General features: G+C 71.1%; 35 protein-coding genes and 1 pseudogene. 17 read left to right on the forward strand and 19 right to left on the reverse strand.

Features of this window, described 5'->3' with window-relative positions:
• Positions 1–336: 336 nt before the first annotated feature.
• A complete protein-coding gene (locus tag P2L57_RS37405; protein ID WP_275822556.1) occupies positions 337–1,032 on the reverse strand; it encodes an iron-dependent transcriptional repressor DtxR in 696 nt (231 codons plus the stop codon).
• 139 nt (positions 1,033–1,171) lie between these two features.
• On the opposite strand from P2L57_RS37405, the gene P2L57_RS37410 reads away from it, so the two are divergent.
• Positions 1,172–1,927 carry an SIS domain-containing protein gene (locus P2L57_RS37410; protein ID WP_275822559.1) on the forward strand — a complete coding sequence of 252 codons (756 nt, stop codon included), beginning with the start codon at positions 1,172–1,174 and terminating at the stop codon, positions 1,925–1,927.
• 22 nt (positions 1,928–1,949) lie between these two features.
• Here the strand turns inward: P2L57_RS37410 and P2L57_RS37415 are convergent, their stop codons facing one another.
• Together P2L57_RS37415 and pdxH are read right to left on the reverse strand one after the other, a co-directional pair.
• Entirely contained in the window at positions 1,950–3,272 is a 1,323-nt protein-coding gene (locus P2L57_RS37415; RefSeq protein WP_275822561.1) for a PAS domain-containing protein, read from the reverse strand.
• 354 nt (positions 3,273–3,626) lie between these two features.
• A complete protein-coding gene (pdxH, locus tag P2L57_RS37420) occupies positions 3,627–4,250 on the reverse strand; it encodes a pyridoxamine 5'-phosphate oxidase (RefSeq protein WP_275822620.1) in 624 nt (207 codons plus the stop codon).
• Between the two features lie 337 nt (positions 4,251–4,587).
• Here pdxH and P2L57_RS37425 point away from each other — a divergent pair, with 337 nt between their 5' ends.
• Positions 4,588–5,688: a citrate synthase 2 gene (locus tag P2L57_RS37425; RefSeq protein ID WP_275822563.1), complete on the forward strand. Its 1,101-nt coding sequence runs from the start codon at positions 4,588–4,590 to the stop codon at positions 5,686–5,688.
• Positions 5,689–5,950: 262 nt separating this feature from the next.
• Here the strand turns inward: P2L57_RS37425 and P2L57_RS37430 are convergent, their stop codons facing one another.
• The gene (locus tag P2L57_RS37430) at positions 5,951–8,755 is read right to left on the reverse strand and encodes an FAD-binding and (Fe-S)-binding domain-containing protein (RefSeq protein ID WP_275822565.1); all 2,805 of its coding nucleotides are present in this window, start codon (positions 8,753–8,755) and stop codon (positions 5,951–5,953) included.
• Positions 8,756–8,891: 136 nt separating this feature from the next.
• Between P2L57_RS37430 and serC the strand changes: the two genes are divergently transcribed.
• Positions 8,892–10,010, forward strand: a complete 1,119-nt coding sequence (serC, locus tag P2L57_RS37435) for a phosphoserine transaminase (RefSeq protein ID WP_275822567.1) — start codon at positions 8,892–8,894, stop codon at positions 10,008–10,010.
• 124 nt (positions 10,011–10,134) lie between these two features.
• Positions 10,135–10,431 (forward strand): annotated as a pseudogene (locus P2L57_RS37440) (aldo/keto reductase); the annotation flags it as partial.
• 176 nt (positions 10,432–10,607) lie between these two features.
• Here the strand turns inward: P2L57_RS37440 and thpR are convergent.
• From thpR to P2L57_RS37455, 3 genes are all read right to left on the reverse strand, one after another.
• Positions 10,608–11,174, reverse strand: a complete 567-nt coding sequence (thpR, locus tag P2L57_RS37445) for an RNA 2',3'-cyclic phosphodiesterase (protein WP_275822569.1) — start codon at positions 11,172–11,174, stop codon at positions 10,608–10,610.
• Between the two features lie 384 nt (positions 11,175–11,558).
• Positions 11,559–12,872 (reverse strand): MFS transporter, encoded by a 1,314-nt coding sequence (locus P2L57_RS37450; protein WP_275822571.1) that lies wholly within the window; start codon positions 12,870–12,872, stop codon positions 11,559–11,561.
• A gap of 48 nt (positions 12,873–12,920) precedes the next feature.
• Positions 12,921–13,298 (reverse strand): MarR family winged helix-turn-helix transcriptional regulator, encoded by a 378-nt coding sequence (locus tag P2L57_RS37455; protein ID WP_275822622.1) that lies wholly within the window; start codon positions 13,296–13,298, stop codon positions 12,921–12,923.
• Positions 13,299–13,496: 198 nt separating this feature from the next.
• Here P2L57_RS37455 and P2L57_RS37460 point away from each other — a divergent pair, with 198 nt between their 5' ends.
• Positions 13,497–13,685 carry a ribbon-helix-helix protein, CopG family gene (locus P2L57_RS37460; protein ID WP_275822573.1) on the forward strand — a complete coding sequence of 63 codons (189 nt, stop codon included), beginning with the start codon at positions 13,497–13,499 and terminating at the stop codon, positions 13,683–13,685.
• 7 nt (positions 13,686–13,692) lie between these two features.
• Here the strand turns inward: P2L57_RS37460 and P2L57_RS37465 are convergent, their stop codons facing one another.
• Complete coding sequence (locus P2L57_RS37465) at positions 13,693–15,150, reverse strand: NCS2 family permease (RefSeq protein ID WP_275822575.1); 1,458 nt, start codon at positions 15,148–15,150, stop codon at positions 13,693–13,695.
• Positions 15,151–15,356: 206 nt separating this feature from the next.
• Here P2L57_RS37465 and P2L57_RS37470 point away from each other — a divergent pair, with 206 nt between their 5' ends.
• Both P2L57_RS37470 and P2L57_RS37475 read left to right on the forward strand, forming a co-directional pair.
• The gene (locus P2L57_RS37470; RefSeq protein ID WP_275822577.1) at positions 15,357–15,611 is read left to right on the forward strand and encodes a DUF2530 domain-containing protein; all 255 of its coding nucleotides are present in this window, start codon (positions 15,357–15,359) and stop codon (positions 15,609–15,611) included.
• Between the two features lie 104 nt (positions 15,612–15,715).
• Positions 15,716–18,088, forward strand: a complete 2,373-nt coding sequence (locus tag P2L57_RS37475; RefSeq protein WP_275822579.1) for a cation-translocating P-type ATPase — start codon at positions 15,716–15,718, stop codon at positions 18,086–18,088.
• A gap of 94 nt (positions 18,089–18,182) precedes the next feature.
• Here P2L57_RS37475 and P2L57_RS37480 read toward each other — a convergent pair whose 3' ends face one another.
• A complete protein-coding gene (locus P2L57_RS37480) occupies positions 18,183–21,308 on the reverse strand; it encodes a sacsin N-terminal ATP-binding-like domain-containing protein (RefSeq protein WP_275822581.1) in 3,126 nt (1,041 codons plus the stop codon).
• A gap of 129 nt (positions 21,309–21,437) precedes the next feature.
• Entirely contained in the window at positions 21,438–22,352 is a 915-nt protein-coding gene (locus P2L57_RS37485) for a DUF3027 domain-containing protein (RefSeq protein ID WP_275822583.1), read from the reverse strand.
• 380 nt (positions 22,353–22,732) lie between these two features.
• On the opposite strand from P2L57_RS37485, the gene P2L57_RS37490 reads away from it, so the two are divergent.
• Genes P2L57_RS37490 through P2L57_RS37505 form a run of 4 tightly spaced genes read left to right on the forward strand, consistent with a single transcriptional unit; the run spans position 22,733 to position 26,223 of the window.
• Positions 22,733–24,112: an MFS transporter gene (locus P2L57_RS37490; RefSeq protein ID WP_275822585.1), complete on the forward strand. Its 1,380-nt coding sequence runs from the start codon at positions 22,733–22,735 to the stop codon at positions 24,110–24,112.
• Between the two features lie 27 nt (positions 24,113–24,139).
• Positions 24,140–24,601 carry a hypothetical protein gene (locus P2L57_RS37495; RefSeq protein ID WP_275822587.1) on the forward strand — a complete coding sequence of 154 codons (462 nt, stop codon included), beginning with the start codon at positions 24,140–24,142 and terminating at the stop codon, positions 24,599–24,601.
• Positions 24,602–24,605: 4 nt separating this feature from the next.
• Complete coding sequence (locus tag P2L57_RS37500) at positions 24,606–25,376, forward strand: futalosine hydrolase (protein ID WP_275822589.1); 771 nt, start codon at positions 24,606–24,608, stop codon at positions 25,374–25,376.
• Positions 25,369–26,223: a 1,4-dihydroxy-6-naphtoate synthase gene (locus P2L57_RS37505; protein ID WP_275822591.1), complete on the forward strand. Its 855-nt coding sequence runs from the start codon at positions 25,369–25,371 to the stop codon at positions 26,221–26,223. The genes P2L57_RS37500 and P2L57_RS37505 overlap by 8 nt, the downstream gene beginning before the upstream one ends.
• Before the next feature lie 8 nt (positions 26,224–26,231).
• On the opposite strand, the gene P2L57_RS37510 is transcribed toward P2L57_RS37505, so the two are convergent.
• Positions 26,232–26,615, reverse strand: a complete 384-nt coding sequence (locus P2L57_RS37510) for a cold-shock protein (protein ID WP_275822593.1) — start codon at positions 26,613–26,615, stop codon at positions 26,232–26,234.
• Positions 26,616–26,837: 222 nt separating this feature from the next.
• Here P2L57_RS37510 and P2L57_RS37515 point away from each other — a divergent pair, with 222 nt between their 5' ends.
• Complete coding sequence (locus P2L57_RS37515; protein WP_275822624.1) at positions 26,838–27,071, forward strand: hypothetical protein; 234 nt, start codon at positions 26,838–26,840, stop codon at positions 27,069–27,071.
• Between the two features lie 123 nt (positions 27,072–27,194).
• Here P2L57_RS37515 and P2L57_RS37520 read toward each other — a convergent pair whose 3' ends face one another.
• On the reverse strand, positions 27,195–27,833 hold the full coding sequence (locus tag P2L57_RS37520; protein WP_275822595.1) for an HAD family hydrolase: 639 nt from the start codon (positions 27,831–27,833) through the stop codon (positions 27,195–27,197).
• Between the two features lie 259 nt (positions 27,834–28,092).
• Positions 28,093–29,112 carry a hypothetical protein gene (locus P2L57_RS37525; protein ID WP_275822597.1) on the reverse strand — a complete coding sequence of 340 codons (1,020 nt, stop codon included), beginning with the start codon at positions 29,110–29,112 and terminating at the stop codon, positions 28,093–28,095.
• A 286-nt stretch (positions 29,113–29,398) separates the two neighbouring features.
• Between P2L57_RS37525 and P2L57_RS37530 the strand changes: the two genes are divergently transcribed.
• A complete protein-coding gene (locus tag P2L57_RS37530; RefSeq protein ID WP_303657117.1) occupies positions 29,399–31,810 on the forward strand; it encodes a helicase-associated domain-containing protein in 2,412 nt (803 codons plus the stop codon).
• Between the two features lie 258 nt (positions 31,811–32,068).
• Here the strand turns inward: P2L57_RS37530 and P2L57_RS37535 are convergent, their stop codons facing one another.
• The 4 genes from P2L57_RS37535 to P2L57_RS37550 form a co-directional block, all read right to left on the reverse strand.
• A complete protein-coding gene (locus P2L57_RS37535; protein WP_275822601.1) occupies positions 32,069–32,923 on the reverse strand; it encodes a methyltransferase domain-containing protein in 855 nt (284 codons plus the stop codon).
• Between the two features lie 86 nt (positions 32,924–33,009).
• Positions 33,010–33,246, reverse strand: coding sequence for a hypothetical protein (locus P2L57_RS37540; RefSeq protein WP_275822603.1), 237 nt, complete (start codon positions 33,244–33,246; stop codon positions 33,010–33,012).
• A gap of 578 nt (positions 33,247–33,824) precedes the next feature.
• Entirely contained in the window at positions 33,825–34,007 is a 183-nt protein-coding gene (locus P2L57_RS37545) for a hypothetical protein (RefSeq protein WP_275822605.1), read from the reverse strand.
• A complete protein-coding gene (locus tag P2L57_RS37550) occupies positions 34,007–34,477 on the reverse strand; it encodes an ATP-binding protein (RefSeq protein WP_275822607.1) in 471 nt (156 codons plus the stop codon). The genes P2L57_RS37545 and P2L57_RS37550 overlap by 1 nt, the downstream gene beginning before the upstream one ends.
• A gap of 679 nt (positions 34,478–35,156) precedes the next feature.
• Between P2L57_RS37550 and P2L57_RS37555 the strand changes: the two genes are divergently transcribed.
• The 3 genes from P2L57_RS37555 (at position 35,157) to P2L57_RS37565 (ending at position 38,465) form a co-directional block, all read left to right on the forward strand.
• Positions 35,157–35,732, forward strand: a complete 576-nt coding sequence (locus P2L57_RS37555; protein WP_275822608.1) for an HD domain-containing protein — start codon at positions 35,157–35,159, stop codon at positions 35,730–35,732.
• Between the two features lie 266 nt (positions 35,733–35,998).
• Complete coding sequence (locus P2L57_RS37560) at positions 35,999–36,538, forward strand: hypothetical protein (RefSeq protein ID WP_275822610.1); 540 nt, start codon at positions 35,999–36,001, stop codon at positions 36,536–36,538.
• A 277-nt stretch (positions 36,539–36,815) separates the two neighbouring features.
• On the forward strand, positions 36,816–38,465 hold the full coding sequence (locus P2L57_RS37565) for a DNA repair helicase XPB (protein WP_275822613.1): 1,650 nt from the start codon (positions 36,816–36,818) through the stop codon (positions 38,463–38,465).
• Here P2L57_RS37565 and P2L57_RS37570 read toward each other — a convergent pair.
• Both P2L57_RS37570 and P2L57_RS37575 read right to left on the reverse strand, forming a co-directional pair.
• Positions 38,462–39,694, reverse strand: a complete 1,233-nt coding sequence (locus P2L57_RS37570) for a glycosyltransferase 87 family protein (RefSeq protein ID WP_275822615.1) — start codon at positions 39,692–39,694, stop codon at positions 38,462–38,464. The genes P2L57_RS37565 and P2L57_RS37570 overlap by 4 nt on opposite strands.
• Positions 39,695–39,787: 93 nt before the next feature.
• Complete coding sequence (locus tag P2L57_RS37575) at positions 39,788–40,021, reverse strand: hypothetical protein (protein WP_275822617.1); 234 nt, start codon at positions 40,019–40,021, stop codon at positions 39,788–39,790.
• Positions 40,022–40,339: 318 nt separating this feature from the next.
• Between P2L57_RS37575 and P2L57_RS37580 the strand changes: the two genes are divergently transcribed.
• Positions 40,340–42,448: a HelD family protein gene (locus tag P2L57_RS37580; RefSeq protein WP_275822618.1), complete on the forward strand. Its 2,109-nt coding sequence runs from the start codon at positions 40,340–40,342 to the stop codon at positions 42,446–42,448.
• Positions 42,449–42,641 lie beyond the last annotated feature (193 nt).

A 42,641-nucleotide genomic window follows, 5' to 3' on the forward strand; every position in this document is an offset into this window, starting at 1 on the left:
ACCCACCCGTTGCCGCCACCTTTTGGGCGCCGTCGCGCTCGGCCGCCTGTGGGTCGGGGACGTGCCGGGGTGTCTCCTCACTCCAGTTATCAGTGCACAGTCGCGGTGCGTCGCGGGGTCGCTGCGGGGACACTCCGGCCCGCCCCCTTAGGTTGTTCGCCGCGCTGCGGCGGGTGCCCAGAAGAGTGGGCAGGGGGTGCGATTGCTTTTTCCGGCTCCCCCTTCGGGGTTCGCAGCCCGCCCCCGACCCCCGCGCGGCCGAGCGCAACGGCACGATGCGATTGCCGGTAACGGGGGGAGGGAAGTCTCCTCACCCGGAACCGCCAAGCGGGAGCGCTACCGTTTGGCGACGAAGACGTGGCTCGCCACGTCCTGGCTCAGCTCGGCCGCCTCGCCGCCGGAGCCGACCAGAATCCCGCCGGGAGACTCGGTGACGCTGACCACCGCGCCCGGCTGCACACCGGCGCGCCGCAGCGTGTACATCAACTGGGCGTCGGTCTGGATCGGCTCGCCGATCCGCCGCACCACCACGGTCTTCCCGTCGGCGCCGGGATCCAGGTCGACCAGGCTGACCGTGCCCTCGTCCAGGAACGGGTCGGCCTCCGCCTTCTCGCCCAGTTCCTCCAGGCCGGGGATCGGGTTCCCGTACGGCGACTCGGTGGGGTGCCGCAGCAGCTCAAGCACCCGCCGCTCCACCGCCTCGCTCATCACGTGCTCCCAGCGGCAGGCCTCCGCGTGCACCTGCTCCCATTCCAGGCCGATGACGTCGACCAGCAGGCACTCGGCGAGCCGGTGCTTGCGCATCACGCGGGTCGCGAGCTGCCGACCCTCCTCGGTCAGCTCCAGGTGCCGGTCGCCCGCGACCTGCACCAGGCCGTCCCGCTCCATTCGCGCCACCGTCTGGCTGACCGTCGGACCGCTCTGGTCCAGCCGCTCGGCGATACGGGCGCGCATGGGGACCACACCCTCCTCTTCCAGCTCCAGGATGGTGCGGAGGTACATCTCCGTCGTGTCGATGAGGTGTCCCGACATACGTGCCCCTCAATAGCTCGTGCGGTGGCCCTGCTGCCAATTCTGACGCATGCCACCGACAACGCCGCCCATTCGGTGTTGACAGCCCATGCCGACAGGATCCACCGTGATCGGCGACCTATGAGCGGAGGACGGCGACATGGCGGCTGACGATCTCGCCGGTCGGTACCTCGACGCTGCCATCGACCTGCTGCGCCGAGTACGCGACGAGGACGCCGAGAGCATCGCCGAAGCGGGACGGCTGATCGCCGAAGCGGTCGAGGGCGACGCCCGGATCTTCGTGTTCGGCGCGGGTCACTCCTCGCTCCCGGCGCAGGACGTGGTCTACCGGGCGGGCGGACTGGCCCTGATCAACCTGCTCGCGGTGCCCGGCGTCATCGGCGTGGACGTCATGCCCGCCACCCTCGGCAGCGCGCTGGAGCGGGTCGGCGGGCTCGCCGCGGCCGTACTGGACACCAGCCCCGCCGAACCGGGCGACGTGCTGATCGTCATCTCTTTGTCCGGCCGCAACGCGTTGCCGGTCGAAATGGCGCTGAACGCCCGTGCGCTGGGCCTGAAGGTCATCGGCGTCACCTCGCTGGCCTACCCGGAGCAGACGAAGTCGCGGCACTCCTCCGGCACGTATCTGAAGGACCACTGCGACGTGGTGATCGACAACAAGATCGCGGTCGGCGACGCGGAGCTGACGTACGAGGGCGTTGCGGCCCCGTTCGGTCCGGCGTCCACCGTCGTCACCAGCGCCGTGCTGCAGGCCGTGGTGGCCACCGCGGTCGGTGCGCTGGCCGAACGGGGAGTCACCCCGCCGCTGCTACGGTCCGGCAACGTGGACGGCGGGCACGAGTGGAACGCGCGGATCCTGGCCGAGTACGGCGACCGGATCTTCTACCGCCGCTGACCGACCCCGCCCGCCAGGGCGCCTACCGGCGCCGGTTCAGCAGCGCCGCCATGTCCAGTGCCGCCGCGACCCGGGCCGCCACGTCCTCCGCGTACGCCGCGTCCGCGCGGTCGAACGGCCGCCGCCCCGCACCGCGCAGGAACGTCACCACGCCCAGCGTCCGCCCCCGGCTGCGCAGCACCGAACACAGGCCGTACATCGTCCCCTCCGGCCATCTGCGGAGTGCGGCCTGCTCCGGCGAGAGGTCCGCGGCCCGCACCGAGCCGAGCCGTTCGACCGACTGCAGCGCCGGATGGCCCTCCTCGTACGGCACCGGGATACCGCCGGACGCCACCGGCAGGCACGGCCCGGGACCGCCCGGCGTCCCGGCCGCCCGTACCAGCTTGCCGCCGGCGCCCATCACGTCGATCAGGCCGTCGTCGGCGAAGCCCGCGAGCGCGTAGTCCAGATAGCCGGTGGCCGCCTCCATCGGGTCCTCGCACTCGGCGCCCGCGTTCGCCGCCCGACGCAGCTGGTTGGTGCGGAACCGCAGCTGCGACGCCTCCTGCTCGGCGGCCTTGGTGTCGGTGATGTCCTCGAAGAGCCAGCCGACGCCGAGCGGCACCGGCTCCTCGCCGAGCGGTGAGCCAAGACGTACGAAGCCGCTGCGCCAGCAGTACCGCTGCGCACCCTCGCCCTCGCCGCGCAGGGTCACCCACAGATCGAGCGGTGCGGTCGGCGCGCCCTCGGAGAGCACATGGTGCAGCGCGTTCTCCAGCTCCTCGACGCCCTGGCCCAGCACTTCGGCGAGCGGGCGGCCGAGCAGCGCCTCCCGGCCGGTGCGCAGGGCCCGTGCGGCGCAGCTGTTGACGACGGCGGGGCGCAGGTCGGCGTCTATCAACACCACGCCCCAGGATGCCTCTTGGAACAGTGCGTCGCTGAGCGCGATGGACCGTTCCAGATCGATCTGCGCATGCACCTCGGAGAAGGCGCAGTACACCCCGACCGGCTGTCCGTCGGGCGCGGTGACGGCCGCCGTCTGGGCGCGCACCAGGACGCGATGGCCGTCTTTGGTCAGCAGGGCGAACTCATGGACCTGACGACCCGGCCCCTTCATCACGCCGAGCAGCCGGGCCATCAGTTCGTCGGCGTCGGCGCTGCGCACCGCCCAGCCCGCGAGCCCGCGGCGGCCGACGGCGTCATCGGCGCTCCAGCCGAGGATGCGGGCCGCCTCTGTGTTCCAGTGGGTGACCAGGCCGTCCTGGTCGAAGGCGCACAGAGCGGCGTCCATGCTTTCGAGGAGGGCGGCGAGAAGCTGCTCGTCGCCGCCGCTCAGCGGCTTCGCGTGGGCGTCGGAAGGCTGCACATCTCCCCATTCAACCCCCCTGTGACGCAACCCACACGACGTTCGGGAAAATCAGTTGTGCCTCGGCTGCGGCGTTCTTACGCTGGCGGTACACGGAGAGGAGGTGGTCCGAAGAATGATTGCTTATCGGACGCGTGAGGTGACTGCCGGCTGACGCCGCGCACCTCGCCTGCGAGATGTGCGTCGCGGGCCTAATCCAATGCAGTCACCCGACCCGCGGGCTACCGGAATTCGTCCGGTCCGGTCCTGGAGGTTCCTCCAGGCGGCAGCCCGCGGGTCGCTGCATGTCCGCTTCCTGCTGCCGGCCTATGGACACGGGCTTCTGCCGGCCTATGAGCACAGGCTTCTACCGGCCTATGGGCACAGGCGGTCGATCCGCCAGCCCTCCCCCTCACGCACGTACACCAGCCGGTCGTGCAGCCGGTTCTCCCGGCCCTGCCAGAACTCCACCCGTTCCGCGTCGACCCGGTAACCGCCCCAGAACGGCGGCGCCGGGACCCGCTCGCTCTCCGGATACCGGTCGGCCAGCTCCGCGTACCGCCGCTCCAGTTCGGCACGCGACCCGACCGGCGCGGACTGATCGCTCGCCCACGCGCCGAGCTGGGAGCCGTGCGGACGGCTGCGGAAGTAGGCGACCGTCTCCTCACGCGCCACCTTGGTCACCGGGCCGCAGATGATCACCTGCCGGGCGATCGGGTGCCAGGGGAAGAGCAGTGAGGCGTAAGGGTTCTCCGCCAGATCGCCGCCCTTGCGCGAGCTGTAGTTGGTGAAGAAGACGAAGCCGCTGGTGTCGTAGCTCTTCAGCAGTACGGTCCGCGAGCTGGGGCGCCCCGAGGCGTCGGCCGTCGAGACGACCATCGCGTTCGGCTCGGGAAGACCGCTGCTCGCGGCGTCGGCGAACCAACGGGCGAACTGCTCGTACGGGCACGGGGCGAGCTCGGGCACGTCGAGACCAGCGGCACGGTACTGCTTCCGCATGGTGGCGGGGTCGGGGTGGGGCACCCGCACATCTTGCAGCACGGAAGGCGGCCAGTGCGCGGCCGTGGCCAGGCTCACCCGGGCGGGTGACATCGCACGCCGGGGCAGCTTGGGACAGGTCCGGCGAACGGCCACCCGACCAAGTAACGCAGTGTGCCGCACGTCACGCTTCCGGTCACGTAGTGAAACCGACAGAATCGCCCCTGGACCGCTGTGACCTCTCGACACCAACAGATACCTTGCTGCGTTCCTCCTCGGCAGGGTGAACCACCACCCGAGCAGGGCATGACCGAGGTGTCACCAGCCACTCGTCGACCACATCATGAGGAGCCGCCTGATGTCCGACTTCGTACCCGGACTTGAGGGAGTCGTCGCGTTCGAAACGGAGATCGCGGAACCCGACAAGGAAGGCGGCTCCCTGCGCTACCGGGGCGTCGACATCGAGGACCTGGTCGGCAGCGTGTCCTTCGGAAACGTCTGGGGCCTGCTGGTGGACGGCAGCTTCAACCCCGGTCTGCCGCCGGCCGAGCCGTTCCCGATCCCGGTGCACTCTGGTGACATCCGCGTCGACGTGCAGTCCGCGCTGGCGATGCTCGCACCGGTGTGGGGTCTGAAACCGCTGCTCGACATCAGTGCCGAGCGGGCCCGCGACGACCTGGCGCGGGCGGCGGTCATGGCGCTGTCCTACGTGGCGCAGTCGGCGCGCGGGCAGGGGCTGCCGATGGTGCCGCAGCGGGAGATCGACAAGGCGCAGACCGTCGTCGAGCGCTTCATGATCCGCTGGCGCGGCGAGCCGGACCCCCGGCACGTCAAGGCCGTGGACGCGTACTGGACGTCGGCTGCCGAGCACGGCATGAACGCCTCGACGTTCACCGCCCGGGTCATCGCCTCCACCGGTGCGGATGTGGCCGCCGCACTGTCCGGCGCGGTGGGCGCGATGTCCGGGCCACTGCACGGCGGGGCGCCGTCCCGGGTGCTCGGCATGATCGAGGAGATCGAACGCACCGGTGACGCGGTCTCCTATGTGAAGAAGGCCCTCGACAAGGGCGAGCGCCTGATGGGCTTCGGCCACCGCGTGTACCGCGCGGAGGACCCGCGCGCCCGCGTGCTGCGCCGCACCGCCAAGGAGTTGGGCGCGCCGCGCTACGAGGTCGCCGAGGCGCTGGAGAAGGCGGCGCTGGAGGAGCTGCACAGCCGCCGCCCGGACCGTGTGCTCGCCACCAACGTGGAGTTCTGGGCAGCGATCATGCTGGACTTCGCCGAAGTTCCGGCGCACATGTTCACGTCGATGTTCACCTGCGCTCGCACCGCGGGGTGGAGTGCGCACATTCTTGAGCAGAAGCGGACCGGCCGTCTGGTGCGGCCGTCCGCGCGGTACGTGGGGCCTGGGCCGCGCAGCCCGCGCGAGGTGGAGGGGTTCGGGGAGGCCGTGCACTGACGTTTGGTCCGGCGCGGATTTCGGTTGGGGTGCGGTTGGTTCGGCACCGCCGGTCCGCGCCGTCGGTGGCTGCTCGCCATCGCGGCGGGGATTTCTTGGGGGCAAGCCCCCAAACCCCCGGCCGTGGCGGCGAGTTTCTGTTGGGACCTGTCCCCAAGCGTCCGGTCCCCAAGCGTCCGGTCCCCAAGCGTCCGGTCCCCAAGCGTCCGGCCGCGGGCGCGGGGGTGTTGGGGCTTGCTCCTATCGCCGGCCACCATGGTGGTCACAGGCCGCTTGCCAGGATCTCCGCCAGGTGTTGGGCGCGTACTCCGGCCAGTTGGGCGAGCTGGGTGCGGCAGGAGAAGCCGTCCGCGAGGACCAGCGCGTCGTCGGGTGCGTTGCGTACGGAGGGGAGCAGTTGCTCGTTCGCGCAGGCCGCCGAGACCTCGTAGTGGCCGCGCTCGAAACCGAAGTTCCCGGCGAGGCCGCAACAGCCGCCGGACAGCTCGCCGGTGAGCCCCGCCTTGCCGCGCAGCCGCCGCTCGGCGGCGTCACCGAGCACCGCGTGCTGGTGGCAGTGTGTCTGGCCGACCACCGGACGGTCCAGGCGCGGTGGGGTCCAGTCGGGTGCGTACTCCTCCAGCGCCTGGGCGAACGTCCTGGTTGACGCGGCCAGCCGCGGTGCGTCGCCGGACCCCAGCAACTCTGGCAGATCCGTGCGCAGCGTCGCCGTACAGCTCGGTTCGAGGCCGACGATGGGCAGCCCGGCGTCCAGCGCGGGCCGCAGTGTGTCCAGAGTGCGGCGCATGACCGTGCGCGCGCGGTCGAGCTGGCCGGTGGACACCCAGGTCAGCCCGCAGCACACCGGTTCCGGCGGCAGTACGACCCGCAGTCCCGCCGCCTCCAGCACCCGGACGGCGGCCGAACCGGTCTGCGGGTTGAGGTAGTTGGTGAAGGTGTCGGGGAACAGGACGACGGTATGTCCCTGGCCCCGGCTACCGCCGCCGCCCCGGCGCCGGTGCTCGCGCCACCAGCGGGTGAAGGGTTCGCGGGCCAGTTGCGGAATGTCGCGTTCCGGGGCTATGCCCCCGATCCGCCTCGCCACGGCCGAAAGCGGCGTTCCGGCCGCGGCGTTCAGCAGCGGCGCAACGCGCAGCGCGGCGGTGGCGCGGAGCCAGACCGGCAGCCAGCCCATGGAGTAGTGGGCGGCCGGGCGGGGCCGTCCCGCGTAGTGGTGGTGCAGGAACTCCGCCTTGTACGTGGCCATGTCGACGCCGACCGGGCAGTCCGAGCGGCATCCCTTGCACGACAGGCACAGGTCGAGCGCCTCCCGCACCTCCGGCGAGCGCCAGCCGTCGGTCACCACCTCGCCCGCCAGCATCTCGTGCAGCAGCCGGGCCCGGCCCCGGGTGGAGTGCTGCTCCTCGCCGGTGGCCCGGAACGACGGGCACATCACCGCGCCCGAAACCGCCTCCGTGCCACGGCATTTGGCCACACCCACACACCGCCGCACCGCCGCCGAGAAGTCACCGCCGTCGTGCGGATAGCCGAACTCGACGTCGACCGGGCGCTTCGGCAGCGCCTCGAAGCGCAGGTTCTCGTCCAGCCGTGCCGGACGCGCCAGGACGCCCGGGTTCATTCCGCCCGCCGGATCCCACAGATCCTTGAAGCGCCGGAACAGCCGCACCAGTTCGTCCCCGTACATCACCGGCAGCAGTTCGGAACGCGCCAGTCCGTCGCCGTGCTCACCGGACAGCGAACCGCCGTGCGCGACGACGAGCCGCGCCAGGTCCTCGGAGAACCGCCGGAAGCGCGCGACGCCCGCCTCGCTCAACAGGTCGAAGTCGATGCGGACATGGATGCAGCCTTCGCCGAAGTGCCCGTACGGCGCGCCGCGCAGCTCGTGCTGGGCGAGCAGGGCGCGGAAGTCCCGTAGATACGCGCCCAGCCGGACCGGCGGCACCGCGCAGTCCTCCCAGCCCGGCCAGGCCTCGCTGCCGTCCGGCAGCCGGGTCGCCAGACCCGCGGCGTCCTCACGCAACCGCCACAGTGTGCGCTGGCCGCCCGGTTCTGTGACGACGGCGCTGTCGACGGCTCCGTCGCGCAGCGCGGTCCGGCACAACCCGTCGGCCACGGACCGCACTTCGGCCGTCGAATCCCCGCCGACCTCCACGAACAGCCACGCTCCGCCACCCGGCAGCATCGCCGCCGCGCCGGCCGCCACCTCGGCGGACATGCCCTCCACCGTCAACGGGTGCAGCGGCAGCAGCCCGGGCGCCGCCTCCGCCGCCGCGCTCTCGTCGGGGTAGCCGAGCACCGCCAGTGCGCGTACGGCGGGTACCGGCACCAGCCGTACGGTGGCCGAGGTGAGCACCCCGAGCGTGCCCTCGCTGCCGGTGAAGGCGCGCGCCAGGGCCACGCCCTTCTCGGGCAGGAGTTGGTCGAGGGCGTAACCGGAGATGCGGCGCGGAAGATCCGGAAATCCGGTGCGCAGCAAGGCGAGATGGGCTGCCGTCAGCTCGCCGATCCCGTCCCGGAGGCCAGCGGGAAGCCCGTCGGTCCCCTGGGCCAGCCGCAACCGCTGGCCGCCGTACGTCTGGACGTCCAGTGTGCGCACGTTGTCGGCCGTGGTTCCCCAGGCCACCGAGTGCGCGCCGCAGGAGTTGTTGCCGATCATGCCGCCGAGCGTGCAGCGGCTGTGCGTCGACGGATCGGGGCCGAAGGTCAGGCCGTGCGGCGCCGCCTGCCGCCGCAGGTCGTCGAGGACCACTCCGGGCTGTACGACGGCGGTGCGCGCCGCCGGATCGATGGCCTCGACACGGTTCATGTACCGGATGAAGTCCAGCACCACGCCGGTCCCGGTCGCGTTCCCGGCGATCGACGTTCCACCGCCGCGCGGCACCACGGGCACACCGTGCTCCCGGCAGACGGCGAGCGCCGCCGCCACGTCGTCGGCGTCCCGCGGTGCGACGACCCCGAGCGGCACCCGGCGGTAGTTGGAGGCGTCCATCGTCGTCAGCGCCCGACTCCCCGCGTCGAACGCGACCTCCCCGCGTACGGCTTCTTCGAGGGCGCGCAGCAGAGTCATGTTCCTTAGCGTGCCCGTGATCAGCGGGTTGATCACGGGAGAGGGAAGTTTTCTGCGGCGAGCCCCGGACCCGCTCGGTGTCTCATCCGGTGGAACGGGGGTCGGGAGGGTGTCGTTTCGGATTACGCTTCGGCTCGTGGCTGAGATCCAGATTCCCGCAGACATCAAGCCCGCCGACGGTCGTTTCGGCGCGGGCCCGTCCAAGGTGCGTACGGAGGCGCTCGACGCCCTGGCGGCCACCGGAACCTCCCTGCTCGGTACCTCCCACCGCCAGGCGCCGGTCAAGAACCTCGTCGGCGAGGTGCGCGAGGGCATCGCCGGATTGTTCTCGCTCCCCGAGGGCTACCAGGTGGTGCTCGGCAACGGTGGCTCCACCGCCTTCTGGGACATCGCGACGCACGGCCTGATCAGGTCCAAGTCGCAGCACCTGTCCTTCGGTGAGTTCTCCTCGAAGTTCGCCAAGGCCGCGAAGCTCGCGCCGTGGCTGGAGGAGCCGACCGTCATCTCGTCCGAGCCCGGTACGCATCCGGCTCCCGCAGCCGAGGCCGGGGTGGACGTCTACGCCTACACCCACAACGAGACCTCGACCGGTGTCGCGATGCCGATCAAGCGGGTCGCGGGCGCCGACACCGGTTCGCTGGTCCTGGTGGACGCCACCTCCGGTGCGGGCGGACTGCCGGTCGACATCGCCGAGACGGACGTCTACTACTTCGCCCCGCAGAAGTCGTTCGCGGCCGACGGCGGCCTGTGGCTCTCGGTGTTCTCCCCGGCCGCGCTGGAGCGCGCCGCCGAGATCGCCGCGTCAGGCCGCCACATCCCGGCCTTCTTCGACCTGCCGACCGCCATCGACAACTCGGCGAAGAACCAGACGTACAACACCCCGGCGCTCGCCACGCTGTTCCTGCTCAACGAGCAGCTGAAGTGGATCAACGGCCAGGGCGGTCTGACCTGGGCCGTCAACCGGACCAACGACTCCTCCGCCCGGCTGTACAACTGGGCCGAGAAGTCCGACCACGCCACCCCGTTCGTCGCCGACCCGGCGCAGCGCTCGCAGGTCATCGGCACGATCGACTTCGCGGACTCCATCGACGCCTCGGCGATCGCGAAGGCGCTGCGCGCCAACGGAATCGTCGACACCGAGCCGTACCGCAAGCTGGGCCGCAACCAGCTGCGCGTCGCGATGTTCCCGGCCATCGACCCGGCGGACGTCGAGGCGCTCACCGCGTGCGTCGACTACGTCATCGAGCGGCTGTAGCAGGCGTGTTGCGGGTGGCGGGGCGGGGGCCCCGCCACCCCTTGCTCCGAGTGCGCTCCAACGGCTCGGCTTGTGGTTCACGGACTACCCGCAGCTCGGACGCACCGGCCTGAAGGTCTCCTGACTGGTGCTGGGCACCGTGAACTTCGGCCAGGTGACCGAGGAGGCCGACAGCCACGCCATCATGGACGCGGCGCACGCCGCGGGGCTGGACTTCTTCGACACCGCCGACGTCTACGGATGGGCTGAGAACAGGGGCCGCACCGGGGAGATCATCGGCTGCTGGTTCGCCAAGGGCGGCGGCCGCCGGGAGAAGACCGTACTGGCCACCAAGGTCTACGGGGACATGGCCGAGTGGCCGAACAACGGCAGGCTCTCCGCGCTCAACATCCGGCGCACCGCGGACGCCGGCCGGAGGCGTTCGCGTGGTAGTCGGCGGGCGCCAAGCGGACGGCGGTGGCGTGCGCTCAGCGGACCGCGGCGGCCACCACCACGACGGCCAGGAGCAGCACCATGGCCGCGGTCATCACTCGGGTACGGGTCTTGGGATCCACGTATCGAGACTAACCGGCCCGGGACGCTGTCCCGGGCCGGGGGTCAGTGGCCCAGCGGCCAGCGCCGCACGGTCTCGTAACGGGGTTGCGCGCCCGGCGTGCCCGGCTCGGGGGGATGGCTCTCGACAAGGTCGATGTGGTCCGCCGTCCACTCCCGGCTGGTGAAGTCCGTCAGCAGTTCGGTGTACGGGCGCAGCGGGGTGTGCCGGTGCGGGCGAGCGCGGGCCAGCGTCAGATGCGGGCGGAACGCGCGGTCCTCCATCTCGATACCGGTTCTGCGGGCACCCGCGGCGACGGAGTCGGCCAGCCGCCCGAGCGGGGCCACGTCGCCCTCGACTCCCACCCACAGCGTGCGGTCACCGAACCGGCCGCCGCCCGACAGCCGCAGGGACATCGGCTTGTGGCGGCGGGCCGCGCGCTCCAGGCGTGCGATCAGCTCCGGGATGGTCTCCTCGGGGACCTCGCCGAGGAACGCCAGGGTGAGGTGATGGCCGGTGTCCCCGGCCCAGCGGAGGCGGTCCGCACCGGGGGCCGAGCGAAGCTTGTGCTCGGCGCGGGAGAGGTCGCGCAGCGCTTGGGATGAGGGCCAGAGGGCCACGAAGAGTCTCATGGGGCGGGGGGTTCCTTCTGCCTGCGGGGCGCTTGCGCTGGCGTTTCTGGGGTTTTGCCCACCCGCCCACCCGTTGCCGGTGATCTTGCCGTTGCGCTCGGCCGGTTCGGGGTCGGGGGTGTGCCGGGGTGTCTCCTCACTCCAGGTTGACCCCACAGGCACTGTTGCGTCCTGGGGTCGCCGCGGGGACACCCCGGCACACCCCCTTTTGCCGTCTTCCGCGCCGCGGCCGGGTGGGGGGAGTTTGAAGACCGCGCTTCGGTGGAGCGGGGCGATCCGAAGGCCGCGGCTGGGCGGGAGGCCGCGGCCGGGTGGGGGTGCCACGGCCGCGGCCGGGTGGGGGTGGACCCCAAGGCTGCGCCTTCGGGGGTAGTCCCGAAGGCGCTACGTGGTTGCCTGGGTGCGTCTTGCGGTCCAGTGGATCGCCAGGCCGACCGCGGCGGCCGCGGCCGCTGAGACCAGGCCGCCTGTCAGGAAGCCCACCCGGGCGCCGTACGTGTCGGTGGCCCAGCCGACCACGGGGCCGCCCAGCGGGGTGCCGCCGACGAAGACCATCATGAACAGGCTCATGACCCGGCCCCGCATCGCGGGATCCGTGGCGAGCTGGACGGTGGAGTTCGCGGTGGTGTTGATCGTGATGCCGAACACTCCGATCACCACCAGCAGCGCGGCCAACAGGTACATCGACGGCGACAGCGCGGCCACCATCTCCAGCGCCCCGAAGACCACCGCCGCGCCCACCAGCATCCGCAGGCGGGTGGCCGTACGCCGTGCGGCCAGCAGCGCACCGGCCACCGAGCCGACGGCCATCGCGGTGTTGAACAGTCCGTACGTGCTCGCACCGGCGTGGAAGACGCCGTGCGCGAACGCCGACAGCCAGATCGGGAAGTTGAAGCCGAAGGTGCCGATGAAGCCGACCAGGACGATCGGCCAGATCAGTTCGGGCCGGGATGCCACATAGCGCAGTCCCTCCCGTAGTTGGCCCTTGCCCCGCGGGGTGGGCTCCACCTGGTGGAGTTCCTCCTGGCGCATCAGCAGCAGGCCGATGAGCGGGGCGCCGAAGGACAGTCCGTTGATCAGGAACGCCCAGCCGCTGCCGACCGCGGTGATCAGCACACCGGCGACGGCCGGGCCGATCAGCCGCGCGGTCTGGAAGTTGGCGGAGTTGAGGCTGACGGCGTTGCGCACGTCCTTCGGACCGACCATCTCGACGACGAAGGACTGCCGCGTCGGGTTGTCGACCACGGTCACCACACCGAGCAGGAACGCGATGGCGTAGACATGCCAGACCTGTACATGGCCGCTGAGCGTCAGCACGGCCAGGACGAGACCGAGCAGCCCCATCGAGGCCTGGGAGACCAGCAGGAGTTTGCGCTTCGGGTAGCGGTCGGCGATGACGCCCCCGTACAGCCCGAACAGCAGCATCGGCAGGAACTGGAGTGCGGTGGTGATGCCGACCGCCGTCGAGGAGCCGGTGATGCTGAGCACCAGCCAGTCCTGGGCGATACGGGACATCCACGTGCCGGTGTTGGACACCATGGCGCCGGTGAAGAACAGCCGGTAGTTGCGATTGCGCAGCGAGCTGAACATGTGCCGCTTCGCCGACGCCGTGAGGCCGGCCGGCGCGGTCGGCCGGGTGGTAGTCGTGATGGTGGGGTTCGATCCGGGTGCGGCTTCTGCTCCGGGGGCCGAACTCAAGGGGGGCCTCTTCTCTGCTTGGTGACGGCTGAAAGATGTGCCCGCTGTCTACAGGTGCGCCAGCTTCTCCAGTACCGGCGCCGCGTCCCGCAGCGTTGCCCACTCCTCGTCGGTGAGCCCTTCGGCAAGCTGCGCGAGCCATACGTTCCGCTTGCGGCGGCTCTCCGCGAGCATGGCTTCGGCCTGTTCGGTCTGGCTGACCACGACCTGGCGGCGGTCCTCCGGATGCGGCTCCCGGCGGACCAGACCCTTGCCCTCCAACATGGCCACGATGCGGGTCATGGACGGCGGCTGCACGTGCTCCTTGCGGGCCAGTTCGCCAGGGGTGGCGGAGCCGCAGCGGGCCAGCGTGCCCAGTACGGACATCTCGGTCGGACTGAGCGACTCGTCCACTCTCTGATGGCGCAGCCTGCGCGACAGCCGCATCACGGCCGATCGCAGGGAGCTCACCGCTGCGAGGTCATCCTCGGACAGTTTGGTCACAGTTCTTTAGGTTATCTCATTACCTACCCTAACGAAACCCGGGGTCGCCATCAAACGCGGCTGTGTGCGAACTCACCCGTACGAGTGACTTCCCCTCGAAAAGAGCGGCACTGTGCGACGGCAGAACGCGACGGTAGGTGTATGGGACCGCGTGGATCGAAAGTGCTCAGTGTGCGCATAGACACGGAACTGCTGGAACGGATCGGCGATCATGCCGCCAAACGCGGAATGAGCGTCCAGGACTATGTCGTCCGGACGCTCATGCGCGAGGACTTCGACGAGAGATTCAAGGCCTCGGTGGACAGGACCCAGCGCTTCTACGCCGGCTAGCCCCTCACTACGTCAGGTGCAGCGCCGGCATCAGGTAGTAGAACGTGAAGACCGCCGAGACCGCGTACAGCGCGACCGGTACCTCACGGCCCCGGCCAGCCGCCAGCCGCAGCAGGCAGAAGGTCATGAAGCCCACACCGATGCCGTTGGTGATCGAGTAGGTGAACGGCATCATCAGCATGGTCAGGAACGCCGGAATGGCGATCGTGAAGTCGCTCCAGTCGATGTCCCCGATGCTGTGCGCGAGGATCAGGAAGCCCACCGCGATCAGCGCGGGGGTGGCCGCCTGCGCCGGAACCATCGTGGCCACCGGGGTCAGGAACAGCGACAGGATGAAAAGCAGTCCCGTGACGATGCTGGCCAGCCCCGTCCGCGCGCCCTCGCCGACACCGGTCGTCGACTCCACGAAGCAGGTGTTGGCCGAGCTGGAGGTCGCACCGCCGAGCGCGGTGGCGATACCGTCCACCATCAGCACCCGACTCATACCGGGCAGATCACCCTTCTCGTCCAGCAGATGCGCCTCATCGCTCACGCCGAGGATGGTGCCCATCGCATCGAAGAAGCCGGACAGCAGGACGGTGAAGACGAACAGGACGCCGGTGACGATCCCCACCTGGTGGAAGCCACCGAAGATGCTGACCTTGCCGATCAGGCCGAAGTCCGGGCTGGACACCGGGTTGCCCGGCCACTTGGGGACGGTGAGCCCCCAGGAGGCGGCCGGGACCTTGGCGACCGCGTCGATGACCAGCCCGAGGACGGTCATGGCGACGATGCTGATCAGGATCGCGCCCGGCGTCTTGCGCACGATCAGCGCGAGGGTGAGCAGCACACCGAGGATGAAGATCAGCACCGGCCAGCCGTCGAGGTGACCGTTCGCGCCGAGCTGCAGCGGGACAGTGGTGTGCGCGGCGTCCGGGATACGTGAGACGAAGCCGGAGTCGACCAGTCCGATGAGGAAGATGAACAGGCCGATGCCGATGGCGATCGCCTTGCGAAGCCCGAGCGGCACCGCGCTCATCACCCGCTCGCGCAGCCCGGTGGCGACCAGCAGCATGATCGCGAAACCGGCGAGCACCACCATGCCCATCGCGTCCGGCCAGCTCATCTTGGGCGCGAGCTGCAGTGCCACCACGCTGTTGATGCCGAGCCCGGCCGCCAGCGCGATCGGCACGTTGCCGATGACGCCCATCAGCAGCGTGGTGAGCCCGGCGGTCAGCGCCGTCGCGGTGACCAACTGGCCTCCGGCGAGATGGTGGCCGAACTTGTCCACACCGCTACCGAGGATGATCGGATTCAGCACGATGATGTAGGCCATCGCAAAGAAGGTGGCGATACCGCCACGAATCTCCCGATAGACGCTGGAACCCCGCTCGGAGATCTTGAAGTAACGATCCAGACCGTTCTTGGGGGCATGCGGAGGGTTGGGCTTCGCGAAGCCGACCGAAGCGGTCGCCGAGCTGGGCATGGAAATTCCTCGGGGAAAAGCGCGGCCTCGACCGCTGGGCATGGTTCTCACGAACCCGACCGGATTTGGACATTCGCACGAAAGAATCCAGTCAGGCGTAGGCCGTTTCAGTATGAACCGATGAGTGTTTGATCGCTATCTCCGCGCGTAGACACCATTGGGCGGGGTGCGCGAGCGCCGTCGAGGCGGGTCGTAGGCTGTGCGCTATGACGAGGAAGTGGACACCGCGGCACGAAACCCCTGAGCCGCTGGAAGCGAACGATGTCGCGATCGTTACCGGCGGCACGATCGTCTGGTTCGTCCTCTTCCTGGTCCAACTCCCCTTCTACGGGTGGTTCGCCGCCCGGGGGCACTCATGGTGGATCTGGAGTTGCCTGGCCGGCGCGGGCCTCGGCACGGTGGGCATCTGGTACGTCCGGAAGCGGCGTGAGGCGCTGCGCAGGCACCGCTCGGACGCCTGATCGCCCGCGGCGGGCGGCTGGCGTAAACCGCCCACCTGTGACCGCCACCTTCGGGCGCCCTTGCGGACGCCAGAATCTCCTGTACGCCACGTAGTGTCAGACGCATGAGCGATCACGCCCGGCCAAGCCCGCCGCAGGCGAACCCGCAGGGCCTGACCACCGCCGAGGTCGCCGAGCGCATGGCACGCGGGGAGGTCAACGACGTCCCCGTGCGCAGCTCCCGGTCCACCGCGGACATCGTGCGCGGCAACGTCTTCACGCGCTTCAACGCGATCCTGGGCGTACTGTTCCTGATCATTGTCGTGGCGGGGCCGATCCAGGACGGTCTCTTCGGCTTTGTGATCATCGCCAACACGGCGATCGGCATCATCCAGGAACTGCGGGCCAAGAAGACCCTGGACAGCCTGGCCCTGATCGGCGAGGCGAAGCCCACCGTACGGCGGGACGGCACCCCCGCGCCGCTGTCCACCTCAGAGATCGTGCTGGACGACGTGATCGAGCTGGGGCCCGGCGACAAGTGCGTGGTGGACGGCGAGGTGGTGGAGGCGGACGGGCTGGAGATCGACGAGTCGCTGCTCACCGGTGAGGCCGATCCGGTGGTGAAGCGGCCCGGCGACCCGGTGATGTCGGGCAGCTTCGTCGTCGCGGGCAGCGGGGCGTTCACCGCCACCAAGGTCGGCCGCCAGGCGTACGCAGCCCAACTGGCCGAGGAGGCCAGCCGGTTCACCCTGGTCCACTCCGAACTGCGCACCGGCATCAGCCAGATCCTCAAGTACGTGACCTGGATGATGATCCCGGTCGCCATCGGCCTGATCGTCAGCCAGCTGTACGTGGAGAACCACGACTGGCGCGAGGCCGTGCGCCGGATGGTCGGCGGGATCGTCCCGATGGTCCCCGAGGGGCTGGTGCTGCTGACCTCGATCGCCTTCGCGATCGGCGTGATCCGGCTGGGCCGCAAGCAGTGCCTGGTGCAGGAGTTGCCCGCGATCGAGGGGCTGGCCCGGGTCGACACCGTGTGCCTGGACAAGACGGGCACGCTGACCGAGGGCGGCATGGACGTCACCGAGTTGCGGGTGCTCGACGGCGACGAAACGTACGCGGCATCGGTGCTGGCCGCGTTCGGCGCCGCCGATCCGCGGCCGAACGCCAGCCTCCAGGCGATCATCGACGCCTACCCCGACGGCTCGGACGGCTGGCACTGCACCGGTTCGCTGCCGTTCTCCTCGGCACGCAAGTACAGCGGGGCGACGCTGCGGGACGCGCACGGCGAGAGCCGTACCTGGCTGCTGGGCGCGCCCGATGTGCTGCTGCCGCCCGGCCACCCGGAGCTCGCCGGGGTGGACGAACACGGCGCGCGGGGCCTGCGGGTACTGCTGCTGGCCCGCGCCACGAAGCCGCTCGACGACCCGTCGGTGATGGACGGGATCGAACCCACCGCCCTGGTGGTGCTGGAGCAGCGGCTGCGCGGCGACGCCGCGGAGACGCTGCGCTACTTCGCCGAGCAGAACGTGTCCGCCAAGGTCATCTCCGGTGACAACGCGGTGTCGGTCGGAGCGGTCGCCGCCAAGCTGGAGTTGCCGGGGGCGCACAGTCCGGTCGACGCACGGCGGTTGCCCGCCGGGCGGGACGAGATGGCGAAGGTGCTGGAGGGCGGCTCGGTCTTCGGCCGGGTCACCCCGCAGCAGAAGCGCGACATGGTGGGCGCGCTGCAGTCGCGCGGCCACAACGTGGCGATGACGGGGGACGGCGTCAACGACGTGCTGGCGTTGAAGGACGCCGACATCGGCGTGTCGATGGGTTCGGGCAGCGAGGCGACCAAGGCGGTGGCGCAGATCGTGCTGCTGAACAACAGCTTCGCCACGCTGCCGTCGGTGGTCGCCGAAGGGCGCCGGGTGATCGGGAACATCACCCGGGTCTCGAACCTGTTCCTGACCAAGACCGTGTACTCGGTGCTGCTCGCCCTGCTGGTGGTGATCTGGCGGGTGCCCTATCCGTTCCTGCCCCGGCATCTGACACTGCTCAGCACGCTGACCATCGGCGTGCCCGCCTTCTTCCTGGCACTGGCGCCCAACCGGGAGCGCGCCCAACCGCACTTCGTCCGCCGGGTGATGCGGTTCGCGCTACCGATGGGAGTGATCGCCGGGATCGCGACGTTCGTCACCTACCTGATCGCACGCCACCACTACCACGGCGCGGGCGAGTTGGACGCCGAGACCAGTGCGGCGACGCTGACGCTGTTCCTGATCTCGATGTGGGTGCTGGCGATCATCGCCCGCCCCTATACCTGGTGGCGGATCTGGCTGGTGCTGGCGATGGGCCTGGGCTTCCTGGCCGTGCTGGTCACGCCGTGGCTGCAGGCCTTCTTCAAGCTGAAGCTGGTCGGCACCGAGGGGCCGTGGACGGCGGTCGGGATCGCGGTGGCGGCCTCGGTGGCGCTGGAGCTGGTCTGGCGCTGGATCAGCCGCCGCCCTGCCTGACCGTATGATCGCGGACCATGTCGTTCCGCTCACCCGGGGGCTCACATGCTCAGGGCGAGGGTCAAGCACAGCTGACCCCCGCCCCGGTGGTGGATCAGTCGAACCAGCGCGCCTCGGCCAACTCGGCCGCCCGTGACGGGTCCTCCAGCAGCGCCGCCACCTCGAAGCGGCGCTGCCACTCCCCCGCCGCCCAGGCCAGGCCCGCCGCAACGCCCTCCAGCGTGGCCGCGTGCAGCACGCCGTCCACGTAGCGCCAGTCCAGCTCGATGCCCGGCTCGACGAGCAGTTCCTCGTGTTCGAGGTACGAGGCCGGTGCGCCCGGCAGCAGTTCGCGTACCGCGTCGGGCACCTCGTGCGGCTCGCCCTGCGTGGTGACCGGAGCGGCGAACTCCGCGCTGAGGCGGCGGGCTTGCAGGAGTTCGGCCAGCTCCGTCGCATGGCGGGGACCGGCGGGCAGCAGCGGCCGGCCGACCGCGAGCGGCAGCAGGTCCGGGGCGTCGGCGATCAGCGCCTCGCCCGCGTCCACCACCGCCACCACGCCGTCCACCACCGCCCGCAGTTCGTCGGGCAGGGTGACCGATTCCGGGTCCAGCGCCGACAACTCCGCGTACAGCCAGCGCAGTTGCGAGGCGGTGACCGGACGGGACGGATCGGCCAGCCGCGCCAGGAGTTCGGCGGCGCCGCCGGGCTCGTCCAGCAGCGCGGCCACCGAAGTCCGCACACCCAGCGCCCGTAGCACCTGTTCGTCCACGGCCGAGGTCTCCGCCTCGTCGTACAGCCCGGCCAGCAGCGGGTCTCCCCCGGCCGCGCGCAGGCCCACCGGGCGACGGCCGTCCAGCACCGGGTGGTCGCGCAGCCACCAGGCGGTGTACGGGCGCACGCTCTGCGTCGTACCGTCCGGCAGCAGCACCCGCACCGGTGTGGTGATCGCGTCCCGCAGCGGCGGCTGAGCGAGCAGTGCCAGGGCCTGGGGCCAGGCGTCGTCGTCGACCAGGTCCAGATCGCGCACCCCGATGATCTCGGTGGCGACCGGCGGCACATCGGTGTCCGGCAGTTGGTCGAGCACGTCCTCGCACCACACGTCGACGGCGTCGAGCAGGCCCGGGTCGTCGGGCTCGGCCCACTGGCCGTCGCGCGGTTCGAGGTCGTCCGGGTCGAGGACCACATCGCCGGCCCGTACCAGCGCGAAGGTGGCGAGCACGCCCACGGCGGTCAGCGGCTGCTCACCCCAGCGGGCCGCCAACTCCGGGTCGCACGGCGCCATTTCGTCCGCACGGATGACCCGCTCGAAGAGGCTTCCGGGGTAGACGAGTTCACTCGCGGGGGTGAGCTCGCCCTCGTCGTCGGGGAGCGCGAGCGCGCCGAGCCACGGTTCGTCGCCCGGCGCCAGGTTCGCGTCGCGGACCAGCGACAGCACGAGCTCCGCCAGTTCCTCGGCGTCGAGCGTCCCGGCCTCCTCGTCCCACATCTCGTCCGCGTCCAGGGAGTTGGCGACCGCGGCCCGCACCTGGGGGGTGGTCAGCACGGCACGGGGTGTGGCGGGCGTCGCGCCCAGCTTCTCCAGCAGCGGGTGGGCGGCGTCGGGGTGGGCGACCCGCAGACCGAGCCGGGACAGGCCGTCGGGCAGCGGGCCGATGCCGGTGGGCAGCAGGATCTGGCGCGGGCCGACGACGGTGCGTCCGTCGGTGAGCGGTACGGGAAGGCCGCTCAGCCGGTCGGGATCGGTACCGGCGAGGGCGTCGTAGAGCCGGTGCCACCAGGTCGCCGGGCGCTCGGCGCCGGAGAGCCGGTCGATGGCGTCGCCCAGCGACAGCCGGGCGACGCCCAGGCTGCGAAGTTCCACCCGGCGTTCCAGACCGGCGGGCAGCAGGCTGGGGAAGATCTCGGCCAGCACGGTGACGGCCTCGGCGGACGCGCCTTCGACCAACTCGGCGCGGTCCGGGCGCAGCGCGTGCGGCTCTTCCGGTTCCTCGCCGGGCTCGGCGGGCGCGGGTCGGGCGCTGGGCAGGAACGGGGTGGACGGCAGCCGCTCCAGCACGTGTGCCCGCAGCGTCCCGTCCAACTCACCCTTGCCCAGCGGGCCCGGCACCAGGTCGATGATGCCGGTGCCCAGCGGGCGCCAGTCGCGCAGCAGTTCCACGTAGGACTCGGCGGCGCGCTCGGCGATGAACTCGGCGAGCGGGCCGGGCGCGACATGGCGCCGGGTGGGATCGAGCGGGAAGGATGCGATCAGCAGCGCGGGCAGGCCGAGCGGTTCGTCGGTCGGGGTCGGGGCGTGTACGACGGGTGCGGTCCGCGGACGGACCGGCGCTCCGCCCGCGCCGACCGGAACGGCCCAGGTCACCGACCAGGCGGGGCGCAGCCGTTCCTCGACGGGGCGGCCTTCGAGCAGTTCGGCGGCGAGCGGGCCGCCGGTCGCGGTGACCCGCCAGCGGGTGGTTCCGGTGACGCTGTCCTCGACGATGACGTCCTCGCCGTGCTGGCGCCGGGTGAGGGTACGCACCCCGCCTTCCGGCGTTTCGATCACGACTTCGGTCAGGCCGGGCAGGGTCAGCAGCAGCGCGTCGTCGACGGCGGAGAGCAGATGGTCCGCCAGGTCCTGCGCCGCGCCGTCGCGCAGCGGCAGCACGACGACGGTGTCATAGCCCTCCGGAGCGCGCCCTTCGGCCGGCAACGGCAGCCGCAGCAGCGGTACATGGCCGTCCCGGCGGCGCAACTCATCGGCGAGGCCGGGGCTTTGGGCGGCCGCCTCGGCGGCCAGCTCGCGGGCCTCGGCGAGCGACCACCGTACGCCACCGGTGCGGCCGACGACCGCGGGCTCGTCGCTGACCGCGAGAACGGCGGAGAAGCCGACGCCGAATCGGCCGACGGCCGCCTCGGCCTGGTCGCGTTTGGCGGAGGCGCGCAGCGTCGACAGCGATTCGACACCCGCGGCGTCCAACGGCGCGCCGGTGTTCGCGGCGGCGAGCACACCCTGGTGCAGGGTGAGCCGGAGGCGGCCCGGCACCCCGGCGCGCAGCGCCGCGTCCGCGGCGTTCTGGGCGAGCTCGACGACGAGGCGGTCGCGGTAGCCGCCCAGCGCGAGGTCCTCCTCGGCGTTGGCGTCCTCGCGGAACCGGGCTGGGGACGCCTGCCACGCGTCCAGCACGGCACGGCGCAAACGCTCCGTACCGAACGGATCGGCTCCACCCTGCGGTTCCTGCACGATCGGCTTGCCCACGTCGGTCCTTCCGCTCCGCGACCACCTACCCGCGCATTCTCGCGGAATGCGCGGGCGGCGGATGACCCGGGCTGCCCTGCGTGCCGGTGGTTCTGTCTTCCCGCCCACCGCCCCTTTTCGGGGGCGCCGTCAGGAGTGGCCCAGTTCCTCCGTCGGCCCGGTCTCCTCCACCGAACCGCCGTGGCGGTCGGGGTGCAGTGGCATGGGCTCGACGTTCATCTCGTCCAGGACCGGCGGGGCCGGGCGGGGCGCACGGGGCATGACGGCGGCTTCGGAGTGGCCGCCGCAGCCGAAGCCGAGCGAGACGACATGGCCCTCCGCGGGGCTGAACTCATTGGCGCAGATGCCGAACGCCTGCCGCAGCGAGCCCGCGATCGGGACCAGGAAGCCGCAGCTCACGCAGTGCGCGGGGGCCGCCTGCGCGATGGCGGACTTCGGACCGAACGCCTCCTCCCAGCGGGCGGCGGCGGCTTGCAGACCGTACCGGGACAGCACCCGGGCGCGCCGCAGGCCGAGCTCCTCGGCGACGGCGGAGATGCTGCCGCGGGCGGGCGTGGTCGGCAGCGCGGCCGGAGGGGTGGCCGTCACATCGGCGTCCTCGGCCTCGGCCAGCTCGGCGAGGTCCTCGGCGACGGCCGAGACCGCGGAGTCCACCGGCGCTTCCTCGGCGGCCAACCAGCCGGGCTCCAGCCGCAGGTCGTCCGCCTCGGTGGGCAGCAGATCGCCGGGGCCCAGGTCCCCGGGGCGCAGCCGCTCGCTCCACGGCACCCACTCGGGCGCCAGCAGCGCCTCCGCGTCGGGGAGCAGCACCGCCTCGTCGAGGGTGACGGCCTTGGCACGGGAGGCCCGGGCCACGGTGACGGCCCACCGCCAGCCGCGGTACGCGGGGTCCTGGCAGGCGAAGGAGTGCGTGACGACACGGTCCCCCTCGGCCACGGCCCCGAGGTACTCACCGACGGCCTCCGCCCCGGCGAGTTCCTCGGCCGCCGCGCGGGCGAGGTCAACCGCCTCGGCGCACAGGCGGTCCGGTGTCCGGCTTCGCATCGCAGCACTCACAAGAATCGATTCTCTCCTACGCCGTCTCACGAGTGCGCCGACCGGAGGCTGAGCGGGACGGAGCGGACCTTGGGACCGCGTCGACGTCCGCCCAATCGTCCTCGGGCGCACCGACTTGGTTCCCATTCTGCGGGATCGGCCGGAAGCGCGCGGCGAGGAACGTGCCGGTGGGGGCGCGTGGGGCACGCTACCCGTCCACGCTCCGCGCGGGAAGTCAGGGGTACGCCCGACCCCTGCGCACAGCCCCCCAGCGGCGCGTCGCCGCACGCCACCGGCCCGCCGCCGCACCGTCACCGTACCGCCGTCAGCGGGGACATCCCGCGGGCGACCGGAGATAACGGCCCTGCGCGGGCGGTGATGGGGGCAGGATGGCAGTCGTGGGTGCCCTCCGGAGGTCCGCGGCCGGGCCGATGCGTCGGGTCGGCCGGGCCGTCGCGCGCGGACCGGTGCGGCTGGCGCGCTGGGTGCGGGCGGGGGTCCGCAAGGTGACGCACGCGCACGGGGCGGGTGAGACCGGGCTGGCGAAGCTGCTGGAGCTGCAGGCCGTCAGTTCCGCGGGCGACATGATGATCACGATCGCGCTCGCCAGCACCGTCTTCTTCTCGGTGCCGACCGGTGAGGCGCGCGGCCGGGTGGCCCTGTACCTGCTCATCACCATGGCGCCGTTCACCCTGCTCGCCCCGGTGGTCGGACCGATGCTGGACCGCGTCCCGCACGGTCGGCGGGCCGCGATGGCAGGGTCGATGCTGGCGCGCGCGGTGCTGGCCTGGGCGATGGCCTCGGTGGTGTCGACCGCGGGGCTCGGGCTGTACCCGGCGGCGCTCGGGGTGCTGGTGGCGTCCAAGGCGAACGGCGTGGTGCGCAGCGCCGTCGTACCGCGGTTGCTGCCGCCGCGGATCTCGTTGGTCAAGGCGAACTCCCGGATGACGCTTTCCGGGCTGCTGGCGACCGCGCTCGCCGCCCCGATCGGCGGGGCGCTGCATCTGATCGGGCCCAGCTGGCCGCTGTACGGGGCATGCGCGATCTTCTCCGCCGGGGCGTTCCTGTGCTTCTCGCTGCCGCATCACGTGGACTCGGCCAGGGGCGAGCGCAAGGCCTCGCTGCACCGCGAGGACGAGATGGCGGCCCCGGCCGGGAAGACGGCCCGACGGCCGGGGCTGCGCACCGTCGGCTCGTCGGTGCTGTACGCGCTCCAGGCGAACTGCGCGCTGCGCGGGCTGTCCGGACTGCTCACGTTCTTTCTGGCGTTCATGCTGCGGGAGCATCCGTTGAGCGGCCTGTCCGCCGCGTTCTCCCTGGGTCTGGTGGCCGTGGCGGCGGGTGGCGGCAACGCCCTGGGCAATGTGCTCGGCGCCTGGCTGCGCACCCGGGCGCCGGAGGTGATCATCACGACCGTACTGCTGGTGGCACTCGGCACCCTGGTGTTCGCCGCCGTCATCTACGGCGCGGTGGCGGTGCCGCTCGCCGCGGCGGCCACCGGACTGACCCAGGCGATGGGCAAGTTGTCGCTGGACGCGCTGATCCAGCGCGATGTCCCGGAGGAAGTGCGTACCTCGGCGTTCGCGCGCTCGGAGACCGTGCTCCAGCTGGCCTGGGTGCTCGGCGGCGGCCTCGGCATCGTGCTGCCGCTGAACGGCGCGCTGGGGCTGGCGGTGGGCGCCGGGGTGGTCGGCGCCGGCGCCGCGGCGACCGTACGGGGCCTGCTGGCGGCGGCCCGACGCGGCACGCCGCACCCGCGCGTGGCGTGAACCAGGGCGCCCGGTAGCCTCACCGTCATGACCATTCGCCGCAGTGCCGCCGCCGTGGGTGCGGTTGCCCTTGGGTTGTTCGCCCTCTCCGCCTGCACCAAGCCGACCCCGCTGGCGACCGTCACCGTCGGCTCGACCTCCGTGCACACGGAAGCGTCCTGCTACAACGGCGGTAAGGCGCTGAGCGACCTGTCCTCCTGCATGAACAAGGCCCCCGACCAGACCGTCACGGTGCACACCACGGACAAGGTGCACATCGGGGTCGATCCGGCCATCGCCGACAAGGGGTGGGTCGTAGTGACCGCGACGGGTCAGAAGACCGACATCCTCAAGAAGCAGACGTTCTACACCTTCCCCAACGCCAGCGCCCTCTTCATCGACCAGCAGACCGGCCAGTCGTCCAAGACGGCGAACCTGAGCATCGTCGAGGTCTCCGGCAAGGGCGGGGCCGCAGGCGTGTGGAACGTCAAGCTGGAGCTGGCGGACTGACGCCGTGCGGCTGCTCGTGGTGACCGCGGTGGCGGCGGAGCGTGATGCCGCCGCCCGCGGGCTGCATGCCGCGAACCAGGCGCGCGATACCGGCGACGCCAACGTCGGGCTGCAACGCCCGCTGCCCGGCGGGTACTCGCTGCTGCGGCTCGCCATGGCCAGGTTCGGCACGGACGGCGTGGGTGTCGCCGACCTGCTGGACGCCGGGGTGGGCTGCGCGGCCGCCGCTGCCGGGACCGCGACCGCGCTGACCGCGGCGCAGGTCGCCGGGGAGCCGTACGACCTGGTGGTCTCGGCGGGCATCGGCGGCGGGTTCCAGCCCGGCGCGCCGATCGGCTCGACCGTCGTGGCGGACGCGATCGTCGCCGCGGATCTGGGCGCCGAGACGGCCGAAGGGTTCGTGCCCGTCACGGAGTTGGGGTTCGGCACCGCACGCCATCTGCCGCCCGCCCGCCTCTCCCGTACCGTCGCGGACGCGCTCGGCGCCGCCTACGGGACCGTGCTGACGGTCTCCACCATCACCGGCACGGCCGACACGGCCGCACAACTGATCGACCGTCACCCCACCGCGCTGGCCGAGGCGATGGAGGGGTTCGGCGTGGCGGAGGCGGCCGCCGGACACGTTCTGCCGGTGCTGGAGATCCGCACGGTGTCGAACGCGGTGGGTCCGCGCGACCGCGGCGCCTGGCGGATCGGCGATGCGCTCGCCGCGCTCACCGAGGCCTTCCGCGAACTCGTACCCGTACTGGAATCGGAGGCCGCGAGCGATGGCTGACCCCTTGAAGATCGCGTACTCGCCCTGCCCCAACGACACCTTCGTCTTCCACGCCTGGGCGCACGGCCTGGTGCCGGGGGCGCCACGGCTCGATGTGGCGTTCGCCGACATCGACATCACCAACGGGCTGGCGGAGCGCGGCGAGTTGGACGTGCTCAAGGTCTCCTACGCCGTGCTGCCGTGGGTGCTCCAGGAGTACGCACTGGTGCCGTGCGGTGGCGCGCTCGGCCGCGGCTGCGGACCGCTGGTGCTGACCCGGGAGGCCGGGGCGGCGGCGGACCTCGCCGGGAAGACGGTGGCCGTGCCGAGCGAACGGTCGACGGCGTACCTGCTGTTCCGCCTGTGGGCGGCCGGCGAGGTGCCGGGCGGGGTCGGCCGGATCGAGGTGCTGCCGTTCCACGAGATCATGCCCGCGGTGCGGGACGGCCGGGTGGACGCCGGTCTGGTGATCCACGAGGCCCGCTTCACCTACCAGGGCTACGGACTGCACTGCCTGGCCGACATGGGCGAGCACTGGGAGAAGACCACCGGACTGCCGATACCGCTCGGCGCGATCATCGCCAGGCGGTCGCTCGGCGGGCCGATGCTGCGCCGCATCGCCGACGCGGCCCGCGCCTCGGTACGGATGGCCTGGGACGATCCGACGGTCTCCCGCGGCTATGTGCTCTCGCACGCCCAGGAGATGGACGAGTCGGTCGCGGACCAGCACATCGGGCTCTACGTGAACGACTTCACCGACGACCTCGGCGAGGACGGCTACGCGGCGGTCCGCGGGCTGCTCACACGTGCGGCGGCCGAGGGGCTGGTGCCACCCCTCGGCCCTGATGCGCTCAGCTTCCCGGCGTAACCGCGCCGTCAGACGTCCAGTTGGTCGGCGACCGCGCGCAGTACGCCCGCGATCTTGTGGCCGTGGGCCTTCTCCGGGTAGCGGCCGCGCTGCAGCGAGCGGGCCACTTCCTCCAACAGGGTGGTGACGTCCTGGACGATCGGCAGCAGTTCGTCCGGCTTGCGGCGTTGCGCGGCGGCGACCGACGGTGCCGGGTCCAGCACCGTCACCGAGAGCGCCTGGTCGCCGCGCTGGCCCGCGACGACCCCGAATTCCACCCGCTGGCCGGGCTTGAGCGAGTCCACCCCGGCGGGGAGAACGGACGAGTGCACGAAGACGTCACCGCCGTCGTCGCGGGAGAGGAAGCCGAAGCCCTTCTCGCTGTTGAACCACTTGACCTTGCCGGTTGGCACGTCCGACCTCGTCCTCGTCTGGTGGAGAAAACCCGTTGGAGCACCGCCGCCCGAAAGGAGCCGTCGCCGACTCCGGCTAGCCCGGATAGCAGTGCAGCGGGCCCCCTGAAGACCCGCCTGTCACCAGGCTAATGGTCCGCGGGTGGGTGACAAGACGCCCAGGCCCCGATCCGCGGCGTCTCTAGCGCGACCTACCCTGGTGACGTGACTAGTGAAACCCGTATGCCTGGTGATCTGCTGGTGCGGATCGGCGCGATCGTGTTCATCATTGGCGCGGTCGCGACGCTCGCCACCATTACGCCGTTGTTCCTCGGCACGCATCCGCTGCCGACGGCCGCGTATGTGGTGTGCATGCTGATGGGCGTCGGCTTCCTGCTGGCGCTGGTCGGGCTACTGCGTTCGGCGCTGGCGCAGCGGCGTCAGGCCCGCCCGTCACCCACCACCACCCTCAACTGAGAGCCATCGGCTCGCAGCCGCCCGCCCGTCACCCACCACCACCCTCAACTGAGAGCCATCGGCTCGCAGCGCTTATCCGTCACCCACCACCACCCTCAACTGAGAGCCACAGGCTCGCAGCGCTTATCCGGCGGCCTGAGCCGGGTAGCCGGAGGCGTATCCGTCGAACCACGCGGGGAACTCCGTCAGGTCGCCGAGCAGCACCTCGGCACCGGCGGCGCGCAGCTCGTCCGCGTCACACGGCCCGGTGGCCACGGCGACGGACAGCGCGCCCGCGGTACGGGCACCGAGCACATCTCCGGTGTGATCACCGACGTACACCGACGCCCCGTGCTCACGCAGCGCCTCGGCCTTCGCCTCCGCCCACAGCCAGCCGATGAGGGCGTCCGGCTCGATACCCAGGTGCTTCAGGTGGAGCGCGGCGTTCGGCTGGTGCTTCGCCGTGACGACGATCGCCCGGCCGCCCGCCTGCCGCACGGCGTCCATGGCCTCACGGGCGCCGGGCATGGCCGGGGTGGGCTCGATCGCGTGCTCGATGTAGAGCGCCCGGTACAGATCGGCGACCTCGGCGATCTCGTCGGCCGGGAACCAGTTGGCCAACTCCACATCGAGGGGCGGCCCGAGCCTGGTGATCGCCAGTTCCGAGTCGATGTACCTGCCCGTCTCTCGGGAAAGCTGGTCGTAGGCGGCCTTGATGCCCGGCCGCGAGTCGATCAGGGTCATGTCGAGGTCGAAACCGACCGTCAGGGGATGCTGGGCCATGCCAGTCATTGTGGCTGGCATGGCGCGTTCCGGTTCTCCGGGGGTGCCCCCCGGGCCCCGCCACGCACTGAGACGGTCTCGTAGCCGCCGGTCCACGCCATCGTGGTTGTTCGCCGCGGCGGAAAGTTCCGGCCGTCCCGACGGCGAGCAGCCCCGCGGCGCCGGCGAACTCCTGCCGCAACGGCGAGCAGCTCCACGGTGGGGACCGTCGGTGCCGAACGCACCGCAACCCGGTCAAGCGATCCGCCGGAAGGGGCACCTAACGGCGGGCGGCGCTACGCCACAGGAGGAACAGGGCGGAGCCGATCGCCGCGACCTTCACCACCGTCGGGAAGTCGGCGGTGATCGTCTGCCCCAGTTGGTTGGTGGCCAACGGGGTGCCCCAGCGCCCTTCGGTGCGTCCCCACACCCAGATCAGCTCGCCCAGTACCACCACCCCGGGCAGTCCCAGTGCGGCGAACTTCGCCTCGCCGCGGCCGATGCCCCGCGTGGTGTACGCCAGCAGCCAACCGGCGCCCAGCGCCAGCCAGTTGCCCAGCACCACTCCGGCCACCAGCGCCAGCGCGGCCAGCAGCTCCAGGGGACCGACGGGCAGGCCCCGCCGCCGGACCGCCTCGGCCGGTGCGGACAGGGTACGCGGGCGGCGCAGCCGGAACCGCCGGGGCGCGGCCTCGGCCGATGCTGTCGGGGTACGCGGGCGCCGCAGCCGGAACCTCCGGGGCGCGGCCTCGACGGGCGGGTCGGCGTCCTGCCCCGCCTCCGCCTCGGCCGCCTCGCCCTCCTCCGGCTCGTCGAGCTCCGGCGGCAGCAACCCGCCCGACCAGCCCGCCAGCACCTCGTTGGTGGTGAGACCGCCGCGTATCCCGCCGCCGTCGGTGCTGTCGCGAGCGGGCGGCACCCGCCACCACTCCGGCTCGGCCGCGGACGACCCACGCTCGTCGGATGCCGTTGGCGGCTTGTCCAGGCTGAGCGCCTTGTCGGGACTCGGCGCTTCGTTGGCGTTCCGGGCGGTAGGCGCCGGTGCGGCCTCGTGGCGCGGCTGCGCCTCCTGGACCGGCCTGTCCCGGGCGGCTGCCTCCACCACCTCGTCCGGGGTGCCCAGCTTCCCCAGGATGCGGCGCACCGTGGCCTGGCTATCGCTGCCGCCGCGCTGGCGGTCGATGTCGGTCCGCAACTGCGCGACGAGTCTCATGCGATCCGCCGAGGCCATGGCGGTCTGGGCGAGATCGCCGACCCGGCTCAGATAGTCGTAGACGAGTTTGTCGCTCTCGATGCCCATCCGCTCACACCCAACCCGCTGTCCTGCCCGGCCCGTTGACCGTACCGCCGAGGCCTTCCGTGTCGCAGGACGCACGGCGGATACGGCGAGCTCTACCCATCCTGTCGTGGGCACCACACAAGATCAGTGGAACAGGCCCTAATGTGGGACGGATGACCGCCCTAGGGTTTAGGTGACCGACCCGGGGTCCGGAAGATGACCACCGAGCGGAAATCGGGAGGTGCGCGTGGCGGGCGGTGTCGAAGCGACAAGCGCGGGCTCGGGCCCGCGTACCCTCGCGGAGGATTTGCGCGCGCGTGGCGACGACGCCGTCGCGGCGCTGCTGCTTGCGCGCCCCGACCTGGTCAACCCGGTGCCGGGCGATCTCACCCAGCTCGCCACCCGGGCCGGTACCCGGGCCTCGGTGGTGCGCGCCCTGGAACACCTCGACCGGTTCACGCTGCAGACCGCCGAGGCGCTGGCGATCGCCCCCGACCCCTGCCCGTACGAGACCCTGCGCGCCCTGATGACCGGCGACGAGGGATCGGCGGAGATCGTGGCGGCACTGCCCAAGACGCTGGCCGCGCTGCGGACCAACGCGCTGGTGTGGGGTGGCGACGACCGGCTGCGGCTGGTGCGCACCGCCCGCGATCTGCTCGCGCCCTCACCCATCGCGCCCTCACCGACCGGTCTGGGGCCGACGGTCGCGGAGGCCGCCGCGGGCATGTCGCCCGGCCGCCTGCAGCAGATCGTGGCCGACGCCGGGCTGCCCGCGACCCACGACCCGGTGAGCGCGGTCGCCGCGCTCACGGCGCTGTTCTCCGACCGGGTCCGGCTGGAAGCACTGCTCGCCGAGGCACCGGAGGGCACGCAAGCGGTGCTGGAGAGGCTGAAGTGGGGCCCGCCGTACGGAGATGTGGCGCAGGCCGCCGATCCGGTACGGGCGCGCACCGCCGACACTCCCGTGCAGTGGCTGCTGGCCCGCGGCCTGCTGCTGCCCGCCGGGCACCACACCGTCGTGCTGCCGCGCGAGACGGCGCTGCGGCTGCGCGGCGGACGCGCGCACCAGGCGCCGGAGCCGCTGCCGCCCGAGGTGGCCCCGGCCGCGCGGTACGACGCTCAGGTGGTGGACGGAACCGGCGCCGGGCAGGCGTTCACGGCGGTGCGGACCGTGGAGGAACTGGTCAAGGGATGGGACGCGGGCGGTCCGCTGGTGCTGCGGGCGGGTGGAATGAGCGTCCGGGACCTCAAGCGCACCGCGGCCGTGCTGGACACCACCGAGGAACTGGCCGCGTTCTGGCTGGAGACCGCGTACGCCGCCGGACTCGTGGCCTCCGACGGCGAGGTGGACGAGGCGTACGCGCCGACGCCCGGGTTCGACGAGTGGCTGCGGCTGCCCACCGAGGACCGCTGGGCACGGCTGGCCTCCGCATGGCTGGCGGCCACCCGCACGCCGGGCCTGGTCGGCGGCCGGGACGCCAAGGGCCGCACGCTTTCCGCGCTCGGCCCTGACCTGGACCGCTCACTGGCGCCGGGAGTGCGGCGCCGGGTGCTGGAACTGCTCGCCGCGCTACCGGACGGCGCGTCCGCTCGGCCCGAGGAACTACTGCCCCGGCTGCGCTGGGAGCGGCCACTGCGCGGCGGCGCGAGTCTGGACGAGTTGCGGGCGCGGATCGTCCAATGGACCGTCCAGGAAGCCGAGTTGCTGGGTGTCACCGGCCGCGGCGCGCTGTCCGCCCACGGCCGTACGCTGCTGGCCGAGGCGCCGGGAACGGCGCTGGAGGCGGCGGCCGACCGGCTGCGCCCGCTGCTGCCCGAGCCGCTGGACCATGTGCTGCTGCAGGCCGATCTGACCGCGGTCGCCCCCGGCCCGCTGCGCACCGTGCTCGCCGAGACGCTCGGTGTGCTCGCCGACATCGAGTCCAAGGGCGGGGCGACCGTCTACCGGTTCACCCCGGAGTCGGTGCGGCGGGCGCTCGACGCCGGGCGCACCGCGGACGATCTGCACACCTTCCTCGCCACGCACTCGCGCACTCCCGTCCCGCAGCCGCTGACCTACCTCATCGACGATGTGGCCCGCCGGCACGGACGGCTGCGGGTGGGCGCCGCCTCGGCCTACGTCCGCTGCGACGACGACGCGCTGCTCGCCGAGATCCTGGCCGACCGCAGGGCCGCGGGGCTCGGCCTGCGCCGGCTGGCGGCGACCGTGCTGGCCGCCCAGTCCGAGCCGGTGACCTTGCTGGAACGGTTGCGCACCATGGGCTTCGCGCCCGCCGCCGAGTCCGCCGAGGGCGATGTGCTGATCACCCGCGCCGACGCCCGCCGCACCCCGCCGCGCGCCGCGCCCGTTCCGGTACCGGACGGGCCACCACGACCGGACCAGACGCTGCTGTCGGCGGCGGTCAAGGCGATCCGCGCGGGCGACCGGGCGGCCACCGCGGCCCGTAAACCGGCGCCGGAACCCGCGGCCCGCGGCGCCCGGCTGCCCCGCACCACCTCGGCCGAGACGCTGGCCACCATGCAGGCCGCCGTGCTCACCGGCGAGGCGCTGTGGATCGGCTACGTCAACGCGGACGGCGCCGCCAGCCAGCGGGTCATCGAGCCGGTACGGGTCGAGGGCGGCTTCGTCACCGCGTACGACCACACCGCCGACGAGGTGCGCACCTACCCGCTGCACCGCATCACCGGCGTCGCCGAACTCGCCGAGGACGCGGGGTAGCGCCCGGCCATCCATCGCGGACGACCACTCTGTTTCGGCGCGCGATGCGCGACACTGGAAGCTTGTCCCGGTAGAACGAGCGAAGGGCCAGGGCGTGAACGGACCTCTCATCGTCCAGGCGATCAGGTCCGGTGCGCGTACTAAGCCGTCGTGAGCCGCCTGCCTACCATTTCCGCAGCCCAGAGCATAAGGAGCCCCGCTCATGCACCACGGGGGGGGCAGCGCACGAACGGAGCCGACTGGGGGCGCCCTGAGTGATCAGGTGCCGAGGCGGTTCGAGGGCTTATCGAGCCACGCGAACTGTTCCTCGCTGGTGACGGTGTAGCCGAACCGAGCCACCTCGGGCCGGTCGTTTTCCTTCCACCACTGGTGGGCTGACTCGACCTCATCCCAGAGCTTCCGTGCCCCGTACTGCCAGACCGTGAAGCGATCTTCGTGCTTGCCGTCGTAGTCGACGGCTGCCCACGAACTGCCGTCCGTGGTCGCTAGCCACAGCCTCTTCTCGACCCCGTCCACGTCGGGGTTGTCGTGCCAGGTGCGCCACACGTCGTGGAGTCGCAGGCCGATGGCGAACTGAAGGTCCCAGTCGTCACCTGTGACTGTCCATGGGGACAGGCGGGTACTCGATTCCGCCGGTTGGTGGTCGTCTTTGACGACATCGCGGAAGATCCGCAGGCTGGTCCGCTGGCCGCGCATGAGCATGAAGGCCGAGTGAGGTGAGAAGCGTCCTCTCGCGCTGGCGTCGGCGTCCACCTCCAGCCGCAACAGCCCGTAGCACAGCCATGGGCTCTCCCACGGGGTCAGGATGACGCCGCCCGGCTCGATCTGCGGCACCCACATCTGCGGCACGTGGTTGACCGAGCATGTTGCCATGAGGCGGTCGTACGGAGCCCTGGGCAACCAGCCTTCCGCCCCGTCGGCACAGATCACGCGGGGGCAGTACCCGGCGCTGCCGATCCGCGTTCGTGCCCGTGCTGCGAGGCTCGCGTCCACTTCGACCGTGGTCACACGGTGGTCTCCGAGACGGTGGCTGAGTAGCGCGGCGTTCCAGCCGGTTCCGGTGCCGATCTCCAGCACGGTCTGGCCAAGTTGCACGTCGAGTTCCCGCAGCATCCGAAAGACGATGCTCGGGGCGGACGCAGAGGACGAGGGCCATACGTCGCCGTCCGTGGGTTCCGCACCATCACAGACCTGCGTGATCACGGGATCATCGGCGTAGGCGGCACGAAGCCACGCGTCCGGTTCCTCCTGACATTGCACGGGCGCAGATCGCCGCTGTCGTCGTAGATCCAAGCCGTCTCGGGCAGGAACTTGTGCCGGAGCGCACCTCGCGCGGCCATCGCCCACAGCTCGTCAAGGTCGCGTCCCAGGTCATCGGATACGGACAGTAGGAGGCCGCGCAGGGCGGCCTCCACCTGCTCTTGCTTGAACTCCACTGCCAGCCCTTCTTGTGCTTGGGCTCCGGCTGCGGCTTCGAGCCGTCCGGGCTCGGCTTCGCGGTGCCCGGGTCCTTGCCTCCGGCGTGCTTACCGTCGCCGCCGCTGCCGCCCTTACCTGTGCCCCATCCCATGGGTGTCTCCTTCAACGCTGTGACGTGTGTTGGATTTCGGATGACTTTGCTTAGCTCGGCTTCGGGGGCCGGGCCGGTGTCCGGGTTGGCATGTCGTCCGGCTGTTTCGGCCCCTTGGGATCGGCCATGATGGAACCGCCCTTCATCTGATGGGCGGCGCCGGAGGTCTGCGCTGGTTACGTCGCCTCCGGCGCCTTCTTCCTCGTTCCTGTTCAAAAGGGACGAGGTCCCTGCTGGTGATCTGTTGAACCCACCTCCGCCAGTCCCTTCGTGTGGTCCGGGGGAAACCCTTTGGATGACACGGCGGAGGTGGGCTTCCCCTCCCGCGCCGTCACGGCTGTCCGCTCACGTGACGGGGCGGGAAGCTTGGCGAGTCGTTCCCGACTCTCGTTTGAACCCTGGTACCCGACGAACGCGAGAAGATCCGGGCGCAAGTTCGTCATCTCAGGCCGTCCAATCCGACTGAGCGTCCGGCGCGGAGGCGGAGTTGGGTGGTGTCGGCTCCTGTAACTCCTGCTGCACAACGGAGCCGAGACAGAACAGCGCGATGACGTGGGCGATGGCCCATGCGACGGTGAATGTCTTCTCGCCTGCGCTCGCGTCGTCGAAAGCATGCTCCCCCGGCATCAGGCCACCGCCGCCGCGAAGCGAGCGATGCCCAGACCCGTCCTCGACTCAAGCCGCGGTAAGGGGCGGCGGTTCGATGTGCCGCTGTCGTCGGACGAGGCTAGGACCTGCATTTCCGCCCAGACCTTTTTGCCACGGACGGTCGGCTCCCATCCGCAGTTCACGGTCAGGGCGTTGATCAATGACAGTCCGCGACCGTTCTCATCGTCGTCCGTGACTGGCCGCCTCTTCGGGGGCTCGGGGTCGCCGTCGAAGACCTCAAGCAAGATGCGGTCCGTGTCCTGATACAGCCCGACCATCAGCGGCCCGGTGCTGTGTTTGACGGCGTTGGTCAGCAACTCGGAGGCGACCAACTCAATGGCTTGCGCGCTCTCTTCGCTGAGCGAGCCGGACCAGCACCTGGCAGCCGCAACAATGCGGTGGCGAGCCGGGCCGACGAAGCGAGGTGTGCCCGGGATGACGAAGCGCATGGTGCCCGCAGAGATCATGACGGTTGCTCCTGGCGATGGCCTGTGGCGTTGCGTCGAGTGGGTGGGCCGACCTCGCGGGTTGACGACGGGGCGACAACAACTGATTGGCCAACTAGGCTCAGTTGGCGCTCGCCGTCACCCTCTGAGGTGGTCCGACTGCTCACCGGCATGAACGTACGGGTGGCGAGCGTGGCGTAGGACTCACTACGGGTACGGGTTAGCACCAGAGGGTCGACTCCTCGGGGAGCACGATGAGTACGCAGCCAAAAGCGAGGCGCCGTTCCAGCACAGGAGCCACGAGCAATGCCAGTGGCACGCTGCTGCGCCGCCAAGCGCTGTATCTCGCCAGCTATGACAGGCGTCAAGACGCACCCCGGTGGACGGCTGAGACGCTGCATCGCCGCCGTGGCCTGCTATCTGTCCGGGGTTGGTCTGTCCACTGGGTGGAGACGCGAAGCATCGCTGCGGCCTTGGCGAGGCAGGGCGATCCTCAACCGTTACGAGACTTCATCGAGAGGTCGCTGGCGGACGACGACGAGGCAGCCGTAGCGGGAGTTCTGGGGGATCAAACCACGTACGCTCTGGATGCTCTGGACTTATCATCGCGGTCCCGCCGTGAACTCGGCGTTGTATGCCAGCTCCTACGCGCACATCAGACCTGATCGACCGGAGGACAGCCATGGAGGAGAAGACCATCGCAGCGGGCACAGCGGGGTTCCTGATGGAAATGGGCATGCTCAAGCGGGCCAAGCGGTCGGGATGGTGGATTGCTGGAGTCAAGGACCCAGAAACGATCGCTGAACACTCCTTCCGAACAGCCGTCGTTGGGTCCGTACTTGCGCTGATGGAGGGGGCAGACCCGGCGAAGGTCGCACTGCTCTGCGTCTTCCATGACACCCAGGAGACCCGCATCGGCGACATCCCGCACATCGGTCGGCGATACCTGAGTGCGGCGTCCAACGAGAAGGTGACCGCTGACCAGGTCTCGGCAGCGCACCCGGCCGTCGCCTCCGGCATTCAGCGCGTCGTGGATGAGTACGAGAACGGCGACAGCCTGGAAGTGATCGTCGCGCATGACGCCGACAAGTTGGAGTGTCTGATCCAGGCTGTTGAGTACCGTGAGCAAGGGCATTCGAACGTCCAGAACTGGATTGACACAAGCCTTGCGAGCCTGAAGACGGCTTCCGCGCAAGAGCTTGCCGAAGCGGCGCTGAACATGTCCTCGGTGGAGTGGCAGCAGACGTACCTGCGCTAGGAGCCACCCCTATAGAGCGACGCCCGGGGGCACAACCTTCGTAGGGCTTCGCCACGATCTGCGCACAGCGATGGCGCCCGTAATCCCGGGACCGTCGAGTACGACGCTCGCGGGCCGCCGACGACGAACCGCGGTACGTGGCAGGCGAGTTCGCCCTCAACGGCCGCCCGCCGCCCTCCGTCCACGGCCCCGTATCGTGGGCGTTCGCGCGCAATGGGCGGGACGGTGCTGCTGCCTAAGCGCAGTGCCACAACGGGGATGGACACATGCAGAGCACGAATGGCTGGGCCTCCCTCGTCATGGCCGTGGTGGTCGTCGGTCTGGTGGTACGGCAGCAGCTGCGCACCCGTCGGGTGCGGCGCCATGGCTCGTTGATCATCCCGGCCGTCCTCGGCATCCTGGGCGCCTTGGGGATCGCCTTCGGCATCGCCTCGGTCGTCAAGTACCACCCGCTGACCACGTTGCCCGTCGTCCTCCTGGTGGCGAGCCTGGCTGTCGCGGCGGGCTTCGGCATGGCCAGGGCACGGACCGTACGGGTATGGCAAGGCCCCCAGGGCGAGGTGCTGCGCAAGGGAACGGCGGCCACCACCGGGCTCTGGCTGGCCTCAATAGGTGCGCACATCGGGCTGAGCCTGTGGATCGACCACACAGCCGGGGCCGGGGTGGGTACCGCGTCGCTGTACGCGTACCTGGCGATCGGCCTGGGGCCGCAGAACCTCCTGGTGCGCGGGCGGGCCGGCGCGCTGCGACCCCAGCCTGACGCGGCAAATCAGCCCAACCCCGGCTCGTACATCCGACAGCGGTAGGCCTCACCCGAGTACCGCAAGCGGTTCTCGAACATCGACGTCTTCCTCGACCACGACCACGTTCCACCCGCGTGCCTCGCACAGCGACTCGCACGCCGCCCGCTGCCGCTTCGGAGCAGTGCTTTCCTCGGTCTCACGCGATAGGCGAACATGGACGGCTGCGCGCGTCCCCGGCGCGCTGGCCGGGACGCTCTCGCGGCGCCCGGGCCGGGGCTCGTCCCCTTTCGCCGTGATGCGGCACACTGGAGGTTTGGCGGTTACGGGAAGGGCGGAACGCGTGAACGGACCTCTCATCGTCCAGAGCGACAAGACGCTGCTGCTGGAGGTGGATCACCCGAGCGCGGACGAGTGCCGTCGCGCCATCGCGCCGTTCGCCGAGTTGGAGCGGGCGCCGGAGCACATCCACACCTATCGCGTCACGCCGCTCGGCCTGTGGAACGCGCGCGCCGCCGGGCACGACGCCGAGCAGGTCGTCGACGCGCTCGTGCAGTACTCCCGCTACCCCGTTCCGCACGCCCTGCTCATCGACGTCGCCGAGACCATGGCACGCTACGGGCGGCTGCGGCTGCTCAAGCACCCCACCCACGGGCTGGTGCTGGAGACCACCGACCGGCCGGTACTGCACGAGGTGCTGCGGTCGAAGAAGATCCATCCGCTGGTCGGCGCCCGTATCGACGAGGACACGGTCATCGTGCATCCGTCGGAGCGCGGGCAGATCAAGCAGGTGCTGCTGAAGCTCGGCTGGCCCGCCGAGGACCTCGCCGGATACGTGGACGGCGAGGCGCACCCCATCGAACTGCGCGAGGACGGCTGGGCGCTGCGCCCCTACCAGCAGCAGGCCGTACAGGGCTTCTGGCACGGCGGCTCGGGCGTGGTCGTGCTGCCGTGCGGCGCGGGCAAGACGCTGGTCGGCGCGGGCGCCATGGCACAGGCCAAGGCCACCACCTTGATCCTGGTGACCAACACGGTCTCCGCGCGCCAGTGGAAGCACGAGCTGGTGCGCCGCACCTCGCTGACCGAGGACGAGATCGGCGAGTACAGCGGAACGCGCAAGCAGATCCGCCCGGTCACCATCGCCACCTACCAGGTGCTGACGACCAAGCGGAAGGGCATCTATTCGCACCTTGAGCTGTTCGACTCGCGCGACTGGGGCCTGATCGTCTACGACGAGGTGCATCTGCTGCCCGCGCCGGTCTTCAAGTTCACCGCCGACCTGCAGGCGCGCCGCCGTCTGGGGCTGACCGCGACGCTGGTACGGGAGGACGGCCGCGAGTCGGACGTGTTCTCGCTGATCGGCCCGAAGCGGTTCGACGCGCCGTGGAAGGAGATCGAGGCGCAGGGCTACATCGCGCCCGCCGACTGCGTCGAGGTCCGGGTGAACCTGACGGACTCCGAGCGACTGGCGTACGCCACGGCGGAGGCCGACGAGAAGTACCGGTACTGCGCGACCACCGCGACCAAGCGGCATGTGATCGAGGCACTGGTGGCCAAGCACAAGGGCCAGCAGACGCTGGTCATCGGACAGTACATCGACCAGCTCGACGAGTTGGGCGAGCACCTGGACGCTCCGGTGATCAAGGGCGAGACGACCAACGCGCAGCGCGAGAAGCTCTTCGACGCGTTCCGGGCAGGCGAGATCAACGTGCTGGTGGTCTCGAAGGTGGCGAACTTCTCGATCGACCTGCCGGAGGCGACGGTCGCCATCCAGGTGTCCGGCACCTTCGGCTCGCGGCAGGAGGAGGCACAGCGCCTCGGCCGGGTGCTGCGGCCCAAGGCCGACGGCCACAAGGCGCACTTCTACTCGGTGGTCGCCCGCGACACCATCGACCAGGACTTCGCGGCGCACCGCCAGCGCTTTCTGGCCGAGCAGGGCTACGCGTACCGGATCGCGGACGCCGACGACATCCTGGCCGGCGACGAGGTCTAGGCCCGGTGGCCGCGCCGGGTACGGACGGCGGCGACGGCCAGGAACGCCAGCCCCATCAGCGGGTAGGGGGAGGCGAACGGCTGCCGCCACCACGACAGGTGCAGGACGAACAGCCCCGGCTGGTGCACGATCCACATCGTGCGCGCGGTGAAGGCCACCACCACCGCGCCGAGCACCGCCCACCGCCAGCGCACCCGGCGCGCCTCGGCGGCCAGCAGTGCGACCAGCGGTACGCACCAGACCCAGTGGTGCGTCCAACTGATCGGCGAGATCAGCAGCGCGGTGACCGCCGCGCACAGCACACCCCAGGCTTCCAGCCCGCGGCGCGCCGCGCGCACCGCGATCACCAGGCCGACGGCCGCGGTGAGCGCGGCCGGTATGGTCCACCACGCGCCGGGGTCCGGGGTGTGCAGCAGGCGGGCGATCAAGCCCTGTAGGGACTGGTTGTCGACGATCCAGACCTTGCCGACCCGCTCGGTCTCGAACATCCGCCGGGTCCAGAAGTCGACCGTGGCGCCCGGCAGCGCCAGCCAGCCGATCAGCACGGTCCCGGCGAAGGACGCGGCCGACAGGGCCGCCGCCCGTACCCGCCCGGTCAGCAGCAGATAGACCGCGAACAGCGCCGGGGTCAGCTTGATACCGGCCGCGATGCCGATCGCCACACCCTTGCCGCGCGCGCCGTCCGGCCGGGCCAGGTCCCACAGGACGAGGCAGGCCAGGGCGATGTTGACCTGGCCGAAGACGAAGGTCTGGAAGACCGGTTCGATCCACACCCCGAGCGCGACCGCCACGATGATCGCCACCGGCCGCAGCTCCACCCGGCGCGGCCAGCCCACGAAGCGGAAGGACAGGTGGGCCAGCAGCCCCAGCAGGGCGACGTTGATCTCGGTGGCGCCGAGCCGCAGCACATCGAGCGGCAGCCATGACGTCGGTACGAAGAGGATCGCGGCGAACGGCGGATAGGTGGCGGGCAGGTTCCACTCGGTGACCCGCAGGTCGTACAGGCCTTGCCCGGTGGCGGCGGCCAGGCCCTCGGCCCTGTAGACGACGGCGTCGGCCATCTCGAAGCGCATCGTCAGGCACAGTCCGGCGTAGACCGTGAGGGAGACGGCGAGCAGTGCGGTGGCGAGCATCAGCGGGCGCCGGGGGGTGGCGGCCAACGCCACCCGAAGCGGCTGCGCTTCCCACCCCTTACGGTTCGCGCTGCGCGCAGCCGTTGTCGTACTCACCAAGCCACACCCTTCGATCGCCGTCCGCCCCGGCGGCGACCCTACCCGGCGGTGCCTGGCGCCCGCTCAGCGGTACATGCCGATTACCAGCGTTTATTCCTGGGTCTTGGCGGATTGCCCGGGTACGCGGGGGGCGAGATCCGGCTGCTTGGTGCCGTCGGTGCCGAGGATGACGATGCGGAACGCGGTGTCGGCGAAGACGCCGATCGCGCGCATCGTGCTGCCGAGGAGATGGCGCGGATGGGCACGCCGCGCCGCCGTGCCGGAGTCATCCGGCGCCCCCATCGCGGTGCTGCCCCGGATCGGGGTGAATGTCGTGGTAGCCATGCCTCCACGGTAGGTTTTCACCCCCTTGGCGTACATCGGTCGCCAGGATGATCGGGCGGCCCACATCCCGTACCCCATCGGTGCAGGCCGTCCACCCGGAGGTCTACCCGGCCCCCTAGGGGTGGTCCGCAGGCCGCCGGAAATCCGTTAGCGCTGCCGACGGCGACGGCGTAGGATCGCGCGTCTTGCCGCCTCCCACGCCGTCCGCGCGCCGGGGAGAGCGCCGACCGGACGGCAACCGGTCGGCAGCCGAGCCGCACCACATGTCGACGTCCGTCGCCGGACGTCTGCCCTGCGTACCGCCGGAGGCATCGCACCGTGTCCATTGGCACACCCGAACCGCTCGACCGTGAGCGCGCCCATCTCACCGCGTCCCGTACCGCGCTACGTGCCATGCGGGCCGACGCCGAGTCGCTCGACATCCGCGATGTGACCGCGAACTGGGTCAACGCACAGGTCCTCCAGCAGCAGATCGAGCAGCGTATCGAGGCGCTCGCCGACCTCGCCCACACCCCGCTTTTCTTCGGCCGCCTCGACTATCTGCACGCTCCCGGCGCCGACCAGGCGGCGGGAGCGTCAGGAGGGGCGGCGCGCAGCGCGTCCGGCGGGGGCGGTGGCGGGCGACGGGAGGGCGAACGGTTCTACATCGGCCGCCGCCATGTGCACGACGCCGACGGCGACCCGATGGTCATCGACTGGCGCGCCCCCGTCTCGCAACCCTTCTACCGGGCGTCCCGCAAGGACCCGATGGACATCGGGCTGCGCCGCCGATTCGGCTACACCGGCGGCCAGTTGACGGCCTATGAGGACGAACACCTCACCGATCCGGCCGAGGCCGACACCACCAGCAAGCTGCTCCAGTCGGAGATCGAGCGGCCGCGCGTCGGCCCGATGCGGGACATCGTTGCCACGATCCAGCCCGAGCAGGACGAGATCGTCAGGGCCGGGATCGGGGGCACGGTCTGCGTGCAGGGCGCGCCGGGCACCGGAAAGACGGCGGTCGGCCTGCACCGTGTCGCGTACCTGCTCTACGCGCACCGCGAGCGGCTGGCCCGCACCGGCACGCTGGTGGTCGGCCCGAACCGGTCCTTCCTGCACTACATCGAGCAAGTCCTGCCCGCGCTGGGCGAGTTGCACGTCAAGCAGGCCACCGTCGACGACCTGGTGGCCCATGTCGAGGTGCGGGCCACCGACACCGCGCGGGCCGCCTGCCTCAAGGGCGACATCCGGATGGCAGAGGTGCTGCGCCGCGCCGTGCGCAGCGGGATCACCACCCCGACGGAACCGGTGGTGGTGGTCCGCGGCTCCCGGCGATGGCGCATCCCGGCCTATGAACTGGAGGACATCATCACGGAGTTGAAGGAACGGGACATCCGCTACGGCGCGGCGGCCGACGCACTGCCGCAGCGCGTCGCGCATGCCGTGCTCACCCGGATGGAGGCGGCCGGGGAGGCGCCGGACGACCGGGTGCAGGACGCGGTGGCCCGTTCCCAGCCGGTCAAGGCGGCGGCCAAGGCGATGTGGCCGCCGGTCGACCCGGCCAAGATCGTGCTGCGGCTGCTGTCGGAGCCGGAGTTCCTCGCCCGGTGCGCGGACGGACTGCTCAGTGCGGACGAGCAGAAGGAGATCCTTTGGGCCAAGCCGGGTCGCGGCGTGAAGTCCGCGCCCTGGTCGGCGGCGGATGCCGTGCTGATCGACGAGGCGATGGACCTGGTACGGCGGACGCCCTCGCTCGGCCATGTCGTACTCGACGAGGCGCAGGACCTGTCCCCCATGCAGTACCGGGCGGTCGGCCGCCGCTGCACCACCGGTTCCGCGACCGTCCTCGGGGACATCGCCCAGGGCACCACGCCCTGGGCGACGGCGAGTTGGCAGGAGGCGCTGGCCCATCTCGGCAAGCCCGAGGCGGCCGTGGAGGAGCTGACGCGCGGCTTCCGGGTGCCGCGCGAGGTGATCGCGTACGCCTCTCGGCTGCTGCCCGCCATCGCTCCCGACCTGGCCCCGGCCACCTCGGTCCGGGAGTCGCCCGGTGATCTGCGGGTACGGGCGGTGGCGCCGGAGGAGCTGACGGCGGCCGTCATCGCGGCGTGCCGCGAGTCGCTGGAGCGCGAGGGTTCGATCGGCCTGATCGCGGCGGATGCGCGCATCCCCGCGCTGGCGGGCGCGCTGACCGAGGCGGGCCTGCCGTGTCTCTCGCCCGGCGAGGAGACCTCCGAGCAGGCCCGGCTCACCCTGGTACCGGCTTCGCTGGCCAAGGGCCTGGAGTACGACTACGTGGTGCTGGATGAGCCGTCGGCGGTCGTCGACGGCGAGCCGGACGTGCGCACGGGGCTGCGCCGCTTGTACGTGGCGCTGACGCGGGCCGTTTCCGGGCTGATCGTGGTACATGCGGCCGCCCTGCCGGGGGAACTGACGCTCAGCGCGTGAGCCGCGGGTTCCCTTCGGGGGCGGTTGCTTTGCGGGCGCGGCGCGGTGCGGTACCGCTGCGCGGGGGCGGTGCGGTGCGGTACCGCTGCGCGGGGGCGGTGCGGGTTCGTTGCGCGGGGGCGGTTCGTACGTGGGTCGTTGCGGTTCGTCGCGCGGTGCGGCGCCGTTGCGCCTGCGGCGGGCTTTTCCCACC

Origin of the sequence: Streptantibioticus ferralitis (assembly GCF_029223525.1) — a bacterium.
Classification (GTDB): Bacteria; Actinomycetota; Actinomycetes; order Streptomycetales; family Streptomycetaceae; genus Streptantibioticus_A; species Streptantibioticus_A ferralitis.

What these genes read in the sequence shown, in the direction of transcription:
- P2L57_RS37405 (WP_275822556.1), bottom strand. Translation starts at nt 1,032, where the DNA reads ATGTCGGGACACCTCATCGACACGACGGAGATGTACCTCCGCACCATC.
- P2L57_RS37410 (WP_275822559.1), top strand. Translation starts at nt 1,172, where the DNA reads ATGGCGGCTGACGATCTCGCCGGTCGGTACCTCGACGCTGCCATCGAC.
- pdxH (WP_275822620.1), bottom strand. Translation starts at nt 4,250, where the DNA reads ATGCGGAAGCAGTACCGTGCCGCTGGTCTCGACGTGCCCGAGCTCGCC.
- P2L57_RS37425 (WP_275822563.1), top strand. Translation starts at nt 4,588, where the DNA reads ATGTCCGACTTCGTACCCGGACTTGAGGGAGTCGTCGCGTTCGAAACG.
- P2L57_RS37430 (WP_275822565.1), bottom strand. Translation starts at nt 8,755, where the DNA reads ATGACTCTGCTGCGCGCCCTCGAAGAAGCCGTACGCGGGGAGGTCGCG.
- thpR (WP_275822569.1), bottom strand. Translation starts at nt 11,174, where the DNA reads ATGAGACTCTTCGTGGCCCTCTGGCCCTCATCCCAAGCGCTGCGCGAC.
- P2L57_RS37455 (WP_275822622.1), bottom strand. Translation starts at nt 13,298, where the DNA reads ATGCGGCTGTCGCGCAGGCTGCGCCATCAGAGAGTGGACGAGTCGCTC.
- P2L57_RS37460 (WP_275822573.1), top strand. Translation starts at nt 13,497, where the DNA reads ATGGGACCGCGTGGATCGAAAGTGCTCAGTGTGCGCATAGACACGGAA.
- P2L57_RS37465 (WP_275822575.1), bottom strand. Translation starts at nt 15,150, where the DNA reads ATGCCCAGCTCGGCGACCGCTTCGGTCGGCTTCGCGAAGCCCAACCCT.
- P2L57_RS37470 (WP_275822577.1), top strand. Translation starts at nt 15,357, where the DNA reads ATGACGAGGAAGTGGACACCGCGGCACGAAACCCCTGAGCCGCTGGAA.
- P2L57_RS37475 (WP_275822579.1), top strand. Translation starts at nt 15,716, where the DNA reads ATGAGCGATCACGCCCGGCCAAGCCCGCCGCAGGCGAACCCGCAGGGC.
- P2L57_RS37485 (WP_275822583.1), bottom strand. Translation starts at nt 22,352, where the DNA reads ATGCGAAGCCGGACACCGGACCGCCTGTGCGCCGAGGCGGTTGACCTC.
- P2L57_RS37490 (WP_275822585.1), top strand. Translation starts at nt 22,733, where the DNA reads ATGGCAGTCGTGGGTGCCCTCCGGAGGTCCGCGGCCGGGCCGATGCGT.
- P2L57_RS37495 (WP_275822587.1), top strand. Translation starts at nt 24,140, where the DNA reads ATGACCATTCGCCGCAGTGCCGCCGCCGTGGGTGCGGTTGCCCTTGGG.
- P2L57_RS37505 (WP_275822591.1), top strand. Translation starts at nt 25,369, where the DNA reads ATGGCTGACCCCTTGAAGATCGCGTACTCGCCCTGCCCCAACGACACC.
- P2L57_RS37515 (WP_275822624.1), top strand. Translation starts at nt 26,838, where the DNA reads ATGCCTGGTGATCTGCTGGTGCGGATCGGCGCGATCGTGTTCATCATT.
- P2L57_RS37520 (WP_275822595.1), bottom strand. Translation starts at nt 27,833, where the DNA reads ATGGCCCAGCATCCCCTGACGGTCGGTTTCGACCTCGACATGACCCTG.
- P2L57_RS37525 (WP_275822597.1), bottom strand. Translation starts at nt 29,112, where the DNA reads ATGGGCATCGAGAGCGACAAACTCGTCTACGACTATCTGAGCCGGGTC.
- P2L57_RS37535 (WP_275822601.1), bottom strand. Translation starts at nt 32,923, where the DNA reads ATGCTGCGGGAACTCGACGTGCAACTTGGCCAGACCGTGCTGGAGATC.
- P2L57_RS37545 (WP_275822605.1), bottom strand. Translation starts at nt 34,007, where the DNA reads ATGCCGGGGGAGCATGCTTTCGACGACGCGAGCGCAGGCGAGAAGACA.
- P2L57_RS37550 (WP_275822607.1), bottom strand. Translation starts at nt 34,477, where the DNA reads ATGCGCTTCGTCATCCCGGGCACACCTCGCTTCGTCGGCCCGGCTCGC.
- P2L57_RS37555 (WP_275822608.1), top strand. Translation starts at nt 35,157, where the DNA reads ATGGAGGAGAAGACCATCGCAGCGGGCACAGCGGGGTTCCTGATGGAA.
- P2L57_RS37560 (WP_275822610.1), top strand. Translation starts at nt 35,999, where the DNA reads ATGCAGAGCACGAATGGCTGGGCCTCCCTCGTCATGGCCGTGGTGGTC.
- P2L57_RS37575 (WP_275822617.1), bottom strand. Translation starts at nt 40,021, where the DNA reads ATGGCTACCACGACATTCACCCCGATCCGGGGCAGCACCGCGATGGGG.